We start from the raw sequence: 57,671 nt of genomic DNA on the forward strand, positions 1-57,671 counted from the left end.
CAGCACAAGTCAAAAAGGCGCAGGCAGGCTTGCAGGTCGTACATAATGAGCTGATCGAGCTGGATGGATGCAGGGTTGCCTGCAGCGAATTCATCATTCCGGTCGAGGACAAAACCTACTATCAAATCTTGTTCGCGACATCGGTGAACGGGCGGGCACTACTCGGGAGCTTTCATTTTGAGTCTGAAGAAGTGCTTGTATGGCAGCCACTGTCTCATGCGTTGATTCGCACGCTGTGGGTAGAGAAAATTTGATCATGACAGAACAGGGAGGTTTCGAATTGGAACAGGAGCAACATCAACAGCAACTGCAAGTGAACGTGCCTGAAAATGAACAGGTCATGTCGGTCAAGGAATGGATGATTACTTTTTTAATTATGATGGTACCCGTGGTCAACCTCGTGATGTATTTTGTTTGGGCATTTGGCAGTGAAGGAAATCTAAACAGAAAGAACTGGGCAAAAGCAAACTTGCTGATTATGGGCGTTTGCATCGGGTTGTACTTATGCGTATTCTTTTTTATTCTGATTTTGGCATTCATTGGAGCATCGGTTGAACAATAGCGAGAACGGTGGATTGGCAAAAAATGTGGAGGGTATAGAATGGATCACCAAACGTATGTGGAAGGAAGCGTAGCGGAAAACGAAAAGGTCATGACGATGAAAGATTGGATAATCGTCTCGTTGTTCATGATGATTCCGATCGCGAATATTGTTTTGTTATTTGTTTGGGCTTTTGGTTCAGATGGGAATCTGAATCGTAAAAACTGGGCAAAAGCCGGTTTGTTGTTAATGGCCATTCTTATGGGTATATATTTCGTCTTTGGTACGATAACCGCAATTATCACGTTTATTTTAATCGCCATGGAAGGGCAATAAGGGACGATACTAAGACGTCTACAAGGCATATTCCAACTCGAATCACCGAGGAGGAATATGCCTTGTTTTTTTACGCGGAGCATTACACCAGCTTTGCTTTTTTGACGTGCTTTTTCATCAACAGATTGCCGAAATAGCAGCCGAGCAATCCGCCGACAAACGAAATCGAGCACATGGTGAGAATCATGCTGGGGGTTTCAAAGTAATAGAGCATCGCAGAAAGCTGCTCAGGTGTATAGCTTTTTTCCAAGGTCGCGAGATACGATTCGCGGAAGAAAATAAGCGGGACAACCCCGCAAAGCGAATAGCCGACATAAAAAACAGAATAGCTGATTGCATTGCGCACAGGATTCAGATAAGAGCCTTTTCCCCATAGGATCAGTTCGCAGATGAGTCCGATAACAGCTAAGGTAAGTAAGTAATTCGCGTAGCCAAAACCGACAAAATACAATCCAGTCAAGACAGCTGTAAAAAATAGAGTCCCGGGCTTGGCGATTTTATTAGACATGACCATATAAATCGGACCGTTGAGTAGCGCGGTAAAGCCGCAAACCAGCAAATGAGAAACAACGGTAATAATCGGGGCAATCGTCATCAATATGAGCATGACGACGTTAAAGATCGCGAGCGTAATAATATCCCGCATGGTCCATCTGCCGCTTTGGGCAGCTAATGATGTTTGGGCTTGCATGTAACATCCTCCCTCAGACATAAGTAGCCGATCTGCTTGACGAATTCTCTGTACTTGCGATCCCCCTTTTGCAGGAATGCTGGAAAAGTTTGCTAGCTGTACGCACGGTTGTCAGTATAAGAACACAATATTGATAATGAGAATCGTTGTCAAAATAAAAAAAGCCCATATTTCAATATTTTGGGATATTTTTCGAGCTTTTTCGCCTATTATCTCCGTGTTTTTCCGTTTTTCTTGAACAATCGCCAAAATATTACAAGTCGGATGATCTGCAAAATAATCATTCTGGTGAACGTAGGACGAGATAATCGGGGAAAATCACGGAAATGTACCAGAAAACGGAAAAGGAGGGACTTGTATCTATTTGGCAATGTTGCATGAGGATCATTATCATGTACGTTGTATCAAAGCGTTTAAGCAAGAGACGAAAGGGAGGAGTACATAGGAGCATGGATGCGATAACGAAAACGAAAACATGGCAGCTTACTCAGCCACAAGCAAAAGACAGCATTCGCCTGTTTTGCTTTCCATATGCAGGGGGAGGGGCCTCGATTTACAGGGGCTGGGCACAGGCTTTTCCCAGTGATGTCGGTGTTTACCCAGTTCAGCTGCCAGGAAGGGAAAATAGAATTGCCGAGCGAGCGTACTCAGATATGGGAACGCTGGTGGAAGAGCTGGCCCAAATGATTTATCCGTATTTGGATCGCCCGTTTTTATTTTTCGGTCACAGTATGGGAACGCGAATCGCCTTTGAGCTGGCACGTACCGTACGGAGCAAATGGGGTCGTCTTCCGCTTGGCCTCATCGTTTCAGGAGGACGAGCTCCACACTTCCCGGAGCCGAAGCCTATTTACCATTTGCCTGAAGATGAGTTTGTTGCAGCTCTGCGACGCTTTTCCGGGACACCAGAGGCGATCCTGCAAAGCAAGGAGCTCATGGAGTTGTTCATGCCGCTGTTGCGTGCGGATTTTACCCTCGACGAAACTTATGTGTATACCGAGGAGCCCCCGCTGATTTGCCCGATTGCTGCGTATTGCGGGACTGAGGATCAGGAAGCCACGCAGGAAGAAATGGAGGCTTGGGCTAGCCATACAAGTGCCGGATTTACGTTGGAAATGGTAAACGGCGGCCATTTTTTCCTGACGACAAACAAAGAGGTGCTCTTGCAATCTGTAACCAAAATGATTGGACAATACCGGAGTGTGGTAGCAGGAAAAGAGGAGCGCTAACGAGATGCAGCAGGTGCGAATAACCCACTTGTCTGAGAGGACAAAATCAGCTCTGGAGGAATCGTCCTCTTGGTTACTGGCTAAAGGGGAAGTACATATTTGGCTGACGTTTGTGCAAGCATGGGTACACAGTATGCAGGAGCTGGAAGGCGATCTGTCTGCCGAAGAACTCGATAAACGGGCACGATTTCATTTCCACGCTGACAGGGAGCGCTATGTTGTCGCACATGGACTACTGAGAAGAATGATTGGGCGGTACCAAGGGATTTTTCCTCGCGCGGTTCAATGGGAGTACAATTCGAACGGGAAACCGTTTTTATGTGGACCAAACAATGATTCCGAACCACTTTTTTTCAATCTGTCGCATTCGCATGAGCTTGTGGCGGTCGCTTTTTCTCGCGATCGCCTTCTCGGCGTTGACGTGGAGCATTTGCGACACATCCCGGAAATGAAACAGCTCATGAGCTACTTTCACCCTGTGGAGCGAGAGGGAATCTTGCGTTTACCCTCTGATGAGCGGCAACAAGCTTTTTTTGATTGCTGGACACGCAAGGAGGCTTTTGTCAAAGCGACAGGGGAGGGCCTTAGCCGTCCTCTCGATTCTTTTTTCATGGAAAAACTGGATGGCAGCTTCACGGTAAACGGAGATGGAATCAGGAGCGGGGAGTGGAAAATTCACGGGTTTACGCCTGGCAGAGGCTATGCCGGAGCAGTTGCATTCGGGATAGGAAGACCGTGAATCGGAGTAGTTGGAACGATAATCTTCTATTATACTGATAAACTTTATCGGGTTTAATGAGACTATATAAGTGTGTAAGAATATGGAAATCTTACAGTGAGAAACGAAGAAATCGTGAGAAAACGGAAGATAATCCAACCTATTTTTCCCAAATGTAGAAAAAACAGCTTACGGATGAAATTGACAATGAGAATCACTATCAATATCTTGTTGTTAGACAAACCAACATGATGCGTACACCGACAAGGCAGTACTCTGCATGATCCGGCTTCGGGCGCAAAGAGTGACCCGCAGTTACACAGGAGGAGGACGGAATGAAAGTAAGTACGGAGTGGTATGAGCAAGCTGCAATAGCTTATGAACAGCGTGGTTTTTGGGAGCCGTTGACACTTGGGCAGCAATTGCGCAAATGGGCGGAACAGTACCAAAACAAAGAAGCGCTGGTGGAGGACGAGGAGAGACTCACATATAGCGAGCTCGACAGCAAGGTGGATGCGCTTGCTTCCGGTTTTTATCACATGGGAATTCAAAAAGGCGACAATGTAGCCGTCCAGCTTCCAAATCGAATTTCTTTCGTACTGACTTGCTTTGCCCTGTTTCGCATCGGCGCTGTGCCGATTCTCGTATTGCCTGCCCACAGAGAGGCTGAATTGGACGGGATTTTTGCACTCGCGAGGCCAGTTGCCTACATCATTCCAACGACGTTTCTCGGTTTTGATTACACGAAGATGGCAGAAGATTTAGTCAAAAGGCATGTGTCTGTCAAATTCGTCATGACGGATGGGGACAGTCCGATCGGGCGGAACTTGGCTGAGATAAGTGGACCGCCAATCGAGCTGGAAGCCCCTTCGTACAAAGACACTGCGTTATTGCTGTTGTCTGGTGGTACGACAGGGATACCCAAGCTGATTCCTAGAACCCACGCAGATTACGTTTACAATGCAAAAGCAACCGCAGCTCGTTGCCAACTGACAGAGAAAAGCGTCTATCTTGCCGTTTTGCCGATTGCACATAATTTCCCTCTGTGCTGCCCAGGTATCTTAGGCACACTGTCCGTTGGTGGCAAGATCGTGCTATGTAAAACTACCAGTTGCGACGAAGCTTTTCCGCTGATTGAGAAAGAGCAGGTGACCATTACCGGCCTCGTGCCTTCGATCGTGCAAGTATGGCAGGAAGTGCTGGAATGGGATACAGAAAGCGATCTGTCGAGTCTGGAGGTTCTTCAGGTTGGAGGCTCCATGCTGGATGATAATCTCGCCAGCCGTATCACGCGAGAATGGAAATGCAAGCTCCAGCAAGTATTTGGAATGGCCGAGGGGCTCATCTGCTGCACATCACTGGATGATCCAGAGTCGATCATTACCAGCTGCCAGGGTCGTCCGATTTCCGAAGGGGATGAAGTGCGAATCGTGGATGAACATGGAAACGATGTCGCGCCAGGTGAATACGGAGAGTTGATTGTGCGGGGACCGTATACAATTCGCGGCTACTACAGAGCAGAGGAACAAAACCGCGAGAGCTTTACGCCTGATGGCTTCTATCGCTCTGGGGACAAGGCTAGAATCACGCCAGAAGGAAAAATTCAAATCGGTGGACGGATCAAAGAGCAAATCAACCGAGCGGGTGAAAAAATTATGCCAGCTGAAGTAGAGACGTACCTGCGCATGCACCCAGCAATTAAAGACGCGGCGCTGATCACACTTCCCGATCCAGTACTGGGCGAGAAAAGCTGCGCATTTTTGATCACCGACGATGAAATGATCAGCTTGGCGGACGTCCATGCCTTCTTCCAGGAAAAAGGAGTGGCACGCTACAAAATGCCGGACCAAATCGAACTCATCGATTACTGGCCGCTGACCAGCGTCGGAAAAGTCAATAAAGCGAAGCTAAAAGAACTGGCGTTAGCGCCAAAGTCAGAGACGAAGCCAGCGGAAATTGCCTATCTGGAAGAAACATTTGCTTTTGCGGGTGATGGGCATATGGCAGCGGCACTGATTGCAGAGCGCAGCGGGTATGAAAACTACCTGCTCTATGAAAATGGAGATGAGCTTTCGCTAGGAATGGGGATTCATGCGCTTCTCTATGTAGATGGGGAGCAGACGACGTTGACTTATCGCAACGAGACTCTCCGTTTCGACAACAATGAGCTTAGTGAGACGCTCGAAAAAGCAATGGCACAGGTGCCGATTCAAAATTGGCGCGCTTATGGAACGGTTAACTTTGGCATGGCGCGTTATTATCAAGGCTTGCCGCTCATGCCAGAAGAGGATGGCTTGCTCAAGCTGTTCATTCCTGAGGTCGAGCTGCGTTTCAACAAAGGAACGGTCCTATTGAGAGCCTTGCGTGAAGAGAAGCGGAGCGAATTCAGCCAACTGCTGAGCGAGCTGTCGATGAATACGCAAGACGAGCAACAGCTGACCCAAAGAGTGGACAAACCGAAGCTGTCCGTCCCGCAAGCCGATACATACGACGCGGAAGCCTACATGCAAAACGTGGCAGAAGGTGTACGCGAGATTCAGGAACGCAAATACCATAAGGTCATCTTGTCGCGGAAAATTCCGCTTGATCACGAGCTGGATCTGGTTGCGAGCTATATAGCTGGCAGACGAGTGAATACGCCGGCCCGCTCTTTCCTCGTTAGCTTGGATGGACTCGGTGCAGCCGGTTTTAGCCCGGAGACGGTAGTAGAGGTCGATAGCGATGGATGGGTGAGTACATTCCCACTCGCGGGAACACGAGCAAAAGGCAGCAGTGAAGACGAGGAGAACAGGCTCAAAGAAGAGCTGCTGAATGATCCGAAGGAAATTGCCGAGCACGCTGTTTCCGTCAAGCTGGCATTCGAAGAGCTGAAAATCGTTTGCGACTCAACAAGTATCGTCTTGAACGATTTTATGTCAGTAGCTAGCCGAGGAACGGTTCAGCATATCGCTTCTCGCTTGAAAGGGAAACTGAAACAAGAATGCAACTCATGGGATGCCTTCCGCGCATTGTTCCCAGCTGTTACCGCTTCGGGAATCCCTAAAAAAGAATCGATCGAAGCGATTGGCAGATTGGAGACCGTGTCACGAGGTCTATACAGTGGGTGCGTCATGACTTTTGACAGCGACGGTGCCATGGATGCGGCGCTTGTGCTGCGAACAATTTATCAAAAGGACAACCAAGCTTGGCTTCATGCCGGAGCTGGTGTCGTCGAAATGTCTTTGCCGTCCAGAGAACTAGAAGAAACGCGTGAAAAACTGAGCAGCTTCTCCAGACAGCTGATTGGAAAAGAATAGGGGCTTGCACGAGAGAGGAGGGAACGAGGATGTCCAAAATGCTCAATGACAGTCTGACCGCAAGTCCCGCCGCTTCCTTGAGCTATGAGGAGATGAAGAGGCAAATTCAGGCGTTGCTGCCCGCGCCTGTTGCGTTTTCCGATGATCAAAACCTGATCGAGCTGGGACTGGATTCTTTGCAAATGATGAGGATGGTTAACAAATGGCGCAAGGAAGGCGCAAAGGTTACGTTTGCCGAGCTGATCGGTGCTCCTACCTTGCGTGATTGGCAGGCGTTGCTGCAAAAAAGTAGCGCCTCGCTTCCACGGGTGGACGAAAGAAAAGCAGATGTGGCACTGGAGGTGAATGTGCCCTTTCCACTCACGGATGTGCAATACGCTTACTGGATTGGACGCCAGGATGATCAGCCTCTCGGAGGAATCGGGTGCCATGCGTACTTAGAAATCGATGGTGTGGGCGTGGAGCCGGATCGATTGGAAGCAGCGTGGGGCAAGCTGCTGATGCACCATCCGATGCTTCGGGCAAGATTTTTGGCAGATGGACAGCAAGAGGTGATGAGTGCCCCTACAGCCACTGGAGTAGCGGTCCATGATCTGCGGTCTTTTTCGGAGGACGAATTGGCACGGGAGCTAGATCGTATACGAGATCGGTTGTCCCATCGTCGTCTGGCGGTGGAAGCGGGAGAAGTAGCCGGTTTGGAGCTGAGCTTGTTGCCAGAAGGCCGCACCCGCATCCATTTTGATCTGGATTTGCTGGTCGCTGACGTACAGAGTCTGCACATCGTATTACGCGATTTGGCGGCAGCATATGCACGAGGCAGCAAGCCTCTTGCCCCGACCAACTGGAGCTTTGCCCATTATCTCGGGCAAGAGGCAGAGCGTCGGGCACAGGACAAACAGGAAGCAGCCCGCTATTGGCAGGAGCGCCTTTCCACATTGCCGGGAGCGCCAGGGTTGCCGCTGAAGGAAAAGCCAGAAATGATCAAGTCGCCTGTTTTTACGCGACGGACACATTTCATGAACGCAGCCGAATGGGCACTTTTGCAAAAAAGCTCCGCAGCACAGCGGGTTACACCAGCGATGGTACTGTTAACGGCTTATGCTGAAGTACTGGATCGCTGGAGCACCCATTCGCAGTTTCTCATCAACATTCCGCTATTCGATCGCCAAACCGGAGACGCTGGCATTGAAGACGTCGTTGCCGATTTTACCAATCTGCTACTGCTTGCGGTTGACTTGCGGGAGCAAACCTCTTTTCTGGCGCGGGTGCGATCTGTCCAATCGCAGTTTCATCAGGATGTAGCACATGCGGCTTATTCCGGGGTTCAGCTACAGCGCGACCTGACGCGTGTCCGTCAGGGAGAGCGGGATTTTGCCCCCGTGGTGTTCGCGTGCAATTTGGGTACGCCGCTGATCAATGACGAATGCCGTGACACGTTGGGGAAGCTCTCTTACATGATTTCGCAAACGCCGCAAGTATGGCTTGATTTCCAGTCGTATGAAATGGACGGCGGGCTCCTGCTGGCGTGGGATGCGGTTGATGACCTGTTTCCTGACGGGATGCTTGACCAAATGTTCGGCGCTTTTTGCCAGCTGATGAACTCTTTGGTGACCAAGGACAATGACTGGCAAGCCGCATCCGTGCTGCTCCCCGATTTGGAACAGAAGAGGAATGATCAGGCTGTAGATAATACACAGACGCAATCGAGTCAATGCTTGCACAGTGCCTTTTTTGCTTATGCAAGAGAGAATCCACACGAGCTGGCCGTAATCGATAGTCATGCTTCTACTACGTTTTCGTATGGCGAGTTAGCGCAGTACGCATTGCAGATTGCAGCGTATCTCCAAAAGCAAGGCGTTGAAGCTGGAGACCCTGTGGCAGTCAGTCTGCCGCGCGGAATCGATCAAGTCGCTGCGGTTCTTGGTATCGTGGCACGAGGAGCATGCTACGTCCCGGTTGGAATCGGGCAGCCATCCACAAGGCGCGAGCGCATTCATCAAAAAGCGGGGATTCGCTATGTGCTTACGGATACGGAGATTGCGCAAACGCTGGAGTGGCCGGAAGACGCTGTTGTTCTGTCGGTTACAGATGCGTTGAATGTCTCACCGCTGGCTGAACCCGTGCCGATTTCTTTTGATAGCCTTGCCTACATCATTTTTACTTCTGGCTCTACGGGTGAACCAAAAGGAGTAGAAATCAGTCATTCCGGGGCATGGAACACCATTAGAGAAATAAATAGACGCTACGGAATCGGGCATACGGATCGGATTTTGGCGGTTTCCTCACTTGATTTTGACCTGTCTGTCTACGACCTGTTCGGATTGCTCAGTGTAGGCGGCTCGATTGTGCTCATAGGCGAAGAGTTACGACGGGATGCGGCTCATTGGGCGAGACTGGTGGATCAGCATCAGGTGACGCTGTGGAACTCTGTGCCCGTGCTGCTCGATATGCTCTTGATTGCTGCGGAGAGCGGATCGTATGAGAGCTTGCCGCTTCGCCTAGTCATGCTCTCTGGGGACTGGATCGGTCTCGATTTACCGCAACGCCTGAATCAGCTCGCACCGAACAGCCAGCTTGTGGCGATGGGCGGAGCGACAGAAGCGTCGATCTGGTCCAACTTTTTTGATGTTACGCTGCCCTTGCCTGTTCACTGGACATCGATTCCGTACGGTCAACCACTCACGAATCAGGCTTATCGGGTTGTTGATGCACTTGGACGTGATTGCCCTGACTGGGTAGAGGGAGAATTGTGGATCGGCGGAGCAGGTGTGGCAGTAGGCTATCGGGGTGATCCTGCACTGACCGAAGAGCGCTTTGTCAACTGGAACGGTTCACGCTGGTATCGGACTGGTGATCTCGGACGTTATTGGCCGGATGGGACCATTGAATTTCTCGGGCGCAAGGACTTCCAGGTGAAAATTAGAGGGCATCGCATCGAGCTGGGTGAAATCGAATCGGCCATGAAGCAGCATCCGGGAATTCGCGATGCAGTTGTAACAGCGGTAGGTGATCCCCGCGAGAACAGGCAACTGGTTGGGTATGTGGTACCAGAACGGGAAAGCGAGTCAGCGCTGTTTGATCGTGTAGAGGCTGATCCGAAAAAGAGTGAAGAACTGTGGGCAGATGTCATAGATACGGGGCGTGTGCAGACCTTATCGGAGCATTTTGCAAGCATCAGACCGGAAGATTTCACCTCGTTTTGGACGTACATGGAGCAACTTGCTGTTCGATTCATTTACCGCACATTGGAGATGGTGGGAGTGAATTTTGAGCAAAATGCCAACTACTCCCTCGATGATTTGATGCATAGCTGCGGGATTCAAGAGCGTTATCGCGGGCTGGTCAGACAGTGGATTCAAACATTGGAGGACGAAGGTCTTGTCCGTAAAGACAAATCGGATGTCTACAGCATCACGCAGGCGAACCTGACTGAATGGTTGGAAAAGTCGCAGGTCACTCAGGTATCGCCCGCATGGGAACCGCATGCACAAGCCCTTTTACGTTATTTGGAAAAAGTCAATGACGAGAGTGTTGCGCTGTTGCGTGGCGAGCTTGACCCGTTGGCCCATTTCTTCTCGGAGGAATTCAGTCTGACTCCGAATGATCTGATGCAGACACTCCCTGGTGCAAAGCATCGTGACAGAGCGGCACTGGCGTTGGTGGAAAGGCTGGTCCATCGTTTTGGAGAAAGGTCTGAATCAGAACCGATACGTGTGCTGGAAATCGGGGCGAGGAGCCTAACGCTGACGGAATCATTGCTGGCTGTACTCCCGGCAGATGCGACACATTTTACATGCACAGACACCTCGACTTTCTTTACAAATGCCGCAAAAGCGAGGTTCCGGGAGTACCCGTTTGTGCACGATCAACTGCTGGATATCAATCAAAGTCCACTATCTCAAGGCTTTGAAGCACATCAGTTCGACGTTGTGATTGCCTCTGATTCCCTGCATCGTGCGAAAAACATCGGGATGGCCCTCTCGCATGTACAAACCCTTTTGGCTCCGGGTGGCATGCTGATTTTGCTGGAGATGACCCGCAACAGCCAATTGCAGCAAATCAGCACGGCATTTCTCGAAGATGGCTTTACGCATTTCGAAGATGAGCGGCGTAATGAGCAACGCCCCTTGTTATCGGTGGAAGCATGGCAGCAGACTTTGCAGCAGCAAGCCTTTGCAAAAGTGTCAGCTTTCCCAGAAGACAACGATTTTGGTCAGCATGTACTGGTTGCGCAGGCGCCACTTCAAGCCAAGCGCTTCAATGCTGCACAACTACCCGGCTTCTTGAGTCAAAAGCTGCCTGATTACATGGTTCCGTCCGCTTTTCTTTTGTTGAACGAACTGCCGATTTCTGCAAACGGCAAGGTAGATCGGCAAGCCCTGCCTACTCCTGACAGCCTGATGAAGGCCAAAGCAGAAAAAGCGTATACAGCTCCAACGACACCAATCGAAACAGCACTCGCGGCTATTTGGTGCCAGCTATTTGAAGTGGAACGGGTAGGCGTCACAGACAACTACTTCGAGCTCGGCGGAGATTCGTTATTGGCAACCAGACTCAGTGCGATGGTTCGCAGCAAGCTTGCGGTAGAGCTGTCGTTAGGGCGCATTTTTGAAAAGCCGACGATTGCCGGACTGGCCCAGCATGTGCAGATGCTTCTCGAGGAAAAAGGAACATCGTCAGGCTTGCCAGCAATTGTACTGGCTCCACAAGACAGGCATCAGCCTTTCCCGCTAACGGATATCCAGCAAGCCTACTGGGTCGGGCGCAGTGGTGTTTACGCCTTGGGCCATGTCTCCACGCATTGCTATTTCGAAATCGAAGGGCAGCACTTGGACCTGGAGCAGATCAATCGAGCTTGGCAACGGTTAATTGACCACCATGAAATGATGCGGGCCGTGATTTTGCCGGATGGCTGGCGTCAGCAGATTTTGGAGCAGGTACCTGCTTACCGGATCGAGGTCACTGATTTGCGGAACCAATCTGCCGAAGAAGCTGAGTCCGAGCTGCAAGCGATTCGGGAAGAAATGTCCCATCAGGTATTGTCTACGGATGTGTGGCCGTTGTTCGAGGTGCGCGCTTCCCGCTTTGGAGACGAACGGGTTCGCTTGCATATCAGCTTTGACAACCTGATTTTTGACGGGTGGAGCATGTTCCACCTCTTGAGCGAGTGGACGAGGCTGTATTATGAGCCGGATGCGCCTATGACACCACTGGATATGAGCTTCCGCGATTATGTACTGGCGCAAGAAGCGCTCAAGTCTACAGAGCTGTACCAACGCGATCTGGACTATTGGATGGATCGATTGCCTGATTTGCCGCCAGCACCACAGCTGCCTTTGGCGAAAAATCCTGACACGATTACCGACCAGCGCTTCCATCGTTTAGAAGCCAGAATCAATAGCGAAGCATGGCAGCGGCTCAAAAAGCGGACAGCAGAGGTCGGTCTAACGCCTTCCGGGATCTTGCTGACAGCGTATGCCGAAACCCTCGGTGCATGGAGCAAGAGTTCGCGTTTTACGATCAACCTGACGCAATTCAATCGATTGCCCTTGCACGCGCAGGTAGGCGAAATCGTGGGGGACTTCACTACGCTAACCTTGCTGGCAGTCGAGTTGTCCGCTGGCGAGACGATTTTGGAACGCGGCCGTAATTTGCAGCAGCAGCTATGGCGCGATTTGGACCATCCCTATGTGGGCGGAGTTCAAGTCCAGCGCGAATTGGCGAAGCAAACAGGAGAGCATAACGGTGTTGCCATGCCGATTGTCTTTACGAGCGCATTGGGTGTGGAGCAGTGGAGTGGGTCTGACTCCGATGGAAAATGGCTGGGCAAGCTCGTTTACAACATCACGCAGACGCCGCAGGTATGGCTGGACCATCAAGTGGTCGAGCAAGACGGAGAACTGCTGTTAATCTGGGATGCCGTAGAAGGACTATTTCCAGAAGGACTCCTTGCTGACATGTTTACGGCTTATTGCGAGCTGCTGCATCGACTGATAGAAGAGGATGCGGTATGGCAAGAGTCGGCACCGAGCCAGATTGCTGTCCCTCGACTGGAAGAAAGAATCGCCGCAAACGATACGGCTGCGCCTGTATCCTCAGAGACACTCGTCGGACTATTTGACAAACAAGCTGCATGCCAAACGGATCAGCCTGCCGTGATCTCCACACAGCGGACATTGACCTATGGGGAGCTCGCTGACGCTGCTGACCAAATCGCGAAGTGGCTGCGTTCACAAGGGGTCCAACCAAATACGTTGGTCGCTGTCGTGATGGAAAAAGGCTGGGAGCAGGTCGCAGCGACGCTCGGGATTATGAAATCCGGGGCCGCTTATTTACCGATTGATCCGCTGCATCCAGAGGAACGACGTTCTCAGCTTTTGCATGATGGACAAGTACAGTTCGTGCTGACGCAGTCTTGGCTGGATGAGCGATTGGACTGGCCTCTGGATGTGGAGAGACTGATTGTGGACCAGATGATGACAAGGGACGAGGCAAGCACGGTGAACCCAGTGGCATCAGTTGCCGGACAGCCGGAGGATTTGGCCTATGTCATCTATACATCAGGGTCGACGGGCCAGCCAAAAGGAGTCATGATCGACCATCGAGGCGCGGTCAACACGATTGAAGATATCAATCAACGATTTGCAGTGGGGGCACAGGATCGGGTGCTCGCTTTGTCCAATCTGAATTTCGATTTGTCGGTCTATGACATTTTCGGCATGCTTGCCGCGGGTGGAACGATCGTCATGCCGGATGCTGATAAAGCCAAAGACCCTGCCCACTGGCTGGAGTGGCTGGAAGCCGAGCAGGTGACGGTGTGGAACACAGTTCCGGCGCTGATGCAGATGCTGATCGAATACGCCGTGGGGAGAAACCTTCACTTGCCACAATCGTTGCGTCTCGTCTTGTTGAGCGGTGATTGGATTCCACTGGATTTGCCAGACAAGATCAAGGCCTTTTTCCCTCACGTTCAGGTGATCGGTTTGGGCGGCGCAACAGAAGCCTCGATCTGGTCAAATCTTTTCGCAATCGAAGACATCGCCCCTAGCTGGAAAAGCATTCCGTACGGTCGCCCAATGGTCAATCAGCGCTACCATGTGCTGAACGAATCGATGGGGGATTGCCCCATTTGGGTGCCGGGACAGCTGTTTATCAGTGGCATTGGGCTTGCCAAAGGCTACTGGAGAGATGAAAACAAGACGAATGAAAAATTCATTACGCATCCGGGGACAGGAGAACGACTGTACCGCACGGGGGATTTGGGCCGTTACTTGCCTGATGGCACGTTGGAGTTCCTCGGTCGGGAAGATTTCCAGGTGAAAATCAGAGGGCACCGGATTGAGCTGGGCGAGATCGAGACGGCATTGAAACGCCATGAAGGGCTCAAAGATGTTGTCGTGGCCGTGCCAGATGACGGTGCGGATGAAAAGCGCTTGGTCGGGTATGTGGTGTTGGATCGCGAAAAGGATTCCGCGTTATTCGAAACAGAGCAGGCCGACCCCGCTGCAAGTGCTGCTCGTTGGCAGGCGATTAACAGCATGGGTCACGCACAGGCCGATACCATTCCTGCGAGTGTCGATGTGGAAGTCGTCACGCAATTCCTGATGGAGGCTGACCGTGTAAGCACAGCCTATATGTGCCGCACGCTTGAGCATATGGGGATGTTCTCGCAAGTAGGAGAAAGCACTTCAATTGCGGAGCTCATGGATCGTTTTCAGATTCATCCTCGTTACCAGACCTTGCTTGCGCATTGGCTGGAAGTGCTGGTAGAAGAGGGCTTGCTGGAAAAACGCGCTGCGGGTACGTACGTGAGTCTGCGTTCATTGCGTGAAGGTGTGCCGGATGTTGTTCTGTCAGCATCCTCGCTTCGTACGGAAGCAGCACGTGAGCTCGAAGCCGTTTTCCGCCGCGACTATCCGTTGTTTATTGGTCTGTTAACTGGTGAGCTCGATCCGTTGGAGCTCTTTCTAGCAGAGGATGCTTTCTTAACACCTGCCGGCTTGAGCCGCTTTGACCTGACGCGGGAGTTTTACAGCAGCCTTGCCGGGGCGGTGTTTGGCAGTATCGTAAACCACCATCCGTCTGATAAGACACTGCGGGTGCTAGAGCTTGGCACGAGAGCCGGAAGCTTGACACAAACACTGGTGTCCACCTTGCCTGCAGAACGCAGTCGTTATTTATACGTCGACGAATCCTCCTTTTTTACCGACAGGGCAAAGAAGGAATGGGGAGAGCAGGCTCCGCTGGAGTACGGTCAGCTTGACATGAACGTGGCACCGCTTGCGCAAGGCTATGATCCGCATTCGTTTGACGTCATTGTTGCGGACAATACGCTGCATCGCTCTCGTGATATAGGGAAAACGCTGGCGTACTTGAAAGGGCTACTCGCACCTGGGGGGCTTCTGTTCCTGGTCGAGTCGACGCGCAACAGTCGTCTGCTGCTAACCACTGTCGGCTTCTTCGAGGATGGGTTTAGCCATCTGGAGGATGAGCGCAAAGCCAATTATCTTCCTCTGCTTACGGTAGAGCAATGGAGAGCGGGCTTGGAACAACAAGGCTTCGCTAACGTCCTTGCCATTCCGGATAAAGCTCAGGTCGCAGAGGCGTTCGAGCGCCATCTGATTGTGGCGCAAGCACCGGAGGCGGTTCGTTTGTTCCAGCCGGAAAAATTGTCTGAAGCTCTGCGGAATAGCTTGCCTGACTACATCGTACCAAGTGAGTACGTGTTGCTGGATGAGCTGCCGCTATCCGCCAATGGAAAAGTAGATCGGAGGGCAATCACAAAGCTTGGCAAAAGAAAGGCAAGTATGCCGAAAAAGACGCATGTAGCGCCTTCCAACGAGATCGAAGTCAAGCTCGCCAAGGTCTGGGAAGAGGTGCTTGGTGTAGGGGAAATCGGCATCCACGACAACTTTTTTGCGCGGGGTGGAGACTCATTGCGCGCGATCCAATGCCTCAATCTTATAAAAGAGAGATACCAGATTGATTTGTCTTTACAAAGCTTGTTTGAAGCTTCCACGATCTGCACCCTTGCCGAGCTGATCAAGACGAGCACACAGGCAACGGAAGATCTCGCAGCGGATTTTGACGAGGGGACCATTTAAAAAAAGAAAAACCGCAGATGAGTAGGTGGGCTGCGACTCAGTGGCAGGAGCAGCTCCGCCTTTTCTTGGAAGAAGAATGCGGGGAGCAGGCCAGGAGGGAGAGAACATTGGGTATCAAAAAGATTGGCATTTTGGGAGCGACTGGTGTTGTAGGCCATGCAGCCTTTCAAACGATTTTGTCTAGAACGAACGATCCGATTTTGCTGGGCGGTAGAAATCTCGAAAAGCTAAGTGAGCTTTTTACTGGGACGGAAGGTAGGCTGGAATGCCAGCAGGTGGATGTATGCAACGAGGAGGAACTGCATGACTTTTGCGGTCAAGTCGATCTCGTTATCAATTGTGCAGGGCCCTCCAAGCAAATTGTTGATAAAGTTGCGGTCGCATGCCTCAAACATGCGGTTCATTACGTAGATGTGTCCGGAGATGAGCATCTGTATCAACAATTGCTCACGCGAAAGCAGGAAATCGAGGAAAAGGGACTGCTGTTTATCATCTCTGCTGGCGTTTACCCGGGGCTGTCGGAAGTTTTCCCAGCTTACGTCGCTGAAAATGATTTGGACGAAATCGATTTGCTCGAAGTCTTTTTTGCAGGGCAGGGCGGATTTTCACTCAATGCGGCATATGACATCGTCTGCAGCATTGAAGAAGATACCGGATGGGGAATGTCTTACTTCAAGCAAGGCGAGGTCAAAAAAATAGACGGGCCGTTCCATCGCAACTACACACTGCCGCATCCCGCTGGAAAGCGCGACACATATCCGGTAGTGACAAAGGAATTCGGCCTCATGACCAAGCAGCATAAAATCGAATCCGCTTATTTTTACAACAGCTATCAAAGCAATGCCATCCTGAATCAATTTGTGATGATCAAGGCTTTGCAGCAATACAAAACCGAGGAACAAAAAAGAGCATCAGCCAAGCTGCTGCTGGAACAGTTTGTGGCGAAGAAGCCGGGTGTGAAGGATTTTACGATGTTCCACCTGCATGCGACCGGAAAGCGTGACGGTAAAAATGTGCGGGTCTTCTCCACTCTTCTGTATCCGGGCGACTGGAATCAGATATCTGGCATCATCGCGGCCACAGTGGCTCACTTAATCGCGGAAGATCCGAACAGAAAAACAGGCTGCTTTTTCGTGGCAGAAGGCGTATCGGCGACAGGTTTGATTGATGCGCTTCGCGAGCAGCAGGTCGAACTCATGCATTCCATCATGGAAATGAAGTAGGGGGGACGTATGACAAAGAATCGTAAATTGCGTACCGTGGTATGCGGTTCCCGCTTTGGACAGTTCTACTTGGAAGCGGTGAAGGCATTGCCTGAGCAGTTTGAATTGGTAGGGCTGCTGGCAAAAGGAAGTGAACGCTCGCGTCAATGCGCCGAGCGAAATGGCATCCCGCTGTACACCGATGTCAATCAGTTACCTGCTGACATTGATCTGGCTTGCGTCGTATTGCGTTCCACCGTGATGGGCGGCAATGGAACAGAGCTGTCGATCCAACTGCTTGCCAAGGGTATTCACGTCATTTCGGAAGAGCCGATCCACCATAAAGATTTGGCGCTGTGCCTAAAGCATGCCAAGCAGAACGGTGTTCATTTTATGACGGGCGATCTCTACGTACATTTGCCTGCAGTTCGCCGCTTTATTGCTTGCGCTCGTACGATGCTGGCTGTGCAGCCTGCCTTGTACATCGAAGCTGCTTGCGCTACACAGGTGTCCTTCCCGCTCATGCACATTTTGCAGGAAGCCCTCCCTTCTATTCGTCCGTGGAAAATCAGTCATGTCATCAAAGATGAGGGACCATTTCAAGTGTTGATCGGACAGCTGGGCAAAATTCCAATTACGCTGCGCGCCCACAATGAAGTCGATCCGGATGATCCAGACAACCATCTGCATTTACTGCATCGCGTGACGATTGGTGTAGCTGGCGGGAGCTTGTCGCTTACAGACACGCATGGCCCTGTCGTGTGGCAGGCGCGTCTGCACGTACCGGATCTTCCCGACATTCACGGTGAGCTGACAGTTTCCCCACCCGCACACATGCTGGAAAACAGTACACACATATTGGGACCGCAGGAGACGCCGACCTATCGGGACATTCTTACGAATCAGTGGCCGCAAGCTATCGGACGCGATTTACTCATCATGCGAGATAGGATCATGGGGCAGGTCGATAAGGCTACGATGGAAACACGCGCGCAGCAGGAACTATTGTGCTCACGACAGTGGCAAGAATGGACGCAGGCATTGGGATATCCCGTGTTGCGCTCGAATGGCAGTCATGAGCCATTGACGTTAGCGTCTCTCGAACAAGCAGCCTGGAGCATTCCAGATGACGAATTTCACGGCACTGCATCACCTAATGATGCGACTTTGGCGGAAAATAACGATGTTTTTGTATGCACGGTGTCTGCCGAGAGCGAGCTAAAAGGGATCGATGCTGTGCAGGTAAATACGTGCATTGAGCGCCTGGATGCAGCTGCGGTGGCCTCCATGCTGCTCGCGCTGCAATCTCAAGGAGCACTGACAGCGGGACAACATTCCTTTGCGGCGTCAGATATTTTCACTGCTGCAAACATAGCAGAGCGTCATCAACCAGTCATCAAGCGCTGGCTGCACATACTGACGGACCGTGGCTACCTGAAATTTGCTGCTGGCGAGTATCAATGCGGCATTCAGATGACGCGAGAGGAAGTAGAACGACGGTGGGATTTAGCCAAAAATGCCTGGAATGGCAAGCTGGGCTCACCGCTCGTCATGGACTATCTCAAGGACAATGCGGATCGGCTGCCACAGCTGATGGATGATACCCAACAAGCTGCTTTGCTGCTATTTCCTGAGGGGCGTATGCATGTTGCCAATGCGCTTTATCGGGACACCCTTGTGGCGCGTTATTTGAACAAGTCGGTCGCAGAGGCAGTAGCGCGGATCGCGTCTACGACAAACTCGCTTCGCATTCTGGAGGTAGGCGCTGGGACTGGAGCAACGAGTGATGTGGTTGTGGACCGCCTGAGGGGGTCTGTTTCCAAAGGACTGCATGTGGAGTATGTGTACACGGATGTGTCCCACTTTTTCTTATCCTCTGCACGTGAACGCTACAAAGCTTGCCCATGGATCAAATATCAGGTGGTTGATATCGACAAAAATTTGTTTGCACAAGGCCTCACAGAAGGCAGCTTCGATATCGTGATTGCGGCAGGCATGTTGAACAACGCGCGGGATACGGATGAAGTCATCCAAGGGCTGTTGAAGACCCTTGCTCCAGGAGGCTGGATGATTATTACCGAGCCAACTCGAGAATTCGTAGAAATGCTCATCTCCCAAGCTTTCATGATGACTCCACCAGTAGATGACAGGAAAAATACGCAATCGACCTTCATGACTGTCCAGCAGTGGCTCGATGTTTTTGAACGGGCAGGTGTCAAGGAGCTTGCGGTCTTGCCTGAGGAGTCTCACCCACTGGCACCACTTGGACAAAAGCTGTTCCTCATCAAGAACAACATCGATGTTGGCGTACGTCAGCAGCTTTCCCCAAACGAAAACGAAATGGCGAAGCTCATTTAAATAGGAGAGTGTGCATATGCCCCAAAACCTCAAGACAAATAGCGTCGAGCTCTTGATGCGCCTACGCAGAGATGGAATTTTTTTATGGGAGGAAAATGGGAGCCTGCGTTACAAAGCCCCAAGAGGAACCCTTGCAGCCGATGATTTACAGGCGTTAAAAGAACAGAAAGCAGACATTCTCGCTCTTTTGCGAGCCGAATCCCAACCGGTGACGGTGATACCCGATCCAGCAGCGCGATTTGTACCTTTTCCCCTAACAGATGTGCAGTCTGCTTATTTGCTGGGACGGTATGAGCTGTTTGGCTATGGTGGCGTGGCGTGCCATATTTACATGGAGCTAGACTATCCCGAGCTTGATCCGAAACGGGCGGAGGATGCGTGGAACCTGCTCATTGCAAGACATGACATGCTGCGTGCAACCATTGATCAGAACGGTCAGCAGCGCATTCTGGAGAAGGTTCCGCATTTGACGATTACCTATACGGATACAAGTGGCATGGATGAGCAGGAGGCAGGAAGAAGGCTCGATGACATACGAGAAGCGATGGGACATCGTGTGTATGATACAGCCAAATGGCCGCTGTTTGATATCGGCCTGACGAAAATGAGCGACAGGGCTGTGCTCCATGTATCGATGGAATTTCTCATCGCGGATTGGGCGAGTATTTGGCTCTTGCTAGGTGAGTTTGAGGCCCTTTATAAAGAACCGGGAAAAACAATGCCCGCGCTGCCGATTACGTTTCGCGATTACGTCTTCGCCGAACGCAGCCTAAGAGAGACTACGGCATATGGCAGAGACAAAGCGTACTGGCAGCAACGGATCGATGCATTGCCACAGGCTCCAGACCTGCCTATGGCGAGACAGCAGACCCAGAATGGAGACGCACGCTTTCGCCGTCGCTTCATTCGCTTACATAACGCTTTGTGGGATACCTTTAAGCAGCGTGCCCAGCAGCGAGGATTGACGCCAACCTCCGCCGTGATGACTGCCTTTGCCACTGTGATCGAGCGCTGGAGTCGAAATCGTGCGTTTTGCCTGAATTTGACGTTGCTGAACAGACAGCCGCTACATGAGCGAGTCCATGAGATTGTCGGGGATTTCACATCCGTCAATTTGCTTGCGGTTGATTGGGGATTGGAGCGTTCTTTTCAAGGGCGGGCGAAAACTATTCAAAAGCAGTTGTTTGAAGATTTGGATCACCGTTTGTTTTCCGGCGTGGAGGTCATGCGCGAGCTAGCGCGTAGGCGCGGTCGTGAAGCCGCTCTGATGCCAATCGTTTTTACGAGTGCAATTGGGTTAGTAGAACCAGCGGAAGGCGGTCAGCTACAGGGCAAAATTGCTGGGCACGGAATCAGTCAAACACCGCAGGTTTTCATCGATTGCCAAGCCATGGACAGCTCGGCAGGCTTGCAGGTGAACTGGGATGTGCGGGAGGGTGTTTTCCCAGAGCATGTCGTTGACGACATGTTTGATACTTTTGCAAAATTACTGCAATCTTTGGCGGACAGCGAGCAAATGTGGGAGGGAGTTGACGAAATTAGGTTGCCAGACTGGCAGTGGGAAGAGCGTCAGCAGGTAAATGAGACCACGGCAGCTTTACCAGAGTACGCCTTGCATCAGCCAATCGTAGCACAAGCAATGTCGACGCCAGATCGTCCGGCTGTGATTGACAGTGAAGGACAGATCTCCTACGCGGAACTGGTCAAACGTGCTGCCGCAGTAGCAGGGAAGCTTAAGGAACTAGGCTGCCGCGAGCAAGACCGCGTTGCTATCGTAATGGATAAAGGCGTGCATCAAGTCGCAGCCGTACTCGGTACATTGTTTGCCGGAGCTGTCTATGTACCTATTGATCCGAAGCAACCCGAGATGCGTCGACAGGTCATGATGGAACAGGCGGACATTCGTTATGCTTTGACGGTATCTACCAACCAGTTGCAATGGTCAGACGCAATTCAAACGATTGCAGTGGATCAAGTAAGCCCGCAGCATGAACCGTTGATACTGCCTGAATTAAACCCGGATTTGCCTGCGTACATCATTTATACGTCTGGTTCCACGGGACAGCCTAAAGGGGTCGTCATTAGCCACCGTGCAGCAGCAAATACGATCGAGGACATGCTTCGTCGTTTTGTGATCACGGAAAAGGATCGCGTGCTTGGCCTTGCCCAGCTGAGCTTTGATTTATCTGTCTACGATATTTTTGCCACGCTCTCTGTGGGTGGTGCAGTTGTGTATCCTCATTCCGACCGGCAAACAGATCCTTCCCATTGGAGTGAGCTGATAGCCCGGCATGACATCACCGTGTGGAATTCCGTGCCGGCCCTGATGCAGATGCTGGTCACGTATTTGGATGCCACGCCAACTGTCAAAGTAGACAGCTTGCGACTGGCCTTGCTTTCCGGTGACTGGATTCCGTTGACGCTACCTGATCGGATGCAAAAATATCTCCCTTCTGCACAGATCGTCAGTCTCGGCGGTGCCACAGAAGCATCGATCTGGTCGAACTATCATCTGTACAACGGACTGGAAGCAGACTGGAACAGTATTCCGTATGGCCGCCCGCTCGCCAACCAAGGCTTCCGCGTCCTCGATTCACAGATGCGCGATTGCCCAGTGTGGATGATCGGGGATCTGTATATTACCGGAGCAGGCTTGGCGGAGGGCTATGTCGGAGATCAACGGCTCACGGAGGAAAGGTTCTTTTCCCACCCTGTGGATGGAGAGAGACTCTACCGAACCGGTGATTTGGGCCGCTACACACCAGGGGGCGAAATCGAGTTTATCGGTCGCGAAGACAATCAGGTCAAAATCAGAGGGCATCGGATCGAGCTAGGTGAAATTGAATCGGCCCTGCTCAAACACCCTGCTGTCGCCGCAGCTGGTGTCGTGCTGGATGGAGCGAGTGACGAGCCTGTTTTGCTGGGGATTGTGGAGTGCGCCCGCAAGATGGATCGGGACCTTGGGACGGAAAGAGCGGAATTCGCGATGCTCGTAAATGGGATCAGTGAAGAAGTGGACATCGAGGTCAATCAGCGCATTGTCATGCTTCTGCAAGAGATTGCGCGACAGCATACGAGCATGCCTCTACGGGTATTGCAAGTCGGCGCAGGGAACGGGGCGTTAACAGAGCAAGTCTCGCAAGCGTTGGAAGGCCATGATTTAGAATATATAAGCATGGATACAGTTGAAGAAGAGTATCGGGCACAAGGATTGGCACCGAACTCGTTCGACGTAGTGTTCACTGATGGAGCGATAGATAGCTCTGACATGAACAAGCTGAAAGAACTGATTTGCCCGGGCGGGTGGCTCATTCTTGCCAAATGGACAGAGGCGTCATGGATAAGTGAGTTGCAGAAGGAAGAAGAGGGTCTTGTGTTCGTGTTGCAAAAGGAGGGAGAAAATCATCTGCTCGCCCATCGCGTGAAGCTGGACAGGGTGAGGGTCAGTGCCGCAGAGCTGGAAAAATTCCTTTCCCTTCATCTGCCTGCCTATATGCTGCCTGCCCACTTGCAAGTCGTAGACGCACTGCCACTCACCGGAAATGGAAAAATAGATCGCCGTGAGCTGGCAAAATGGCGCCCTGCATCGACGTTCGAACAAAGTGCTTTTCTGGACGCTACAGAGGGGGCTGAAACTGATCCGTTAGAAGTGCAGCTTGCACACGTCTGGGCTGAAGCATTGGGACTCTCGGGAATCGGCCGAACCCAAAGCTTTTATGAGTACGGTGCAGATTCTCTCATCATGGCGCAAGTAGCCGGAAAGCTGCGCGACAAGCTGGCGGAGGACCCGACGCACGCTGCCATTCCGTTTGATGTCTTGCTCCGACAAATGCTTAACTTCCCGACCGTGGAAGCACTAGCTGGCTTCATACACATGCGCAATCAGGAAGAGCAGCAGAGTGAGGAAGTCGCATTGCCGAAAAAACGCAACAAGTCGAGCAATGCCGTGCTGATTCCATATGGCGGTGACGAATCTGGGCCGCTGCGGGTTGTGTTTCATGCCGTTTTGGGGACGATGGACAGTTTTCGCCCATTGATTGAACAGCTCAAAGCCCAGCAGACAGGAAGCATCGTCGGGATTGCCATTGACGATAGCGAACGTTATTGCGCGCTAGAGCCGTCTGAGCTGATAGAAACTGTGGCCGATGATTATGCCGAATGCTTGATCGACGTCTTGCGTGAAGGAGAGCAAAGGCCTGTACAGCTCATCGGCTATTCCTTGGGCGGGTTGATTGCCATTGAAGTAGCGAGAAGACTCGGGGAGCAGGGCGTCCCTCTTCTGGACTTGGTTTTGATCGACATTCCTCCGATCCTGACAGAAGTGAATGACGATCTCTTGATTGAGGCACTCTTTGTTCCAAACCTGAACATCACGCTGGAACAGGCTGGTTTTGGAAAAGTGGATGAGCATGATTTTGCCCGGGCGATTTTGCAGCTCGTAGAAAAACACGGGGATTGCATCCCGCAAGGCTCAGCGTGCACCATCAGTGGAGATGATGGGCTAGACCAGGTGGGAGAGATATTCCACAAATTATCTGCGTTTGACAGAAGAGAACGCTTCACTGCTTATGTCCATGCGCTAGGCAAAACATCAGGGGAACAAATGCCAGTGGAAATGGCAGAGGGCTTGTGCAAAGTGTTTGGGCAGAGCTTTAAAGCAGCGCGCTATACTCCTTTGCCCTATATGGGAGACATTCGCTTCCTGCTGGCTCGCGAGCCGTTTCAATTTTTGCCAAGCACGAGCGAAGAGACCATCGCTTTTTGGCAAGATATATGCATTGGAGAACTGGAAGTGACAGAAATCGCCGGTAACCATTACAGCTGCATGGTAGGAGAGAATGCGGTCAAACTGGCGGAGCTGTTGACAGTACCACTCGGCACCAAATAACTTCTTTGGTAACAATCAAGACAGCGGGAGACAAGGACGACAAAACAACGTCCTTTGTCTGCTGCTGCTCCTTTTCCTTAAATTACCAAGTCAAGAACCGTCATAGATACGATCAAAGACTGTGTTGAAATTCGTCAGCTCATTTTTCCATCCTTTGTAGCAAATGTGTAACGGAGCTTTTCTCCTATTCGTGATATCCTGAAGATAGTAGCAATTCCGATCACGCAGAAAGGAAGAGGTCCATGTCAGCTGAGAAAGAGTCCCGACTCTGCAAACGCTCTAAACAGATTCATAACCGAACGTTTGTCGTGACCTGCAAAGAGTTTTTGGTGAAGCAAGCAGACTTTCTGTTGGACGTATTCGCCGATGTAGAAGACGAGACTGGTCCTATTAAGAACGGTGCGAAAATTCAGGTAGGCTGGACCATTCTGCTGGTTTTCGAACGAGATGGGTATATGGAAATCGTGGCACCCGACTACGACGAGAATCCTTTTTCCGAAACAACTTCTGACCTGTCTGTGTCCTTGGTCGTGCAAATGGCGCAAAACAACTGTTTGCAAACCGTGCGAGCAGAAGGGGAAGCTGCTTTGTTCCAAGATAAAATCGTGGTGGCAAAAGGTGCATTTGAACAAGAACATGTCTATTTGCAGCGTGCAGAAGATGTTCGAAAAGGTGACTCCGGATGGTATCTCGGGCCTGTGGAAGGCGAAGTAGAAAGCGATCAGCTTGAGTCATACTACGTTTACCAACTGCTAAAGCTACGTCCGTCTCTTTTGCAAGCATTGGCACTTCCACGAGGGTATATCGTCGTGTTCCAAGGAGATCTAATTGAAGCAGTCTTGGATGAGCACGATGAAAATGTATGGCCGACACTCCATTAGCGGCTGTTATTTAACTTTGCCGATACTTTATTCACGAGCTGATCCGCTTGCCGCGTCGTTTCGGGCAAACGATATTTGGGAGAGAGCTTGGTGATCCATGCGCATGCAGTTGGCAAAGAGATTCCGTGTCCGATCGAGACGAATATCGGTTTGATATTCGGTTGTGTACGCAAGACTCCACCGATGATTTCACCCTGATCGATCAAAGGGGAATACACGCCTCTTTCCTGTGCGGGTTCTTCGTATTCGCCTAGCAGTCTCGTTTTTCCACAGCCAATGGTAGGAATGTCAAACAGGACGCCCAAATGACTGGCTAGTCCGAATCTTCGTGGGTGAGCGATTCCTTGTCCATCGCAGACGACAAGCTGCGGTGTTGTTTTTAGCTCCTTGAATGCACGCACCAACGGAGGCAGCTCTCGAAAAGAGAACAGGCCGGGAATATACGGGAATTCGACGGTGTCTTGAATGACGACAGACTCGACGACTTGCAGGGAATTAGCGTCGAGGATCACGACACCAGCAACTAACAAATCAGACTCGGCATGATAGGCGACATCTACTCCAGCGATAAAGCGTACGTCCGCTAGTTGATCTTCTTTTTTCACTTGTTGGGCTAGTTGTCGCTGTAAGTTGATAGCTTCTTGCTCATCAATGTTCCAAGGATGTTGGATAATCGGCTCCATCTGGTTACCTCCGGATGATAGAAGATTTGTTTATTATATCCAATGGAGGCATTGCGCTCCAAGTCTTCTTAGGAACAATCCTGAGAAAATACGTTGACTTCTCGGATGAAAAGCACTATTTTGTAACCGACAGAATGATCATGTTCGAGATGGAACGAGGAGGGCTCGTCGTGAAAATCGCAGTAGTAGGAAGCATTAATATGGATCTCGTAACCCATGTACATCATTTGCCCAGAGCAGGAGAAACGATCGCAAGCCATCACTTCGAGCTGATCCCGGGTGGAAAGGGAGCGAATCAGGCAGTAGCAGCGTCTCGCCTGGGTGCGCATGTCTCCATGATTGGAATGGTAGGAGAGGATGAGAACGGCCGGGTTATGCTGGGAGGGCTAACGGATGCGCACGTTCACATAGAGGGGATCAAATGCTCGGGTACGACAGGCATGGCTTTTATCAATGTCAGTGATGACGGGGAAAATAACATCGTGCTCGTTCCGGGTGCGAATACGCTCGTCAGCACCGAGCATATTGCAGACAATCAGTCTATTTTAAAGGACAGTGACATCGTATTGCTCCAACTGGAAATCCCGATGCATGTCGTGGAATATACCGTCAAAGAGTCTGCTCGACTCGGCAAGCTGATCATTTTAAATCCGGCACCTGCACGCGAGCTATCCAGTGAGCTATTAACCCATGTACATACCTTAACCCCAAATGAAACAGAGCTTTCTATTCTCACGGGAATGCCTGTATCCACAATAGATGAAGTGCATGCCGCAGCCCAAAAGCTTTTGTCTGCTGGACCAAAGCGCGTCATCGTAACGTTGGGGGAAAAGGGCGCTCTCTTAGTAACCGCCGATGAGGCGACCCATATCCCGGCTTTCCGCGTAGAACCAGTGGATACAACTGCGGCAGGTGATTCCTTTACGGCAGCTTTTGCAGTTGGGATCACACAAGGAATGACAGAAACGGAAGCGGCCACTTTCGCCAGCAAAGTAGCAGCGATTGTCGTAACAAGGAACGGTGCTCAACCATCCCTGCCTACTTTCGAAGAAGTACAAGCATACTCTTTTTAATGGGGACGATAGATGGAGAAGGTCAACTTAGCTGAAGAGTTTACGTTATTCCAACAGTGACAGATGTAGAGTCGATATAATCAATGATTAAGCCTATTTTGAGAGATGATTTTCAAAATGGGCTTTTTCTATAGGTATGGTTTACAGTTGCAGATATTTCATTTGTTGACCGAACGGTACATAATGTGTAAGATTTCCATAACAGCTGGAAACGAAAGGAGGATTCCGTTGAATAAACGCGGCAGACCTCGTGATTTTGATTACACTTCCATTGTAGATGTGGCCATGAAGACATTTTGGTCAAAAGGCTACAATGGTTGTTCTACGCATGATTTATGCAGTGATACTGGACTAGGTAAAGGCAGCTTGTACAATACGTTTGGCAGCAAACAGGACCTTTATCTAGCAGTGGTGGAACACTATCACGAAACTGGAATTCGTGAACAGCGGGCATTATTGGAAAGTCCGGGTTCTGTGAAAGAACGATTGCAAAATTTTTTAGCTTGGGCATTGGTGGAAGACTTTGAATCTACGAATCCAAAAGGATGTTTGCTGATCAATGCGGGATTGGAACGGGCAAAAGACGATCCCAAGATTGAAGAAATAGTCTCCAGACATGTTGAACTTTTGAAGCAAACCATGGAAAAAGTGATGGAGGAAGGCTTGCGAACGGGCGAAATCTCCAAAAAACGATCTGCTGTGGATTTGGCTAGCCTATTTTTAAGCAGTTACTACGGCTTCCGTGTGTTGAATACATCTACACAAAATCGGACATTGGCTGAACAAATCATGAACGGCACCATGGAATCTATCTTCGGCGCGTAATGCGCTCTTTTTTTGAGTTATTTTTGTACTGATTGTTACAATAATAAATAGAGGAGTGTTCCTTCATGCCGTCGATGATTTATTTGTTAGCGATAGCGATTTTTGCGATGACGACTTCTGAATTTATGGTGGCAGGTATGATGAACGAGCTTGCCGATGTTTTCGACGTGTCGATCCCATCCATCGGGTATTTTATTACGGCGTATGCAGGAGCAATGGTGATAGGTGGCCCGATCCTAACAGCAACTCTCTTGCACATTCGCCGAAAACAAGCGCTGCTTTCTTTGGTTGCCGTCTTCTTTATTGGCCAATCGCTGGGAGCCATGGCTTGGAATTACGAGTCGATGATGCTTGCACGTATCCTAACAGGTATTGCTTCATCCGCAGCGTTTGGTATCTCCGTTAGTATTTCAGCCAGCTTGGTTCCCCCTCATTCACGGGGAAAGGCAGCTTCAATTGTTTTGGCAGGCTTAATGATTGCTACTGTCATCGGCCTCCCTCTGACAACCGTGATTGCACAATATTTCGGCTGGAGAATGAGCTTTTGGGCTGTTGCCGTTGTCGTATTGCTATCAGGGATCTTGATCCAATGGTTGCTTCCTTCCTCCGTACAAAAAGACCAGATGAACGGAAAGGATGAGCTTGCCAGTTTTCAAAATCCACACCTTTGGGCCGCGTATGTAACGAGTATGCTGATCATTGGCGGTACCTTCGCAGCGTTTAGTTATTTTACTCCGATTCTTACGGATGTAACGGCATTTTCGGATGCGAGTATCCCGTATTTGCTTGCCCTTTATGGCATCGCGACCGTGATCGGAAATATCGTGATTGGCAGACTTGCTGATCGTTTTACCATGCGCATTCTTGTAACGGGATTAAGCATACTCTTAGCGGCATTGGTTCTATTTGCCGTAGGCGCCGAAAATAAATGGATCGCTGTGCTATCCATTGTTCTGATTGGGTTGACGGGTGTCGCGATGAATCCGGCCATGATCGCACGAGTGATGAATACAGCAGGCAGTGGGACAATGGTAAACACTATGCATACTTCCTTTATTACATTGGGTGTTGCCATTGGTTCTTCCTTAGGCGGGATCGGGATCAGCAGTGGCTATGGGCTTGTTTCACCATTGTGGATAGGCGCTTGTTTAGCTGTTATTGGGTTACTTTCAATCGTTCCCTATCTGCAAAAGGGCAAAGTGTAAAAAACCAAACAATCCCTCTTGAAAGTCAAAAAAGGTCAAACTATAATAAAGTCAACGAAGGTCAGGAAAGGTCAAAGATCTTCTGAATTCCAAAACAACGCTTTTGGGGGGATTGAATATGCATTGTGAAATCTGCAAACAACGAGAAGCAACTGTGACTATTCATATACGCGTGCAAAATCAGCAACAAAAATACGATCTGTGCAAAGACTGCCAGACAAAGCTGACCAACAAAATGGGAGTGGGTATGGGCTTTAGTCCTTTCTCCTCCTTCTCTGGACTGGATGAGTTCCTGCAAGGCTTTGCCCAAGGCCCGATGAATCCGGGCAAATCTTCCAGCCAAAGGCAACCACAAGCACCAGAGCGTGGTGGAGGCATCCTCGATGACCTGGGGCGTAATCTAAACGATGCGGCACGTGCCGGACTGATTGACCCTGTGATTGGACGCGAACAGGAAATTGAGCGTGTCATTGAGATTTTGAACCGACGCAATAAGAACAATCCGGTTCTGATCGGGGAGCCGGGAGTCGGGAAGACGGCGATTGCGGAAGGCCTCGCCTTGCGTATTACGGAAGGGCAAGTACCGACCAAGCTGAAAAACAAGCAGGTGTACATTTTAGATGTCGCCTCTCTGGTTGCAGGGACGGGAATTCGCGGACAGTTCGAGGAAAAAGTGAAGCAAGTGATTGCCGAGCTGCAAATGCGCAAAAACGTCATCCTGTTTGTGGATGAGATTCATCTACTGGTGGGAGCAGGCTCTGCGGAAGGATCAATGGATGCAGGGAACATCCTGAAGCCTGCACTGGCTCGCGGTGAGTTGCAACTGATTGGGGCAACTACGTTAAAAGAGTATCGTGTGATTGAAAAAGACGCAGCTCTGGAGCGCCGCCTGCAGCCAGTCATGGTAAAGGAGCCAACCGTAGAACAAGCCATAGAGATTTTAAAAGGATTGCGTCCGAAATACGAAGCATTCCACCAAGTCGCTTACTCGGATGATGTCATCCGTGCCAGCGTGGAATACTCCCATCGTTACATTCAGGATCGATTCTTGCCTGACAAGGCGATTGATCTCATGGATGAAGTGGGCTCGCGTTTGAACCTGAGGTCCTCCGCGGTTGATACGGCAGAACTGCATGAGCGGCTGGCGCAAATCAATCAGGAGAAAAAGGAAGCGACGGAGCAAGAGGCATACGAACGAGCTGCCCGTCTGCGAGACGAGGAAGCAAGCATTTTAGAGAAGCTGGATCAGATTGAGGGCAAGGAACAACGCGTCCAGGTTGACGTCTCGGACATCCAAGCCTTGATCGAGCAAAAGACGGGGATTCCTGTTACAAAGCTGCAAAGTGATGAGCAGATGAAAATGAAAAACCTAGCGGCTCATTTGGAAGCAAAAGTCATTGGTCAATCCGAGGCGGTCACACAAGTCGCGAAGGCGATTCGACGCAGTCGTGCAGGTCTGAAACCGAAAAACAGACCGATTGCTTCCTTCCTGTTCGTCGGTCCAACTGGCGTAGGGAAAACAGAATTGTCCAAAGCATTGGCAGAGGAGCTGTTTGGTACCCGCGATTCCATGATCCGCCTCGATATGAGTGAGTACATGGAGAAGCACTCGGTATCCAAATTGATCGGTTCTCCTCCTGGCTACGTTGGTCATGAAGAAGCAGGTCAGTTGACAGAACGCGTTCGCCGCAACCCGTACAGCATTATTTTGCTGGATGAGATCGAAAAAGCACACCCGGACGTGATGCACATGTTCCTGCAAATTCTGGAGGATGGTCGTCTAACAGACAGTCAGGGCCGTACGGTGAATTTTAAGGAGACGGTCATCATTGCGACGAGCAATGCCGGCGTGAGCGAGCGTAAAATCTCCGTTGGCTTTGGAGCAAAAGCGCCCGAACCCGCCACCGTGCTGGATTCTCTGGGGGCGTACTTCAAGCCGGAGTTCCTAAACCGCTTCGACTCGATCATTTCCTTTGCCCATCTGGAAAAACAGGATTTGGTCAAAATCGTCGATCTGCTGCTGCAAGATGTCATGGGCAATCTGTCTGAGCAAGGAATGGAGATCAGCGTGACAGATGCCGCAAAAGAAAAGCTAGCTGAGCTGGGCTACAACCCTTCCTTCGGGGCACGTCCATTGCGCCGCGTAATTCAGCAATATGTCGAGGATGGCATTGCGGATCTGGTGATGGAAGAAGACAATGTGACAGCGATGCTGATTGATGTAGAAGAGGAAGGCATTCGTGTCAAAAAAGCATAACAGGCGTAAAAAAAGAAACCCCAATGTGTGAATTGGGGTTTCTTTGCTATTTATTCAGGACTTTCTCATTGATGCCATTGCTGACGCCAGCGTTTTCCATTTTCAGCTGGCGGCGCTTGGTGACAATTTTCTTCACCCATAATCCGACCAAGATGAGCGGCACCATGATGAGGAATATATAGAGAGAAACGTTATGGACCATATTTTCCGCCATTTTACCGTAAAAATAAAACAAAAATCCGACTGCGTAAAATTTGACTGCCCGTCCAATTGCCGCATACCCAAGCAATTTCCACAACGGGAATTTCAAGCAACCTGACATGATTGTAAATACTTTAAACGGAATCGGTGTAAATGAACCGATGAAGATCGCGACTTCGCCCTTCTTTTGAAACATCGCTGTGGCAGAATCAATCCATTCCTTCTTGAGGATTTTGTACAGAACGGATTTGCCTAGGACTTTACCGATAAAATAACCAACGGGTGTCCCTAAGAGACAAGCGACATAGCCTACCGTTGCAATCCACAATGCCTGCGAAGGATCAACGAGGCTGAGTGGCACTTGAAGAAAGAAGGCAGGAACGGGAAAGATGACTGCGTCTGCAAAAGAATGGATGAACATTCCCAAATAGCCGTATTCCATTAAGAAATCTAAAATGTTCTGAAACATCTATTTCTCCTTTGTCATTCTATCGTTAACTGCCAGTCATCAACTTTGGAGGCCTTTTTGCGCTTTGTCGGAATATTCAGCAGCACGCCGAGTAAGTCCAACAAAATACATGTGTCTAGATGCGATTCTACTTCAAACTGGCCGACTATGGAACGAATTTTTTTGAATTGGGATTCACTTACTATACAACGATATACCGCATTTGATGCATTTTAAAACCATTTTCTCTGCATATTTTCTTTTACAAAGCCGCCATCATTCTGCTAAACCATATTCCTGTATTTGTAATACGTTGTAGATCGTTAATAGGTTACGTACCAATCATTTCACATCCGCCTGTGCTATGGATCAACTCAACAGCTCTATTATGGAGATTTTTTGGTTGTCCAAAAACGCACCCTCGTCGGATTTTATCTGCGACTTAAGGCGGAGAGGTTAACGGTGCATGCGGCGTAACACATCCATCAACACCTCAATCCCTTGCTCAATCACTGCTTCCTTGGCATAGGACACATTCAGCTTCAAAATATTTTCTTGCGGAAAGCCCACCAAGTAATTTTTGTCAGTAGCATCCACAAGAATGGAGTACTTTTTTAGCTGGTTGATAACAGCAGGGACCGGGATGGAATCGTTCAAAACAATGTGCGTATGAATCCCCGGATACGCAAAGGGCTGAAAGGTGAACAGATGCTCTTCATTCGTTGCAAAATGGTTCAAAGACGCCATCAGCAGGTTGGATCGCCGTTGATAGGAACTGCGAATTTTTTGCTTGTGACGCTCGAACATTCCGCTTTTTAGGTAAATTTCCAACGCAGCTTGAGATAGCATGGAGCTGTCGATATCCATGAGTCGCTTGTGCTGGTTAAAGGAATCCTTTAGCGCGTCAGGTATAACGGCCACACCCAAACGCAGCCCAGGAAAAATAATTTTGGAATAGCTTTTTAAATAGATGGTGCGAGAAAAGCGATCATAGGTAAAGAGGGGATCAGCTTTGCTGTCATGCTCAAGGTCTGCCATGTAATCGTCTTCTACGATATAGACGTCGTACTGTTGGGCAAGCTCCACAATGCGCTGTTTATCCTTTCGACTGTACGTCGTACCGAGCGGACTATGGTAGCGAGGCATCGTATAGAAAAACTTGATCTCTCCCGTTCGGAAAATAGACTCCAGCTCTTCTAAATCGATTCCTTGGGCAGTGCGCTTGATCCCGACGACAGGATGCTTGCGTACTTGCAAACTTTCAATGAAAAGATGGTAGCTGGGCTGCTCAATCAGAATCGTTTCCTTGCCATTTGGAAAAGGCAGACTGCACAGCAAGGATAGCGCTTGTTGGACACCGGAGGTAATGAAAATATTACCCGGGTCCGTAAAAACCTGATGGTTCCCAAGCAGCCTGGCGATGACGGCAATGAGCGATGGCAAGCCTTGTGTGGTTCCATATATGAAAAGATCGTTTTTATAGGTTTCAATCGCTTTATTGATGCAGTGTTGAAAGTCGACATAAGGAAAGAGGTCAGGATCGGGAGCAGAGGTCGCAAAATCGATCACCGACGTATCTGCAGGTTGGATCTTTCTTTGTTTTTTCACGACGTAGTAGCCGCTTCGGTCGACCGAGTAGATGAGGTGACGCTTTTTGAGCTCATCCAAAGTGCGGATTACAGTGCTCTTGCTGCATTGGTAGCGAGAGGCGAGCTCCCGAATAGAGGGAAGCCGGTCTCCGTCTCGATAGGAGAGGCTTTCAATCAACGTTTCGAGTTCATTTTGTAGCTGCAAATATTTGTGCATCCAAAAAACATTCCCTTACCGCTGGATTTGTATCGGTACAGTTACTCCTTTTTTGCATTGTAGCACGATTGATCCCCCATTACTATTAACTAAGACGGCCGTCTGTAAAAAGTCCCCAGTAGGAGAGATACATACGATGAAAGACCAACAAAAAGCGATTCTTGCGGCATTACTGAATGCAGGGATTACCGGCTTGTCGTTTTTGTTTCTGAAAATGGCACTCGCTGTAACCAGCCCGGTTGATACTTTGGCGCACCGTTTTACCGTGGCATTTATCGCTGCATCTATACCGATCGTGTTTGGGTGGATCAAGCTGTCCATCAAACCAAAAGACATGCTCACGATTATACCGCTTGCCATGCTGTATCCCATTCTGTTCTTTACCCTTCAGGCGTTTGGACTGGTGTATACCACTTCGTCTGAAGCAGGGATTATTCAAGCAACCGTTCCGATTTTTACTATGATCCTGGCGGCATTCTTTTTGGGGGAGTCTTCTACGTGGCTGCAAAAGCTATCCACGCTTTTATCCGTAGGAGGTGTCGTGTACATTTTTGCAATGAAGGGGCTCGGTGTCAGCTCAGGCTCAGGGAGCAGTATCGGTACCATTCTCATCCTGTTATCCGCGTTTTCTTTGGCGGGGTATAGTGTTCTGGCGAGGAAAATGACTAAGTCCTTTCATTATATAGACATGACATATATGGTGGCGTTACTCGGATTTTTGTTTTTTAACGGCTGGTCAGTCATTCGCCATAGTGCAGAGGGGACTTTGTCGACGTATTTTGCCCCTTTCGCCAGCTCATCGTTTATCATCTCCATTGTATTTTTGGGGATACTGTCCTCGCTCATGACGTCTTTTATGACCAACTTTGCCTTGTCCAAGATGGAAGCATCCAAACTCAGCGTGTTTAACAATTTGTCTACGTTGGTTACCATCGTGGCAGGCGTCATCTTTTTGCAGGAACAACTGGCATACTACCATCTTATTGGCGCGGTGATGATTGTTATCGGGGTGATTGGGACGAATTTCCTAGGGGCAAAAGCGAAGAACCAGAATCGCACGCCTCAACCAAAATCCACTTCTGTGTGAGAAAATAAAATGGATAAGCAACGGAGCGAATGTTTATTCATTGGCTCTGTTTGTTTTTGTGGAGGAATCTCTCATCCTTGCTGGTCGCAAAAAAATCATTCTAGACTTGGTGAAACTGTTTACAAATCGTATCATACACGATATAGTTACCTAGATTGTGAGTATAATGACATATGGTGAGATGACGGAATGAAAAAAATTATACATCTGGATTCGATTGAAAAGAGATTTGCAGATACTGTCGTCGTCCCCTCTTTTTCTCTCTCCATTGAAGAAGGGGAGTTTTTGACGTTACTCGGCCCAAGTGGCTGTGGGAAAACGACACTGCTTCGAATGATTGCTGGCTTTGAGCAGCCAACGACTGGGGAGATTTTCCTGGACGAAAAACCACTCAGCCATGTGCCGCCGTATCAGCGCGATATGAACATGGTGTTCCAGCAATATGCTTTGTTTCCACACATGACAGTGGAGCAAAACATCCTGTTTGGTTTGAAAATGAAAAAAGTCAAAGCAGCTGAACAACAAAAGCGTTTGGAGGAAGTACTTCAGTACGTCCAACTGACAGAATTGCGGAAGCGCACGCCAAAGCAGCTGTCTGGTGGACAACAGCAACGCGTAGCAATCGCACGTGCGATTATTAACAACCCACGTGTTCTGCTTCTGGACGAGCCTCTAGGTGCTTTGGACTACCAATTGCGAAAAAGCTTGCAGCTTGAACTGAAAAACTTGCAGAAAAACTTGGGAATAACGTTCATTTACGTCACACATGACCAAGAAGAAGCGATGGCGATGTCCGATCGAATCGCGGTTATGAACAAGGGACGAATTGAACAGATTGCTTCTCCAGCAGAGATTTACAACTCCCCGCAAACCTTGTTTGTGGCTACCTTTATTGGGGAAAACAACATTTTCCGGGAAAACGGAACGAATGCAGCCGTACGTCCAGAAAAGATCAAGTTGTACCCGATTGACTCCGACAAGGATAAACACAAGAAGCTGGGCACCATTGCTGACGCGGTGTTCCTCGGCAATTTGCGCAAGGTATTTATCCGCCTCGAGGGGCAGGATATGACCGTAATGGCACACCAGTACGCAGGTGACGGTCTGGACTGGCAGGTGGGAGATCAAGTGGCCATTGGCTGGGCACAGACGGACGAGGTGATTCTTCCTTGTTAAACAAGAAGCCGGTAAAACTGCTCGCGCTTCCCGCCCTTTTGTGGATGGGTGCGCTTTTCGTCCTGCCTATGCTTATGATCGCCGTACTGTCTTTCCTCAAAAGAGGCACGTACGGGCAAGTTGTCTATGAATTTACGTTGAACAATTACATCCGTATTTTCGATCCGCTGTATGGCCAAATTTTTTGGGATACGCTGGTTGTAGCGGTTTTAACAACGGTATTTTCGATTTTGTGCGGCTATCCGTTAGCGTATTACATTTCACGACTGGAAAAATCGACTCAGCAAATATGGCTTTTGCTCGTGATGATTCCGTTTTGGATCAACTTCTTGGTCCGTTCCTATGCGTGGGTAATCATCCTGCGTTCGCAAGGCGTAATCAATACGTTCCTGCAATCGCTGGGCATTATTTCAGAGCCGTTGCCGCTTCTGTACAATTCGGGTTCTGTCCTGCTCGGGATGGTGTACACACTCATGCCATTCATGGTCCTGCCGATTTATGTGTCACTGGAGCAGATGGATCGTCGTAAGCTGGAAGCAGCGTATGATTTGGGCGCAACACCTTGGAAAGCTTTTTTGCACGTGACCCTGCCGATGACCAAGACAGGTGTCGTCACTGGATCGATCCTCGTATTTGTTTCTTCCATCGGGATGTTCGTCGTTCCGGATGTCATGGGAGGAGCGAAATCGGCTCTGATCGGAAACGTCATTCAAAATCAATTTCTGTCTGCGCGTGACTGGCCGTTTGGTTCTGCCTTGTCCATCGTGCTGATGCTATTGTCCATGCTGTTGATTCTTCTTTATTTCCGCGCTACCAAAGCGAGCGAGACAAAGGAGGGATCAGCATGAAAACATTACGTCGAAACGCACTATCTGGATACTCGTGGCTGATGCTGGTCTTTTTGTATCTGCCAATCTTGATCCTTGTCCTTTATTCGTTCAATGATTCACGGATCAATGCTACGTGGACTGGTTTTACGTGGAAATGGTACGTTTCTTTGTTTGAAAACAGGCAGGTCATGCAAGCGCTGATGAACAGTATGACGATCGGGGTTATCAGCAGCGTCATCGCAACGGTTTTGGGTACGGCTGCCGCTCTGGCGGTCAAGCATTATTCGATTCGTTGGAGCAACATCTTCAACGGGCTGATGTACTTGCCGATTGTCATCCCTGAGATCATGATGGGATTGGCTATGCTCGTGCTGTTTAGCCAGGTACAGATGGAGCTGGGGAAAGTGACCCTGATCCTGGCGCATGTTACGTTTAGCATGCCGTATGTGATGGTCATTATCTCAGGACGTTTGGCTGATATGGGCAAAGAACTGGAAGAAGCGTCTCAAGATTTGGGAGCAACTCCATGGGAGACATTGCGCTATGTGACGCTGCCTCTGATCATGCCAGGGATCATCGCAGGCTTCCTGATGGCGTTTACCCTGTCGCTGGACGATTTCATTATTTCGTTCTTCGTGGCTGGTCCGAATTCGACCACATTGCCACTCTACATTTATGGTTTGGTAAAACGAGGTGTCTCGCCAGAAGTGAATGCACTCTCGACACTTTTGATCGTGAGTACTGTGCTGTTGGTTGTGGTGGCAGAGATTTTCCGCCGTAAAGATTCGAAAAATAATCAATCCATCTTTTAGATCCATCATGGAGTTTTCATAAAAGCAATCCCATAACTGATTTGGAGGTTGAGAGGAAAAAATGAAACGTTTCAAGTCCTTGATGATCGGCGCTTTGACCGCCGCACTTGCGGTGACTGCTGTAGGCTGCTCATCGTCATCTGAGCAAGAACAGCAAGTATTGAATATTTATAGCTGGGCAGACAACTTCGACCAAGACGTCATCAAAGATTTTGAGCAAAAATTCAACGTCAAGGTTAACTATGATGTATACGGCAGCAACGAAGAAATGCTGGCAAAAGTTCAAGCAGGTGCATCCGGCTACGACTTGATTCAACCTTCCGATTACATGGTAGGCACGATGATTCAGCTGGGCCTCCTGGAAGAGTTGAACAAAGCCAACATCCCGAACATGGGCAATATTGTGTCTACGTTCAAGACATCTCCTTATGACAAAGAAAACAAGTATTCACTCGTATATACATGGGGAATTACCGGGATCGCTTACAACAAGAAATATGTAAAAGAAACCCCGACAAGCTGGAACGATCTGTGGAATGAAGCTTACAAGGGCCGTGTCATCATGCTGAACGACCCGCGTGAGGTTATGGGAATGGCACTGATCAAGAATGGCTTCTCCAATAGCACGACGAACAAAGAGGAACTGGAAAAGTCCTTTGCTGATTTGAAAAAGGTAGTACCGAATGTTGTTGCCTTTGATACAGACAACATCAAGCAAAAGATGATTGCTGAGGAAGCATGGATTGGAACGGTTTGGTCCGGTGACGCCGCTTTCATTCACGCACAAAATCCAGATGTTGAGTACGTCATCCCGAAAGAGGGCGCAACGATCTGGGCAGACACGCTGGCAATTCCAAAAGGCGCTAAGAACAAGGAAATGGCTGAGAAGTTTATCAACTACCTGATGGACCCAGAAGTCAGTGTGAAAAACTACGAGTCGATTGGCTACAGCAACCCGAACGAAAAAGCATACCCACTGCACAGTGAAGAATATCGTTCCAATAAGATGGTCTTCCTGGATACAGCGGACATTGCCCGTGCAGAGTGGCTGGTGGATGTAGGAGAAACCTTGCAGCAATACGACCGCTACTGGACTGAAATGAAGAGCGGCAGATAAATAGTGGTGAACGAACCGAGATGGAGTATTTCCGTCTCGGTTTTTTTGTGTTCATTTTGTCTGGGAGCTTACTCTTCGGCTGGAAAGGGGAATAGAGCGAGGGCATTGGAAAAATAATAAGGGGACACCATATATTGGGGTAAAAATAAGATGACAACTAACTTGATTACTGAATCCGTTAGCGAGACGCGAGAAAGATTATGGGATCACATGCGAAATCCGCGATTGGTGTTTCGTAACCTTTCTTGTGGAACCAATAGCTTGTTGCTAGCCTACCTCCCCTATCTAGTGGATACGGTAATTCTCCAGCAGGTGTTGCTTCCCTATTTTGAAAGGTTACCTGACGAGAAGATCGTTCCTGATACGATTTTGGGGAATGTTCCTGTTGCTCATGTCACCCAAACCATGGATTACAGTCAAATCAGCGATTATCTCGTGAGAGGATGGATTTACCTTCAAATAGAAGGAACGGCGTGCGGGATTCTTCTCTACGTAGCAAGAATGCCGAGTCGTTCTTTGGGAGAGGCTCAGGTCGAAACCCAAATTTTTGGTCCCCAGGTTTCTTTTACGGAAGCCTTGGAAACCAATTTAGGGGTTCTACAGGGATATCTGTCGACTGATTTGCTTACCAACGTATCCATTACGATTGGGAAACGTAGCATGACGAATGTGGAAATATGTTACATGGAGGAACTGGCTGCTCCTGAAAATGTGCAAACCGTCATTCAGCGTATAAGCGATCTAGATATAGACGGCGTGATTGACAGCGGAAAATTGGTTCAAATGATTGATGACAATACGTTTTCTATTTTTCCGCAGCTAATCCTAACAGAACGACCTGACCATGTAAGTGAAGCCCTGTTAGAAGGAAAGGTTGTCGTGTTTGTGGAGGGGAGCCCGTTTGCTATCGTCGGTCCCAGTTCCTTCGTTGACTTTTTCAAGGCCAATGAAGATCTCTATATTCGGTGGCAAATGGCTTCTTTCATTCGATTGTTACGTTTCTCGGCCCTTTTTGTCTCTTTGTTTTTTACAGCTACTTATGTGGCTGCACTTACGTTTCACTATGAAATGATTCCATCTGCTCTCCTTGTATCGCTAGTAAAGTCTCGTTCCAAGGTGCCTTTTCCCCCGTTGTTTGAAGCTTTGCTGCTTGAGATGATTATTGAATTCTTGCGGGAGGCTGGAGCAAGACTTCCTTTCAAAGTTGGGCAAACGATAGGGATCGTCGGCGGTATCGTAATTGGACAGGCAGCCGTTGCAGCGGGTTTTACCAGTAACATCTTGATCATGATTGTGGCACTCAGTGCATTAGCTTCGTTTACTTTTCCTTCCTACATGATGAGTACGGCAGTACGCATCCTCCGCTTTCCGATTATCCTGTTAGCTGGAATTTGGGGAGGGTTTGGTATTATGCTTGGCGCGTCTTTTCTATTGATACACATTCTACGTCAATCAAGTCTGGGACGTCCGTTTTTTCTCCCGTTTTTTCCTTTTCGCTTGCAGGATTTTAAAAACAGTCTGATCCGGTTTCCTTTTGACTCTCTCGGCAAGCGTCCGGTTATGACACGTTCTCCTGACGATACCCGTGTGCCTGATGAAGTAGGGAAAAAAAGACCAGTTCAGTAGGTTAGGTGTTGAATGTGAATGTCACTATCCACTTTTCGGCGGAATAGCCATATGGCTATCAGCGTATCGCTTGCGCTATTTATGGTTCATGGCAATCAGGTTGGAATCGGCATAGCGGGCGTACAACGGTTTATTTATGATAGGGTGCAACAAGACGCTTGGATTGCGGTCATAATAGCAGGCATTATGACCCATATAGCAGCTTGGTTCATGCTAAAAATCCTAGCGAAATTCAAAGACATGGATTTGTATGACATTCATCAAAGTGTGTTTGGAAGATGGCCAGCTCGCGTACTCAATTTCATCTTTATCATATATATCATGGGTTCTGCCTTAACGATCTTGAGAGGGTACATCGAGATTATTCAGTCATGGATGTTTCCAGAAGTGCCTTCTTGGATATTAAATGCCTCCTTGCTTTGCCTGACCATTTATGGAGTGACGGGTGGCATTCGGGTGTTGGCTGGCATTAGCTTTTTTTCTGTTGGATTGACGATTTTGCAGCTGTTGCTCATGGCTTATCCCTTGCAATACGCTGATTTTCATTTATTGCAGCCAGTATTTCATCATGACATTGGACAGTTGTTGGACGGTGCGAAGAAGATGTCTTTTTCCACTATCGGATTTGAGATTATTTTGTTCATCTATCCTTTTGTGAAGGAAAAGAAAATACTACCGCGGTATGTACATGGTGGGTTGTTTATGACTACCTGCTTGTATGTTGTCGTCATGCTGGTTACACTCTTGTACTTTCAAGGCGAACAGCTTCAGCATCTTATCTGGGCAACGTTCATGATGATGAAAATTGTAGAGTTTCCGTTTTTGGAGCGTTTTGAGTTTGTCTCCATTTCACTGTGGATGCTCGTCATGCTGGATAATTTGCTGATGGACTTGTGGATAGCCATGCGGGGGGTTCACCATATTAGTGGGGTCAAGGAAAGAATGGCCCTTTTCGGGATTGTTGGTGTCATGTTTTTTGCTAGCAACTTTTTGGAAACACGCCAGTCGATTAATCTCATCACGGATATTTTCGGTGGAGTAGGTTTCTATATCATTTTTATTTATCCTATCGTGCTTTATGTAGTGATTCGGCTGTTTCGGAAAGGAGCAGTCCGGACATGAAAAGGTTACGTTTGCTTGTTCACTATTTATTAGTGGTCGTGTTATTGAACGGCTGTGGGGAACAACATGTATTAGAAAAGTTGGGACTGGCGGTTGCAGTGGGGTACGATCTTAGTAAAGACGGAAAGCTTTTAGGTACCACGGTATTTTATCAAATTGATCCGGAGGCACGTGAGTTGGTTACTGTGATTTCTGGCACAGCGCATACAAGCAAAGGACTTACCGTTGCACAGAACAGGGAGTCTTCCAAAAAAATTGTAGGCGGTCAAATTCGCGTCGTGGTCTATCATGATGAGCTAGCGCGTAAAGGGATCCTTTCTCTTGTGGAAAACTTAACGCGTGATGCCTCCATTGGAAGCAATGTCTATTTAACTGTAGCCAAAGGGCGAGCTTATGATATTTTGACACATCGCTATCCCGAGAACAGCAACATTGGAATTTACCTCTATCAAGCCATACGACAGAACGTCGATGGAGAGAATATGATCTCCTCGAAACTTCATGAGTTTATGAAAGATTTTTATGCAATCGGGAAAGATCCTGTGATGCCTTATATCGAAAGAGTAAAGAATGAATTGCATATTAATCAAATTGGTCTGTTTCGAGATGATCGATTGGTGGCAGAGATTACAACAAGGGAGGGATTTTTCCTCAAGGTATTACGTGAGCGTTACAATAAGGGAGAATTGGAAATAAACATTTCCCTCGATAAAAAGCGTATTTTTACTGTCATTGAACATATCTCAAGCAAAAAGCAAATGAAAGTGCTGGATTTGGAGAAACCAAGATTTTCTGTGAAAGTCAAGATGACAGCGCAGATTCAGGAAATGGCTGAAAAAATTGATTTATCAAAGCCTGAGCAATTGAAAAAGGTACAAAAAGCAATCGAACTGGCAGTGAAAAAAGAGACGGAACATTTACTGGAAAAGTTAAGAAAATACGACGTAGATCCGGTAGGATTTGGGGAAATCTACAATATAGCCAGTCAAAAGAGCGGGAAAAAGAAATTGAGTAAAGATGAATGTCGGGAAATCATCAAAAGGGCGAAATATGATGTAGATGTCGAGATCAAGATTTTACGTACAGGCGTCATTGGGTAATCACAGGACCGTTTGAAAAGGCATGGATCGGAGAGATTTTCCGCTCATGCCTTTTTTTGTTTTCAACACTTTGCCACATCAGATAGCCCGATGGAGCCATATAGATTCTCGTAGTATTTTGATAGGATTAAGGACGAAATAAGGAAGCAGGTGATAGGGTGACATATAACATCAGACATTATGCGGTTGTGTTTTTGCTCGCCTTCTTACTTGTACTGACAACGGGTATGACGACTGCTTACGCCCATGCTGGGTTGATGAGCAGCTCACCGCAAGATGGTGAGGTACTGAAGGCGAATCCGGGACAATTTTCTGCGCGGTTTACCGAAACATTGGAGCCAGACCTCGTTACCGTTCGTCTATTTGACTGGGACGGCAAGGAAATAAAAGTAGAGCGGCCGACATTGCAGCCGGGTGATGCCTCGCAGTTAAATGCGAATCTACCGAGCGATTTGGCTGAAGGGACGTATTCGGTTATCGTGTCGGTCGTTTCCGAGGATGGACATCCAATTGAAGAGAAGCTCACGTTTTCCATCGGACAAAAAAGTGCGGTCGTGGTTCCGCCAAGTGAGCAAAAAGCAGATTCAAGCTACTTGATCATGTACCGCTATTTAGCGCAAGGGATTATTCTCGTAGGTGGCGGCTTGTATCTGGTAGCGTGGGCAGCACAGCGTCATGGCTTGCCTTCGCTTGCCCAGCTCATCGGGATTGGCAGACAAATCGGATGGAGTTTGGCGATAATCGGACTTATTTTTTTGTGGTTCTTGTATGACGAAGCGTTAACGGTTGTATCACTTACGCAAGCACTGTGGCAGATGGACGGGAACTTGCTCAGTCAGTCTCCGTTTGCGATCATGCTGCTGGTGTCCTTTGCATTACTGCTATTGATGGCGATCCCCAATATGGTGTCTGGCTGGTATGTGGGAATCTGGATTCTCGTGATCAGCGCACAAGCTTTTGGTGGTCATGCATGGGGCATTGCTCCTGTCTGGCTGTCCATTTTGCTGAGACTGTTGCATGTATTGACGGTCGCCGTGTGGATGGGGGCACTTGTCTACTTGCTACTAACAGTCAAGGTAGCTGAAAGAGGACAGGAGTCGTTCAAGAGGTTCTTTTTGCAGACAGTTGCTGTGGCGGCAGTGCTTGCTGTTGTGACGGGTGTTGTCATGCTCATCGTGCAGACGGATGTCATGAGTATTTTCCAGAGTACAGCGGCATGGAGCTATCTGTTATATGGAAAAATAGCAAGTGTCTGCCTCATACTTCTTCTAGCCTTTAGGCAAACAAGACGTTGGCGGACGAAAAATACCTTGCAGCCCGCTTACTTGCGTTGGGAAATAATATTCGGGATTATCGCTGTTCTGGCTGGACTTTGGATGAGCCAGATCAACTACCCGACTGCGACGACAAATAATCAGGCCGTGATTCAAAATGATAAAAACTAGGGAGGATTTCATACGATGAAAATGACAAAATGGATGAGCAGTGTACTGGTAGCAGGTGCAGTTTTGACATTGGCGACAGCAGCACAAGCACATGTGAACGTATATCCGAAAGAGACTACTACAGGCTCCTATGAAAAATACTCAGTGCGTGTCCCAGTAGAAAAAGACGTCAATACGACAAAAGTGAAGCTGGAATTCCCGGTAGGTGTGAAGGTAAATACTGTACAACCGATTCCGGGCTGGACCTACGAGTTCGAAAAAGATAAAGACGGTGTGAACACAGCGCTTGTGTGGACAGCAACAGAAGGCGGAATCAAGGCGCATGAGTTCCAAGAGTTCACGTTTGTAGGGGCAAACCCGAAAGAAGAAGGCCAATTGGCTTGGAAGGCTTATCAGACCTATGCAAATGGCGAGGTTGTGGAATGGACAGGGGACAAGGATTCCAAAACGCCAGCATCTGTTACTACCATTAAGGCTGGTGTAGGCGAAGCGGGGCATGAGCATGGACAAGAACAAAAGCCAGCAACCGCTCCTGCCGGAGAAGCGGCTGGTGCAGGCAGCAACAATACCTTGCCATTGGTACTTTCTGGTTTGGCGTTGCTGATTTCCATCGTTGGTCTGTTTAGAAAAAAAGCGTAAGTGCTTCATAATCAAGCTGTGCAGTGTGTCCAATCATGCTGCACAGCTTTTTTCCATTGTATGACAATTAAAATCATTCTATAATAGCTGTAATTACTTTCGGAGGTGCATATCACATGTTAAAAACACTATTCAGAGCAAGCAAGTACACAGAAGGAAAAATAGGAACGGCAGCATGACGCGTACGCATTTTGCACAGTAGAGGATTGTAGAGTAACAATCAGTATGTGATAACGGAACGCGTCATCTGCCTAAAAAAGGTGGATTCTGCTTCCATGTCTATGAATGCGACAAAAGTATATACGATCAAAAGCTTTTTGACTTCCCTGGCCAATACGACCATGTTCACGACCTATGCGCTTTACTACATCGTGACACTGGGTTTTAACCCGTTTGAATTGCTTTTGATCGGGACGGTATTGGAGTTATCCGTGTTGGTGTTTGAAGGGATAACAGGAGTAGTTGCGGATACGTACAGTCGCCGTCGCTCCGTCATTATCGGGATGTTTTTGCTGGGAATCGGATTTGCAATGCAGGGGATTGTTCCCACGCTTGATGCTTGGGTACCGTTTATTTCTGTCTTCGGCTTGGTGCTGTTTTCGCAAGTCGTCAGTGGTCTCGGGTATACGTTTATCAGTGGAGCGGATACTGCATGGATTGTGGATGAGGTCGGAGAAGAGAAGATCGGTACGATTTTCATGAAGGCCAAGCGCTACTCCTTGTTTGGGAATCTGCTCGGGATTGCACTGAGTGTGGCATTGGCAACACTCGCTCCCAACTTGCCTTACCTCATAGGTGGCCTCATGTATCTGGGGCTTGGTGTCTTTCTGATTCTGTGCATGAAGGAGACCGGTTTTATTCCTCGTGAGCGTGAGCAAGGTGCTTCCCACGTGAAGGAAATGATTCAGACGTGGACTTCGGGTGCCAAAGTGATTCGCAGCCAGCCGATTCTGATGTTGATCTTGTTCGTGACGCTATTTACGGGTGCAGCTTCTGAAGGGTATGACCGTTTGTGGGAAGCGCATTTGATCGCAGAAATTGGCTTTCCAGAGCTGGCTGCTATTTCGATGCCAATGTGGTTCGGGATCATTGCCGCACTCGCAAGCTTACTCGGCCTCATCGTCGTAGGCGTTGTGGAAAAAAGGCTGGATGTGAACAATGAGCGGGTTGTCCTTGTGGGCATGTTCACGTTGACGGGTCTCAAAATTGCAGCGATGATTGCTTTTGCCTTTTCTCCTAGCTTTAGCTGGGCGTTAGTAGCATTGCTGTTGATCGGTGTGATCCAGTCATTAAGCAGTCCGCTGTATGATACGTGGCTGAATCTGAACATTGAGAGCAGTGTGCGAGCGACGGTTTTGTCGATGATGGGTCAGTCCAATGCCTTGGGACAAACGGCGGGTGGTCCGGCTGTCGGATGGATCGGGACCCGGTTTTCGATTCGCGCTTCGCTGGTTGCGGCGGCCATCTTGTTGGCACCGATTCTGATTGTGTTCGGACGTGCGCTTAGAAGGCGCTGAGTTGTAACAAGCATAAGGCATGTGTCCATTTTTAGGGCGCATGCCTTTTTTGTTGAGGGAATAGTTGGGTGTTGAAAACAAACTTGCGAACAAATGTTCTCTTTTGGTATGATGATCTCAACAACAAGAAGACACATTTTGTGGTGGTGGCAGCATGATGATTTTGGAGTTGAGAAGGTACGCGGCCCGGCAGCAAGCAGTGGAGATCATCTATTTGAAGAAGAATGGAGAGGCTAGCAGGCGTACGATCCGTATTGTGCATATTGATGAGAGCAAAGGGAGCTTGAAAGCATACTGTTATAGGAGGAAGGCGTTTCGCGTGTTTGTGTTGGATAACATTTTTGCGATCGCACCTGTGTCTGGTCATTTTGCCGGATGAAAAGGAATCATCCTCCACGCCCCCAGCCTGTTCCAGCGGTACTATGTTATACTAAATAGGTAAACAACTTCAAAAAAGAGGAAGGGCGGGGACAAATTATGGAGTTCTTCATTGTCATCGTCATCATGTTTTTGATCGTAGTATTTGTCTTGGCGTCCAAAGCTGCAAAAGGCGGAAGTGGGCGCTCTCATTCCTCTTCAGACAGTGGGGGCGGAGCCTTCTATGTCGACAGCAATCACAATCACCATCATCGAAATCACGACTCAGGCGATCGTTGGGATAGCTATGACAGCGATAGCGGAAGTGGTGGAGACAGTGGTGGTGGCGGAGATAGCGGAGGAGGCGGCGGCGGGGGAGATTGACGCTGTTGCATTTTGTTTCATTATGGTACAATAATTGGGAAATATGATTCCAAACCTGAATGATAGGTTTGCTAAAGGAGAGATGTTTTATGGTAGCCATCAAATTTGTTCAGAGTGTCGTAGTCGGGGTCACAGGAATCCTCCTTTCAAGCGAACAGTAATATCGTTCACCAAATGAGGATTCGACTGTGACTGGTTCTGGCTGATAGCCATATATTTAACCAATTGCAGGGGGAATCCGCAGTGAATCAACTAACCAATCAACAAGTATTGCAATCTATGGGCTGGAATGAGTATTTTGCTAATCATTTTGCCCCTTATGCCGAGCAAGGCTACAGTGTGGGACGTATCACACTCGAACATAAACGTATTTATCGTCTGTGGAGTGAGCATGGTGAACTCTTGGGCGAAGTAACGGGTAAGCTTCGTTATGAAGCCATCGGACGAGAAGATTTTCCGGCTGTCGGGGACTGGGTAGTGATCAGTGCCCGTCCTGAGGAAAAGAAAGCTTCCATCCACGGACTTCTTCCACGTAAGAGCAAGTTTTCCCGCAAAGTAGCTGGGGATACAGTGGAAGAGCAGATTGTGGCCGCAAACGTCGATACCGTTTTCCTTGTGAATTCCTTAAATAATGATTTAAATCTGCGCAGGATAGAACGTTATCTCATTCTTGCGTGGGAAAGTGGAGCCAATCCGGTGATTGTGCTATCCAAAGCAGATTTGTGTGACGATTTGGATGCATGTTTGGCAGAGATAGAATCAGTCGCAATCGGAGTGCCTGTTCACGTAGTCAGTGCTGAGCAGGGAGAAGGACTGGATCAGCTCGACCCTTATCTGGGCGAGGGCCAGACGATTGCCTTGATGGGTTCCTCTGGTGTTGGCAAATCCACGTTGATCAATAAATTGAGCGGAGCGGAAATGCAAAAAGTCAGTGGCGTGCGCGAAGGTGATGACCGTGGCCGCCATACGACGACCCATCGCGAACTGTTCCGATTGCCGAGTGGTGCTCTGATGATCGATACACCGGGCATGAGGGAGCTGCAGCTCTGGGAGGCAGATGAAGGCTTCCGCGGTGCCTTTGACGATATCGAGTCCATTGCGGAAACATGCCGTTTCAATGATTGTAAGCATATGCGAGAGCCTGGCTGTGCTGTTCAAGCTGCCATCCAATCTGGATCATTGGAAAAAGCACGCTTTGACAGTTACCTGAAGCTTCAACGAGAATTGGCACATCTGGCGCGCAAAGAAGACGCAAGGCTTGCAGCTGCTGAAAGGGATAAATGGAAAAAGATCAACGTTCAAATGCGGGAGAAAAAACCGAAGCGATAAACACGAGAGCCCTTGAGAAATCAGGGCTCTTTCCTTTATATGGACAAGTAAGCGCTTCCTTTTGTTTTCAAAAATTAACGCTTGCTCATAACGCGAGAGTTATGATAGATTTGGTCAATACTCGTTATTACACTTCGAAATAAATAGATATAGGTAGCTCGTATAATTTTGGGAATAAGGCCCATCCGTTTCTACCAGGTGACCGTAAATCACCTGACTACGAGTGAAAGTGCGTCTAGGGTTCCGTTTCTTTCCTATTCGAATAATAGGGTTGAAAGAAAGCTGGTCCGAGCGACGCAGGCACGATTGATGTGTCACACCTAAGGGATAAAAGCCCAGAGGGACAGTTTCACTTGGCGTTGGTTTGTTACGTAGCCCGCTTGTGACACTGTCCGCTCTGGGCTTTCTATATTTCAGCAGGCTACAGATATAAAAGTGGCCGGAACCATACCCGAGGAGGAAGAATTGATGAAAGAATTACAAGAGCGCATCGTACAGGACGGCAAGGTACTGTCGGCATCCGTTTTGAAGGTGGATGCGTTTTTGAACCACCAGGTAGATCCACAATTGACGATGAAGATCGGACAGCGTTTTGCCGAGCTGTTCGCTGGTGAAAAAATCACAAAAGTCGTGACGATTGAGGCAAGTGGCATTCATTTTGCAATGGCGACTTCCTTTGCGTTGGGTGTTCCCTTTATCTACGCGAAAAAGAAAAAAGCTGTCACGTTGACAGAGGAAGTATACTCTGCTCCTGTTCATTCCTTTACTCGCCAGGAAACGTATCAAATCAGTGTTTCCCGTCAGTATTTGTCTAAAGAAGACCGCGTATTGATTGTCGATGACTTCTTAGCTACGGGAGCTGCTCTGGTGGGACTTACGAATATTATCAAAGATGCCGGTGCTCATCTCGTCGGGGTTGGCGCTGTTATCGAAAAAAGCTTCCAGGAAGGCCGTGGTCTCTTGGAGCAAGCTGGCGTACGAATCGAATCATTGGCACGTATTGAATCGATGTCACCAGAAGGCATTCACTTTATTGAAGAAGAGCCTGCACGCGTATAATCAAAAAATGAATAGGAGGTAAGGGTTCACTCATGCTAGCCAAACATAAAATTGTTACTTTGGGCTTACAGCACATCCTCGCCATGTATGCAGGAGCAGTCGTCGTACCGTTGATTATCGGTGGTGCTCTGAATCTGACTCCTACGCAAATCGCTTATTTGATTGCTGCCGACCTTTTCACATGTGGAATCGCGACGCTCTTGCAAGTCCTTGGCACGCGTTATACAGGGATTCGCCTTCCCGTTGTGCTAGGATGTACGTTTACGGCAGTAGGACCGATTATCGCGATTGCTTCTACGAGCAATTTAGCGACCGCTTACGGTGCCATCATCATATCGGGTATATTCGTTGTCTTGGCAGCTCCACTGTTTGGCAAGCTGCTGCGCTTTTTCCCAACCGTGGTACAAGGTTCAGTCGTTACGATCATTGGTCTGTCGCTCATTCCCGTTGCGATGAACAACGCCGCTGGCGGACAAGGCATGCCGGACTTTGGACAACCGCACAATTTGCTTTTGGCTTTAGGAACGTTGGTTATCATTTTGCTTATTAATCGTTTCTTTACCGGATTTATTCGTGCGATTTCCGTATTGCTCGGGTTGATTGTCGGTACGGCTGTAGCTTATATGATGGGGATGGTCAGCTTCGCGAGTGTAGCGGAAGCCTCCTGGTTTAGCGTGGTTGAACCGTTTTACTTCGGTACACCACAGTTCAGTATTGTCGCCATTGTTACCATGATTCTCGTCAACATCATCAGCATGGCTGAGTCCACAGGTGTTTACTTTGCACTCGGTAAAGTGACCGATACAAAAGTAACAGATCAAGATGTAGTCAAAGGATTGCGTGGGGAAGGGGTCGCAATTGTACTGGGCGGCATTTTCAACGCATTCCCTTACACGGCTTTTTCGCAAAACGTTGGTCTGGTTTCCTTGACTGGCATTAAATCGCGCGATGTGATGATTGGTGCCGGTGGAATTCTGGTTGTTCTCGGACTACTGCCGAAGCTGGCTGCTTTGACAACGGTCATTCCTAACGCGGTATTGGGTGGAGCGATGATCGCTATGTTCGGGATGGTTGTTGCATCTGGTATTAATATTCTCTCGCAGGTTGACCTGAACAAAAACGAAAATCTGCTGATCGCTGCTTGCAGTATCGCTGTTGGACTAGGCTCTGCTGCAGTTCCAGCGATGTTTGATCAACTGCCTACGTTGGCAAAAATGATGCTGCAAAATGGTATCGTGACAGGTTCTTTGACTGCCGTCATCTTGAACATCTTGCTCGTTCATACGAATAAAAAAGCATCTCAGACTGCTCCGGCAAATGTAACTGTTTCGGAAGCGTCTTAACCTTATCAAACAATGAACCGCCATTTCCTGGTTAGACAGGGAGTGGCGGTTTTTCCTTTTATCGTGGCTGCGGTGGAGAGAAGAATATTTCCAGTCTAGGCTCCAGGCTCCGTCCTGCAGGAGGCCAAGACTGCCCGCTTCGAAGGGACTCGCGGGGAAACGCAAAAGTGGTAGCCGCTTCGTAGCTCGGGCACGTTGCGTTTCTGTTGCCCGCGAATCCCTTCTCCGCTCGGTAGGACTCCACAAGTCGCTACGTCTGGAAATATTCTTCTCAGGCGTAACTGATGACATCTCTTTCTAAGGTTTTTAAAAATCGATTAACACGGAAATTCGTAGAGGAAACAGGAGAAATAAGCGAAGATCTTTAGGACACAGACCGAGGCGCAATGAAAAAAAGAGAAACAAGCTTTTAGCGTCCACCTCTGAGACGCCTCCTGAATGGACCACTTTGGACGCGGGTTTCGCTTTTTTTCATGGAGTCGGGTAGTCAATCCTACTGCGGGTGGCCCAAGAAGCTGAGCGTTTTCTCTTGTTTCCTCCCCACCACTACAGCAACAACTTAGGATTCCTCATGTGAATAATTTAGTGGGAAATGGAAGAAAGATAGAAGGAATCCGATGATGAAAATTGCTGCTGTTACCTAGTTATTCAAAAAGGAGTTCTTGCATGTCTCCGTACGTTTTTCCCATTCAATATGCTTTTCTTGTTTTTATGTTAGGGTGCTATGTTTTATTTGTTCCCTGGCTTATTTACACCTATAGAAAAGATGGGTTTTTCAGTTGGTGGCGGTTCATTTTAAGCTCTTCCTTTCTGTTTTATTTGCTATGCGCTTTGTTTTTGGTGCTGCTTCCTTTGCCCGCTACAAGGGACACTTGCGCCATGCAAGCAGAGAATACCGTTTATTATTCGTTGATACCGTTTACCTTTGTCCGTGATATTCTCAAGGAAACTTCGTTTGTATGGTCACAGCCATCCAGCTATATTCAGCTCGTGAAAAAGCAAGCATTCTTGCAAGCCGCTTTTAATTTTTTGCTATTATTCCCTTTCGGCGTCTACCTTCGCTACTTTTTCCAGAAGCGGGAATATTGGAAACGGGCTTTGGGGCTCGGCTTTGCGTTGTCACTGTTCTTTGAAGTCACACAATTAACAGGGATCTATGGAATTTATCTTTGTCCGTATCGCCTGTTCGATGTCGATGATCTCATACTCAACAGCAGCGGTGCTTTATTTGGTTTTTTCGTTGCACCGATTATACTGGCTTTGTTCCCGTCTACTAAGAGCATAGCAGCGAAAAGAGCCAGTGTGATGGAGAGTGATATCGTCCTCCCAGTACCGCAGTTGCTGGCGTTGTTGATCGACTGTATCGTAGTCCAGTTTATGTCCGGTCTATTTGACGTTTTTCTTCCGTTTGGCTGGCTGACAGAGCTGATCAGTACCTCACTCGGTATAGTGCTTGGCTTCTATTTCATTCCGCTATTATGGAATGGAAAGACGATTGGAACAGCGATTTTGCGGTTCAGACTGGTGAACGAAGATTCCAGAAAGCCCTCCGCAACATCTTTATTCAAGCGATTTCTCGCCCTGTATTTCACATGGTTTATCATGTATACCTCGAATGCAATCAGTCAAATAGAAAGATGGATGGAGTCGGCCTTTTATCCATTCCTCATCCTTTTCACCTTTGGCGTCATCGTAGTAATTACGCTTGCACTCCTCATTCATGGTCTGCTCGTTTTGTTTTCCCGAGGCAGGCGCCGATTTTATTTTGACTATGCATCCGGTCTCAGACCCAGTCGAAAATAGTGCTCGCAAGATTTTGGTAGATACGTCTGGAAACAGGAGAAATAAGCGAAGATCTTTGGGACACAGCCGAGGCGCAATGGAAAAAGAGAAACACGCCCTTAAGCGTCCACCTCTGAGAAGCCTCTTTGAACCTCTACTTTGGACGCGGTTTCGCTTTTTCCATGGAGCCGTGCAGTCAATCCCCCAAGCAGGTGGCCCAAGAAGCTGGAGCGTTTTCTCCTGTTTCCTCCCACCACGACAGCTCGAACAACAGGTTCTAAAAAAGGCTTCCCCGCAATGACAAGCGTCCAACAGTGCTGGCCAAGTTTTACATACGATGACATGTAAAACAAACTACCTCCAGAAAGGAAGGGGTGCCATGGCAACCTTTCAGGAAGCGCTTCTGGCCAAGAAGCATTTGGTCAAAAGGTGGAAGCGAATGCCGGGCGTAATTGGCATCGGGATTGGCTATGCAAACGGAAATAACAAAAAAGACGGCGCCTGCATTGTGATGTATACCGTAAATGCGAGTGCCGCCGTGAAGAAGGTATGCCCAAGTTGCGTCCGTGTCAAAAGTCAGGTGTCGACAGCCCATGTATCCGTTCCTGTTCGAACGGTCACCTCTGGACGGTGCCATTGTCATCCTGCTGTACGTCCCTCTGCAACGAATTATCGCAGCAGAATCAGACCTGTGATCGCTGGATACAGCATCGGCTATCCAGGGGCGTCCGGAACGGCTGGGTTAATCGTTGCGCGAGGAGGCCAACGGTTTGTGTTGAGCAACAATCACGTCCTGAATCGAAACAATACGAGTGGCTATACCGAGACCATCCAGCCTGGCGGAGCAGACGGAGGTCGTTCAGGAAGAGATCGAATCGGACGCTTGTATCGCTATGTTCGTCTTCGGAGAAATGCAGTGAATCGAATGGATGCAGCGATTAGTATCCCTACTTCCAATCGACTCCTTGCCCCTCGGTATGCAACAGTAGGCAGAGTACCAGGTGTTATACGTTCGTATGGCATCGGGCGCAGATTGAAAAAAGTGGGCCGTTCATCAGGGCTGGCATGGGGAACGGTTGAATCCATCCACACCGATATTGATGTCAGTTACGGGAACTACGGAGGGCTGGGGACCATCCGTTTTCAGAATCAGACGGTCATCAGAAGTACGGTTCCCATCTCCTTACCTGGAGATTCTGGCTCTGTTTGGCTGACTGCGGGCAATTACGCTGCAGCCGTGAATTTTGCTGGTTCAGCCAATGGCAGGCTCTCGATTTCGTATCCGGTTGTCTGGGCATTGCAAGCGCTTGGTGTCGGGGTAGCAAGATCAGCAGGGAGAACTGGCAAGTCAGTTGCCAAAGCCAAAAGAGTCAGGAGAAACAACGCTCGTACGAGACCACTGTCTGCCACTGAGTTAAACCGTGTTCAAACAAAAAAAGCTGCCTCCAAAAGGCAGCTGAGCAAGAAAAAGACGAATAGATAATAGCATTAGGAAACTTCTTTGGCTAACTGATCCAGTATGTGGAGAATGCGGTTTGAGATATCTTCTAGCGTATCAAACGCAGCTTCTGCTTCCTCTAGTTTTCCTTGCTTGACGAAATAGTAAATCCGCCGAACAGTTTCGTGGAACTGTCGATGAGGCACATCTAATTGCTTGAAAGAGGGCAAGGTGCTCACGGATGGATTGTTCAGGGCTTCGTCATACCAAATCCCCAAGCGGCATTGATGATGGTCGACGAGTTCTTTTTCATCAATGTGGTGATACCCAAGCATGAAGTTGTATAGCCACCATTTCCATAAGAGATGGTCGGTTTTGACGATTCGCAAGTAATGTTTGGTCTTTAAGTGGCTCGTTTGTGTGATGCTTAGCTTGTGCAGGCTATTAATGCCGGCGCCAACATCATAAACGTTTTTACCCGCATTCGAGACATGCGAAGAGACTTGCTCCATATTCGTCTGGACTTGCGATATGCGCATCGAAATGTCATCTGTGGCAGCAGACTGCTCTTGTGCTAATGCTGCAATGTGTCCGGTGGAATGCCCGACAGTCTCAATATTTTGCACAATATCTCCTAATATCCCAATCGCATCACGTGTCTGATTCGCTTTATCGTTAAAATGGTCGCTCATGAGAGTGGCCGTTTCTTTTACCTGGACAGCTTCGTTCTGGACGTTGTTGATTGTGGCCGTAATGCTTTGAACGGATTGCTTGGTTTGTTCGGCGAGCTTTCGCACTTCATCTGCCACGATAGCAAAGCCACGCCCGTGTTCGTTGGCTCGCGCTGCCTCAATCGACGCATTCAATGCAAGAAGATTGGTTTGATCGGCAATATTGCGTATGACTTGGACGACCTGGGAAACTTCTGCAATGGACGTCATTAACTGCGAAATTTTTGTTTGCATCTCTTGGAATTCATCTGCCATGGAAAGAAAGCTAGTCAATGACTCTTGGATAATATCTTTGCCCATCGTCGCTTGCTCGATTGTTGTGGAAGCACTCTCTGCAACGGAGACCGCTGATTGAGCCACTTTTTGCACAGATTCGCTTAGTTGTTCGGCAGCAGATCCCACATTGCCAGCTTCCTCAGTCGTATCCTCAAGTGTGTCCAGCACATGCTTGAATTTATCAATCTGAATCACTAACTCCAGAACTTCGCCCAGGCGATCAATAACTTTGTAATCATTATCCTCCTGATACGATTGGAGGACGATTTGCGAATCAAGCGTGATGATCTTCATGAATGCCAACAGGACGGAAGATAGTTCTTGGGGACGTTTCGAATAAGTGTTGACGATTGCGGGAATCAAAAATTCATAGACCCGCAAGTAAGAGCCCGTATACCATTCTGGCGCAAGTCCAATTTTGCTGTGGACCTCTCCGATTTTCTTACGCCCGGCTACATAGGCGTCGTCTAGCTTGGCATGTGGAAGCGATTGCAAATAGTGACGAAAGGATACAGCCAATCGATCAACCGTCGTATGCGTTTCGATGATTTGCATAAGATGGGGGTATTGGCGAAGCATGTGGTAATGACGCTCTGTAATGGCCTCTAGGTGTTGGGTTAGGAGTGGTTCAATTTGTTTCAACTGATCAAGGTCTGTCTGATTCATTTGCAAAAAATGAACTTTTCCCTGTAGCTGATCGGGCATTTGGACATCGCTTTTTTGAATTGAGGCGGTAACGGTTTGAGCGCCACGCTTACCAAACATAAAATCCCTCCATATTTTTACGAAAAACGGGCCTATTCATCAAAAGAATAGGCCGTAAGTGCTTTTTAGATTATAGCATTCACGAATGGAGTTGAATCTTTGGAACTATTGTGATTTTGTGAAAAGTATATTAAGAAATGGGCAGCGTCATCCATTATTCAAAAAAGGTCATGTGATGCTTTTCGTCCCGGTAATAGGCGAGGCGGTCCTGGAGAGCGCCTGTATGTAATTCGAATTTATGCCCATCAGGGTCGGTGAAATAAATGGAACGCTTATCCCGCTCCGAACGATCCCGTCCATGCAAAATGGTAACGCCGTGCTTTTCTAAATGAGCGTACCACTCATCAAATGACTCTTCTGAGATCGTGAAGGCCATGTGTGTATAGGAGTGAGTAATTTCATTGCGTGGGATGTCTGATTCCTCATTCAGCGCCAACCAGTGGCCATTCAGGTCAAAATAAGCCAGCTTGCGACCTCGTACAAGTGGTTTGGCATGCAGGACATCCCGGTAAAAACAAAAAGATTTCTCCAGATCTGAGACAGAGAAAAGCAAATGATTCAATCCTTGAAGTTGCGGCAATACGTCCCCCACCTTTTTAGCAATAATCTTGCAACTATTGCTATTGTATGAGGAAAACAGGCAAACCACCAGTCTATCCCGGGTCTGCCTGCCATTTGTTTAGGATTGACTTTGTTGAGCTTGCGCTTGGGTTTGCAGCGTGGATTGGACTTGGGATACCATCGTTTGCGCTTGGGCAATTTCCTGAGACGCTTGCTTCAAGGCTTCTTCGGCGAGCTGTGGATTGGCTGCAGATTGCTCGATCGCTTGCGTAATCATATTTTTTGCCAGCGTGGTGGCTACCTCTGCTTTTTTAAGCGAGTCGGTGTTAATTTGGCTAGGCATGATATACCTCCTGCGGGTTTCGATGATGGGAACACCGTATTAATTTACCCCGCACGCAACGGTTTATGTATGATAGATACGCGTCCAACCGTTTTCCTCCCGCGATGCATAGTCTGACAGGGGGAGGGACGTCAGATGAAAAAGCAATGGGTGCAAGTCATTCGATTGGCAGAGCAAGCTTTCTTTACGATTATTTTTTCAGCGCATAAGCGGGTGGGGGATCGCGGAATCATTTTGCCCAAGCGGTTTCATTCCAAGTTAAAAATTCGCCGTTTCCTGCAAAAATTCATGACCCCTTGTCTGGCAAATCGAGTGATCGGCAATCTTGATTTGCGGCGAATAAACGGACAACTCGCGATCCCTGTAGGTGATACGATCGGGGCACCACCGATTGTTAAATCAAAGGTCCTCTCTTCGGGCAGCAGGTGTGCGACGCTTGTGGTCTGGTTTGCCTTCGATTCAAGTGATCGATTTTTCCGTGTGTACCAGTTGAAAAAGCTTCCGAATGAGCGCTGGATCGTTGTAGGGCGTCATCCGCTGGACTATCCGTTTAACCTTCCGCAGGATTTCCTGAAACGACAAATACCATGTGGGAAAATCTGTACATCATGGAGAGGGAAGTTAAAAACTAGGAAAAAATGACTATCTTCCAAAAAAATCCGGTATTGATATTGGTTCAATTTGCCTGTATAGTATGTAAGTGTTGCAATACTTATCGGAAATTGTCGAATGAGAGAAGTTCCGATATGGCTGGAAATCGGGAAGTAGCTCAGCTTGGTAGAGTACTTGGCTTGGGACCAAGGGGTCGCAGGTTCGAATCCTGTCTTCCCGACCATGTTTTGTTTTGAATAGGCCGGTATGGCGGAATTGGCAGACGCGCGCGACTCAAAATCGTGAGGGAAACCGTGGGGGTTCAAGTCCCTCTACCGGCACCAGCAATCTATACATATGGTTTTCGTTATAAGGTGGGGAACAGTGAGTAGGCCTGTTTCTCACTTTTTTTTGTTCTTACAATCATTGTCCATTATACCGACAATAGATAGGGAAGATTGCATGGAAGCAGCAGGACAAACAAAGCCTGCCAAAGGAG

General features: G+C 48.7%; 42 protein-coding genes, 2 tRNA genes and 1 riboswitch (1 of these 45 cut by a window edge). Of the genes, 36 read left to right on the forward strand and 8 right to left on the reverse strand.

The window, feature by feature from the left end; translation table 11 throughout:
* The 3 genes in view from HPY27_RS23330 to HPY27_RS23340 are tightly spaced (at most 39 nt apart) and all read left to right on the forward strand, a layout consistent with a single transcriptional unit that may run on beyond the window.
* Positions 1 to 254: the 3' portion of a hypothetical protein gene (locus HPY27_RS23330; RefSeq protein WP_254612971.1), read on the forward strand. The gene continues 526 nt to the left of window position 1, outside the view; the window shows 254 of its 780 coding nt (coding positions 527-780); its start codon lies beyond the left edge, outside the window; its stop codon occupies positions 252 to 254.
* A gap of 26 nt (positions 255 to 280) precedes the next feature.
* Entirely contained in the window at positions 281 to 562 is a 282-nt protein-coding gene (locus tag HPY27_RS23335) for a hypothetical protein (protein WP_026043364.1), read from the forward strand.
* 39 nt (positions 563 to 601) lie between these two features.
* Positions 602 to 877, forward strand: a complete 276-nt coding sequence (locus HPY27_RS23340; protein ID WP_017252059.1) for a hypothetical protein — start codon at positions 602 to 604, stop codon at positions 875 to 877.
* Positions 878 to 959: 82 nt separating this feature from the next.
* Here HPY27_RS23340 and HPY27_RS23345 read toward each other — a convergent pair whose 3' ends face one another.
* The gene (locus HPY27_RS23345; RefSeq protein ID WP_174226087.1) at positions 960 to 1,568 is read right to left on the reverse strand and encodes an MptD family putative ECF transporter S component; all 609 of its coding nucleotides are present in this window, start codon (positions 1,566 to 1,568) and stop codon (positions 960 to 962) included.
* Between the two features lie 449 nt (positions 1,569 to 2,017).
* On the opposite strand from HPY27_RS23345, the gene HPY27_RS23350 reads away from it, so the two are divergent.
* The 8 genes from HPY27_RS23350 to HPY27_RS23385 all read left to right on the forward strand — a co-directional run bounded on the left by HPY27_RS23350 (position 2,018) and on the right by HPY27_RS23385 (position 25,244).
* Positions 2,018 to 2,797 (forward strand): thioesterase II family protein, encoded by a 780-nt coding sequence (locus HPY27_RS23350; protein WP_174226088.1) that lies wholly within the window; start codon positions 2,018 to 2,020, stop codon positions 2,795 to 2,797.
* Positions 2,798 to 2,801: 4 nt separating this feature from the next.
* The gene (locus HPY27_RS23355; protein WP_017252056.1) at positions 2,802 to 3,536 is read left to right on the forward strand and encodes a 4'-phosphopantetheinyl transferase family protein; all 735 of its coding nucleotides are present in this window, start codon (positions 2,802 to 2,804) and stop codon (positions 3,534 to 3,536) included.
* A 314-nt stretch (positions 3,537 to 3,850) separates the two neighbouring features.
* Entirely contained in the window at positions 3,851 to 6,811 is a 2,961-nt protein-coding gene (locus tag HPY27_RS23360) for a salicylate synthase (RefSeq protein WP_017252055.1), read from the forward strand.
* 29 nt (positions 6,812 to 6,840) lie between these two features.
* Complete coding sequence (locus tag HPY27_RS23365) at positions 6,841 to 15,915, forward strand: non-ribosomal peptide synthetase (protein ID WP_174226089.1); 9,075 nt, start codon at positions 6,841 to 6,843, stop codon at positions 15,913 to 15,915.
* 107 nt (positions 15,916 to 16,022) lie between these two features.
* Positions 16,023 to 17,138: a saccharopine dehydrogenase family protein gene (locus tag HPY27_RS23370; RefSeq protein ID WP_174226090.1), complete on the forward strand. Its 1,116-nt coding sequence runs from the start codon at positions 16,023 to 16,025 to the stop codon at positions 17,136 to 17,138.
* A gap of 9 nt (positions 17,139 to 17,147) precedes the next feature.
* Positions 17,148 to 19,475 carry a bifunctional Gfo/Idh/MocA family oxidoreductase/class I SAM-dependent methyltransferase gene (locus HPY27_RS23375; RefSeq protein WP_174226091.1) on the forward strand — a complete coding sequence of 776 codons (2,328 nt, stop codon included), beginning with the start codon at positions 17,148 to 17,150 and terminating at the stop codon, positions 19,473 to 19,475.
* Between the two features lie 16 nt (positions 19,476 to 19,491).
* Positions 19,492 to 24,363 (forward strand): non-ribosomal peptide synthetase, encoded by a 4,872-nt coding sequence (locus HPY27_RS23380; protein ID WP_174226092.1) that lies wholly within the window; start codon positions 19,492 to 19,494, stop codon positions 24,361 to 24,363.
* A gap of 242 nt (positions 24,364 to 24,605) precedes the next feature.
* Positions 24,606 to 25,244: an immunity protein Imm33 domain-containing protein gene (locus tag HPY27_RS23385; protein WP_174226093.1), complete on the forward strand. Its 639-nt coding sequence runs from the start codon at positions 24,606 to 24,608 to the stop codon at positions 25,242 to 25,244.
* Here the strand turns inward: HPY27_RS23385 and nfi are convergent.
* The gene (nfi, locus tag HPY27_RS23390) at positions 25,241 to 25,927 is read right to left on the reverse strand and encodes a deoxyribonuclease V (RefSeq protein ID WP_017252049.1); all 687 of its coding nucleotides are present in this window, start codon (positions 25,925 to 25,927) and stop codon (positions 25,241 to 25,243) included. The genes HPY27_RS23385 and nfi overlap by 4 nt on opposite strands.
* 170 nt (positions 25,928 to 26,097) lie before the next feature.
* Here nfi and rbsK point away from each other — a divergent pair, with 170 nt between their 5' ends.
* The 4 genes from rbsK (at position 26,098) to HPY27_RS23410 (ending at position 31,287) form a co-directional block, all read left to right on the forward strand.
* On the forward strand, positions 26,098 to 27,000 hold the full coding sequence (gene rbsK, locus HPY27_RS23395) for a ribokinase (RefSeq protein ID WP_174226094.1): 903 nt from the start codon (positions 26,098 to 26,100) through the stop codon (positions 26,998 to 27,000).
* A gap of 228 nt (positions 27,001 to 27,228) precedes the next feature.
* Positions 27,229 to 27,825 carry a TetR/AcrR family transcriptional regulator gene (locus HPY27_RS23400; protein WP_173623965.1) on the forward strand — a complete coding sequence of 199 codons (597 nt, stop codon included), beginning with the start codon at positions 27,229 to 27,231 and terminating at the stop codon, positions 27,823 to 27,825.
* A gap of 65 nt (positions 27,826 to 27,890) precedes the next feature.
* Positions 27,891 to 29,030, forward strand: coding sequence for an MFS transporter (locus HPY27_RS23405; protein ID WP_174226095.1), 1,140 nt, complete (start codon positions 27,891 to 27,893; stop codon positions 29,028 to 29,030).
* A 118-nt stretch (positions 29,031 to 29,148) separates the two neighbouring features.
* Complete coding sequence (locus HPY27_RS23410; protein ID WP_174226096.1) at positions 29,149 to 31,287, forward strand: ATP-dependent Clp protease ATP-binding subunit; 2,139 nt, start codon at positions 29,149 to 29,151, stop codon at positions 31,285 to 31,287.
* A 46-nt stretch (positions 31,288 to 31,333) separates the two neighbouring features.
* On the opposite strand, the gene HPY27_RS23415 is transcribed toward HPY27_RS23410, so the two are convergent.
* Entirely contained in the window at positions 31,334 to 31,957 is a 624-nt protein-coding gene (locus HPY27_RS23415) for a YqaA family protein (protein WP_173623962.1), read from the reverse strand.
* Positions 31,958 to 32,392: 435 nt separating this feature from the next.
* Positions 32,393 to 33,742, reverse strand: a complete 1,350-nt coding sequence (locus tag HPY27_RS23420) for an aminotransferase-like domain-containing protein (protein WP_174226097.1) — start codon at positions 33,740 to 33,742, stop codon at positions 32,393 to 32,395.
* Positions 33,743 to 33,878: 136 nt separating this feature from the next.
* Between HPY27_RS23420 and HPY27_RS23425 the strand changes: the two genes are divergently transcribed.
* The 17 genes from HPY27_RS23425 to HPY27_RS23505 all read left to right on the forward strand — a co-directional run bounded on the left by HPY27_RS23425 (position 33,879) and on the right by HPY27_RS23505 (position 52,488).
* Entirely contained in the window at positions 33,879 to 34,829 is a 951-nt protein-coding gene (locus HPY27_RS23425; protein WP_173623960.1) for a DMT family transporter, read from the forward strand.
* Positions 34,830 to 35,018: 189 nt separating this feature from the next.
* Positions 35,019 to 36,005 carry an ABC transporter ATP-binding protein gene (locus tag HPY27_RS23430; protein ID WP_017252041.1) on the forward strand — a complete coding sequence of 329 codons (987 nt, stop codon included), beginning with the start codon at positions 35,019 to 35,021 and terminating at the stop codon, positions 36,003 to 36,005.
* A 44-nt stretch (positions 36,006 to 36,049) separates the two neighbouring features.
* Positions 36,050 to 36,853 carry an ABC transporter permease gene (locus HPY27_RS23435; RefSeq protein WP_174226121.1) on the forward strand — a complete coding sequence of 268 codons (804 nt, stop codon included), beginning with the start codon at positions 36,050 to 36,052 and terminating at the stop codon, positions 36,851 to 36,853.
* Positions 36,850 to 37,647, forward strand: a complete 798-nt coding sequence (locus tag HPY27_RS23440) for an ABC transporter permease (RefSeq protein ID WP_017252039.1) — start codon at positions 36,850 to 36,852, stop codon at positions 37,645 to 37,647. Before HPY27_RS23435 ends, HPY27_RS23440 begins: the two co-directional genes overlap by 4 nt.
* Positions 37,648 to 37,708: 61 nt before the next feature.
* Entirely contained in the window at positions 37,709 to 38,764 is a 1,056-nt protein-coding gene (locus tag HPY27_RS23445) for a polyamine ABC transporter substrate-binding protein (protein ID WP_174226098.1), read from the forward strand.
* Positions 38,765 to 38,914: 150 nt separating this feature from the next.
* Positions 38,915 to 40,390, forward strand: a complete 1,476-nt coding sequence (locus tag HPY27_RS23450; protein WP_174226099.1) for a spore germination protein — start codon at positions 38,915 to 38,917, stop codon at positions 40,388 to 40,390.
* Positions 40,391 to 40,408: 18 nt separating this feature from the next.
* Positions 40,409 to 41,512: a GerAB/ArcD/ProY family transporter gene (locus HPY27_RS23455; RefSeq protein WP_174226100.1), complete on the forward strand. Its 1,104-nt coding sequence runs from the start codon at positions 40,409 to 40,411 to the stop codon at positions 41,510 to 41,512.
* A complete protein-coding gene (locus HPY27_RS23460; RefSeq protein WP_017252035.1) occupies positions 41,509 to 42,612 on the forward strand; it encodes a Ger(x)C family spore germination protein in 1,104 nt (367 codons plus the stop codon). Before HPY27_RS23455 ends, HPY27_RS23460 begins: the two co-directional genes overlap by 4 nt.
* Before the next feature lie 158 nt (positions 42,613 to 42,770).
* Positions 42,771 to 44,057, forward strand: coding sequence for a copper resistance CopC/CopD family protein (locus tag HPY27_RS23465; RefSeq protein ID WP_174226101.1), 1,287 nt, complete (start codon positions 42,771 to 42,773; stop codon positions 44,055 to 44,057).
* 15 nt (positions 44,058 to 44,072) lie between these two features.
* Positions 44,073 to 44,696 (forward strand): YcnI family copper-binding membrane protein, encoded by a 624-nt coding sequence (locus HPY27_RS23470; RefSeq protein WP_017252033.1) that lies wholly within the window; start codon positions 44,073 to 44,075, stop codon positions 44,694 to 44,696.
* A 275-nt stretch (positions 44,697 to 44,971) separates the two neighbouring features.
* Positions 44,972 to 46,213, forward strand: a complete 1,242-nt coding sequence (locus tag HPY27_RS23475; protein ID WP_026043359.1) for an MFS transporter — start codon at positions 44,972 to 44,974, stop codon at positions 46,211 to 46,213.
* Positions 46,214 to 46,367: 154 nt separating this feature from the next.
* Positions 46,368 to 46,592, forward strand: coding sequence for a WYL domain-containing protein (locus HPY27_RS23480; RefSeq protein ID WP_017252031.1), 225 nt, complete (start codon positions 46,368 to 46,370; stop codon positions 46,590 to 46,592).
* A 98-nt stretch (positions 46,593 to 46,690) separates the two neighbouring features.
* Positions 46,691 to 46,954, forward strand: coding sequence for a hypothetical protein (locus HPY27_RS23485; RefSeq protein WP_017252030.1), 264 nt, complete (start codon positions 46,691 to 46,693; stop codon positions 46,952 to 46,954).
* 243 nt (positions 46,955 to 47,197) lie between these two features.
* Positions 47,198 to 48,283 (forward strand): ribosome small subunit-dependent GTPase A, encoded by a 1,086-nt coding sequence (gene rsgA / locus HPY27_RS23490; RefSeq protein ID WP_017252029.1) that lies wholly within the window; start codon positions 47,198 to 47,200, stop codon positions 48,281 to 48,283.
* Positions 48,284 to 48,421: 138 nt separating this feature from the next.
* Positions 48,422 to 48,523: riboswitch (purine riboswitch) on the forward strand.
* Positions 48,524 to 48,751: 228 nt separating this feature from the next.
* Positions 48,752 to 49,342 carry a xanthine phosphoribosyltransferase gene (locus HPY27_RS23495; RefSeq protein ID WP_017252028.1) on the forward strand — a complete coding sequence of 197 codons (591 nt, stop codon included), beginning with the start codon at positions 48,752 to 48,754 and terminating at the stop codon, positions 49,340 to 49,342.
* 32 nt (positions 49,343 to 49,374) lie between these two features.
* Positions 49,375 to 50,685: a nucleobase:cation symporter-2 family protein gene (locus tag HPY27_RS23500; protein WP_017252027.1), complete on the forward strand. Its 1,311-nt coding sequence runs from the start codon at positions 49,375 to 49,377 to the stop codon at positions 50,683 to 50,685.
* Positions 50,686 to 51,351: 666 nt separating this feature from the next.
* Complete coding sequence (locus HPY27_RS23505; RefSeq protein WP_174226102.1) at positions 51,352 to 52,488, forward strand: VanZ family protein; 1,137 nt, start codon at positions 51,352 to 51,354, stop codon at positions 52,486 to 52,488.
* Between the two features lie 98 nt (positions 52,489 to 52,586).
* Here HPY27_RS23505 and HPY27_RS23510 read toward each other — a convergent pair whose 3' ends face one another.
* On the reverse strand, positions 52,587 to 52,811 hold the full coding sequence (locus tag HPY27_RS23510; protein ID WP_069847964.1) for a hypothetical protein: 225 nt from the start codon (positions 52,809 to 52,811) through the stop codon (positions 52,587 to 52,589).
* A 35-nt stretch (positions 52,812 to 52,846) separates the two neighbouring features.
* On the opposite strand from HPY27_RS23510, the gene HPY27_RS23515 reads away from it, so the two are divergent.
* On the forward strand, positions 52,847 to 53,950 hold the full coding sequence (locus tag HPY27_RS23515) for a chymotrypsin family serine protease (protein WP_174226103.1): 1,104 nt from the start codon (positions 52,847 to 52,849) through the stop codon (positions 53,948 to 53,950).
* Between the two features lie 5 nt (positions 53,951 to 53,955).
* Here HPY27_RS23515 and HPY27_RS23520 read toward each other — a convergent pair whose 3' ends face one another.
* From HPY27_RS23520 to HPY27_RS23530, 3 genes are all read right to left on the reverse strand, one after another.
* The gene (locus HPY27_RS23520) at positions 53,956 to 55,677 is read right to left on the reverse strand and encodes a protoglobin domain-containing protein (protein ID WP_017250695.1); all 1,722 of its coding nucleotides are present in this window, start codon (positions 55,675 to 55,677) and stop codon (positions 53,956 to 53,958) included.
* Between the two features lie 154 nt (positions 55,678 to 55,831).
* Positions 55,832 to 56,257, reverse strand: coding sequence for a metallothiol transferase FosB (gene fosB / locus HPY27_RS23525; protein ID WP_173623952.1), 426 nt, complete (start codon positions 56,255 to 56,257; stop codon positions 55,832 to 55,834).
* A gap of 99 nt (positions 56,258 to 56,356) precedes the next feature.
* Positions 56,357 to 56,581, reverse strand: coding sequence for a hypothetical protein (locus tag HPY27_RS23530; protein WP_007722024.1), 225 nt, complete (start codon positions 56,579 to 56,581; stop codon positions 56,357 to 56,359).
* A 135-nt stretch (positions 56,582 to 56,716) separates the two neighbouring features.
* Between HPY27_RS23530 and HPY27_RS23535 the strand changes: the two genes are divergently transcribed.
* The 3 genes from HPY27_RS23535 to HPY27_RS23545 all read left to right on the forward strand — a co-directional run bounded on the left by HPY27_RS23535 (position 56,717) and on the right by HPY27_RS23545 (position 57,516).
* Positions 56,717 to 57,223, forward strand: a complete 507-nt coding sequence (locus HPY27_RS23535) for a hypothetical protein (protein ID WP_174226104.1) — start codon at positions 56,717 to 56,719, stop codon at positions 57,221 to 57,223.
* Positions 57,224 to 57,339: 116 nt separating this feature from the next.
* Positions 57,340 to 57,416: transfer RNA gene (locus tag HPY27_RS23540), tRNA-Pro, on the forward strand.
* Between the two features lie 17 nt (positions 57,417 to 57,433).
* Positions 57,434 to 57,516, forward strand: a tRNA-Leu gene (locus HPY27_RS23545).
* The last annotated feature ends 155 nt before the right edge of the window (positions 57,517 to 57,671 follow it).

Source organism: Brevibacillus sp. HB1.1 (assembly GCF_013332445.1).
Taxonomy (GTDB): domain Bacteria; phylum Bacillota; class Bacilli; order Brevibacillales; family Brevibacillaceae; genus Brevibacillus; species Brevibacillus porteri.

Bases quoted from the DNA above. Each gene is read 5' to 3' on its own strand.
- HPY27_RS23340 (WP_017252059.1), top strand. From the start codon at position 602: ATGGATCACCAAACGTATGTGGAAGGAAGCGTAGCGGAAAACGAAAAG.
- HPY27_RS23345 (WP_174226087.1), bottom strand. From the start codon at position 1,568: ATGCAAGCCCAAACATCATTAGCTGCCCAAAGCGGCAGATGGACCATG.
- HPY27_RS23350 (WP_174226088.1), top strand. From the start codon at position 2,018: ATGGATGCGATAACGAAAACGAAAACATGGCAGCTTACTCAGCCACAA.
- HPY27_RS23355 (WP_017252056.1), top strand. From the start codon at position 2,802: ATGCAGCAGGTGCGAATAACCCACTTGTCTGAGAGGACAAAATCAGCT.
- HPY27_RS23360 (WP_017252055.1), top strand. From the start codon at position 3,851: ATGAAAGTAAGTACGGAGTGGTATGAGCAAGCTGCAATAGCTTATGAA.
- HPY27_RS23365 (WP_174226089.1), top strand. From the start codon at position 6,841: ATGTCCAAAATGCTCAATGACAGTCTGACCGCAAGTCCCGCCGCTTCC.
- HPY27_RS23375 (WP_174226091.1), top strand. From the start codon at position 17,148: ATGACAAAGAATCGTAAATTGCGTACCGTGGTATGCGGTTCCCGCTTT.
- HPY27_RS23380 (WP_174226092.1), top strand. From the start codon at position 19,492: ATGCCCCAAAACCTCAAGACAAATAGCGTCGAGCTCTTGATGCGCCTA.
- HPY27_RS23385 (WP_174226093.1), top strand. From the start codon at position 24,606: ATGTCAGCTGAGAAAGAGTCCCGACTCTGCAAACGCTCTAAACAGATT.
- nfi (WP_017252049.1), bottom strand. From the start codon at position 25,927: ATGGAGCCGATTATCCAACATCCTTGGAACATTGATGAGCAAGAAGCT.
- HPY27_RS23405 (WP_174226095.1), top strand. From the start codon at position 27,891: ATGCCGTCGATGATTTATTTGTTAGCGATAGCGATTTTTGCGATGACG.
- HPY27_RS23410 (WP_174226096.1), top strand. From the start codon at position 29,149: ATGCATTGTGAAATCTGCAAACAACGAGAAGCAACTGTGACTATTCAT.
- HPY27_RS23415 (WP_173623962.1), bottom strand. From the start codon at position 31,957: ATGTTTCAGAACATTTTAGATTTCTTAATGGAATACGGCTATTTGGGA.
- HPY27_RS23420 (WP_174226097.1), bottom strand. From the start codon at position 33,742: ATGCACAAATATTTGCAGCTACAAAATGAACTCGAAACGTTGATTGAA.
- HPY27_RS23425 (WP_173623960.1), top strand. From the start codon at position 33,879: ATGAAAGACCAACAAAAAGCGATTCTTGCGGCATTACTGAATGCAGGG.
- HPY27_RS23430 (WP_017252041.1), top strand. From the start codon at position 35,019: ATGAAAAAAATTATACATCTGGATTCGATTGAAAAGAGATTTGCAGAT.
- HPY27_RS23435 (WP_174226121.1), top strand. From the start codon at position 36,050: ATGGGTGCGCTTTTCGTCCTGCCTATGCTTATGATCGCCGTACTGTCT.
- HPY27_RS23440 (WP_017252039.1), top strand. From the start codon at position 36,850: ATGAAAACATTACGTCGAAACGCACTATCTGGATACTCGTGGCTGATG.
- HPY27_RS23445 (WP_174226098.1), top strand. From the start codon at position 37,709: ATGAAACGTTTCAAGTCCTTGATGATCGGCGCTTTGACCGCCGCACTT.
- HPY27_RS23450 (WP_174226099.1), top strand. From the start codon at position 38,915: ATGACAACTAACTTGATTACTGAATCCGTTAGCGAGACGCGAGAAAGA.
- HPY27_RS23455 (WP_174226100.1), top strand. From the start codon at position 40,409: ATGTCACTATCCACTTTTCGGCGGAATAGCCATATGGCTATCAGCGTA.
- HPY27_RS23460 (WP_017252035.1), top strand. From the start codon at position 41,509: ATGAAAAGGTTACGTTTGCTTGTTCACTATTTATTAGTGGTCGTGTTA.
- HPY27_RS23470 (WP_017252033.1), top strand. From the start codon at position 44,073: ATGAAAATGACAAAATGGATGAGCAGTGTACTGGTAGCAGGTGCAGTT.
- HPY27_RS23475 (WP_026043359.1), top strand. From the start codon at position 44,972: ATGTCTATGAATGCGACAAAAGTATATACGATCAAAAGCTTTTTGACT.
- HPY27_RS23480 (WP_017252031.1), top strand. From the start codon at position 46,368: ATGATGATTTTGGAGTTGAGAAGGTACGCGGCCCGGCAGCAAGCAGTG.
- HPY27_RS23485 (WP_017252030.1), top strand. From the start codon at position 46,691: ATGGAGTTCTTCATTGTCATCGTCATCATGTTTTTGATCGTAGTATTT.
- HPY27_RS23495 (WP_017252028.1), top strand. From the start codon at position 48,752: ATGAAAGAATTACAAGAGCGCATCGTACAGGACGGCAAGGTACTGTCG.
- HPY27_RS23500 (WP_017252027.1), top strand. From the start codon at position 49,375: ATGCTAGCCAAACATAAAATTGTTACTTTGGGCTTACAGCACATCCTC.
- HPY27_RS23505 (WP_174226102.1), top strand. From the start codon at position 51,352: ATGTCTCCGTACGTTTTTCCCATTCAATATGCTTTTCTTGTTTTTATG.
- HPY27_RS23510 (WP_069847964.1), bottom strand. From the start codon at position 52,811: ATGTCATCGTATGTAAAACTTGGCCAGCACTGTTGGACGCTTGTCATT.
- HPY27_RS23515 (WP_174226103.1), top strand. From the start codon at position 52,847: ATGGCAACCTTTCAGGAAGCGCTTCTGGCCAAGAAGCATTTGGTCAAA.
- HPY27_RS23520 (WP_017250695.1), bottom strand. From the start codon at position 55,677: ATGTTTGGTAAGCGTGGCGCTCAAACCGTTACCGCCTCAATTCAAAAA.
- HPY27_RS23530 (WP_007722024.1), bottom strand. From the start codon at position 56,581: ATGCCTAGCCAAATTAACACCGACTCGCTTAAAAAAGCAGAGGTAGCC.
- HPY27_RS23535 (WP_174226104.1), top strand. From the start codon at position 56,717: ATGAAAAAGCAATGGGTGCAAGTCATTCGATTGGCAGAGCAAGCTTTC.